Consider the following 57,671-nt stretch of genomic DNA (forward strand, 5'->3'; position numbering starts at 1 on the left):
GCCCCATTTGGCCTTAAAATACAAAACGCCCGATGAGGTTCATCAGGCGTTTTAGGTGGAAATAAGTGTCAACTTATTTCAGGACGGGACACTTAAGTCGTGATTTTCTCAGTAAAAACCTTAGCCTAAGTTGACTCGCGCATTGCGGAACATGCGCATCCATGGGCTGTCTTCACCCCAGTTATCTGGATGCCAAGAATTCGCAACCGTTCTAAATACACGCTCAGGATGAGGCATCATCAGAGTCACACGGCCATCGGTAGTACAAATACCGGTTAAACCGTTTGGCGAACCGTTCGGGTTTTGTGGGTATTGGGTGGCAATTTCACCTTTACCATTCACAAAACGCAGCGCGATGGTGCCAGAGGCCTCAGCTAACGCGAGCGCCTGCGCGCTGGCAAACTCTGCATGTCCTTCGCCGTGGGACACGGCGATAGGCATACGTGAGCCAGCCATACCTTGGAAGAACAGTGATGGACTTTGCTGCACTTCAACTAAGCTGAAACGCGCTTCAAAACGCTCAGAGCGGTTACGCACGAAACGTGGCCAGTGCTCACTACCAGGGATGATTTCCTTCAGGTTAGACAGCATTTGGCAACCGTTACACACACCAAGAGCAAAGCTTGAGTCACGTTCGAAGAAACGTGAGAACTCATCGCGAGCACGCTCGTTGAACAGGATAGACTTAGCCCAACCTTCACCCGCACCTAATACGTCACCGTAGGAGAAGCCACCACAGGCCACCAGGCCTTGGAACTCTTCGAGGCTAATGCGGCCCGACAGAATGTCTGACATATGCACGTCGCGGCTCTCAAAACCTGCGCGATCGAATGCTGCGGCCATCTCCACATGGGAGTTAACACCCTGCTCACGCAGAATCGCCATCTTAGGTGCAGCACCTTTGAGGATGTACGGCGCAGCAACGTCTTCATTTGGATCGAAGCTTAAGTTAACCGTTAAACCTAAGTCGGTTTCATCCTGCTTAAGCTTAAATTCTTCTAATGCACAGGCTGGGTTATCACGCAGCGCTTGCATGCGGTAAGTGGTTTCAGACCAGATAGTACGCAGTGCAACACGCGTCTCGCTGAACACTTCACGCGCACCATCTTTAATGGTGATGCGTTGGTCATTCGCTAAAGAGCCAATCATATGGCAAGGCACGCCTGCTTGGGCGAATTGCGCTGTGATAAGCTCGACATCCGCGCGGCTCACTTGCAGTACGCCACCGAGTTCTTCATTGAATAGACGTTCAACGTCAGTACCTTGCAGTGCACTTAAGTCAATAGACAGACCCGTGTTACCGGCAAAGGCCATTTCCACTAAGGTGGTGAATAAACCACCGTCACTGCGGTCGTGGTATGCAATAACCGACTTCTTCGCCACCAGTTTTTGCATGGTTTCGAAGAAACCACGTAACAGTGCTGCATCGTCTAAGTCCGGTGCGATATCACCTAACTCACCGTAAACCTGTGCCAAACAAGAACCGCCTAAACGGTTTTTGCCAGCACCTAAGTCGACTAATAACAGCGAGGTTTCGCCTTTATCACTGCGAAGCTCAGGCGTTACCGTGTTACGGATATCCTGCACCACACCAAAGGCAGAAATGACTAGCGACATAGGTGCCGTGACGGTTTTGCTTACACCATCTTGCTGCCATGCGGTTTTCATCGACATGGAATCTTTACCGACAGGAATGGTCAGGCTCAGCTCAGGACACAGCTCTTCACCCACGGCCTTAACCGCTTCATAAAGACCCGCATCTTCGCCAGGGTGACCCGCGGCAGACATCCAGTTAGCCGATAGTTTGATACGTTTGAACGAACCAATATCCGCACCTGCGATGTTCATAATCGATTCGGCAACCGCCATACGGGCAGAGGCACCAAAATCGAGCAGAGCTAGCGGCGTACGTTCACCCATAGACATGGCTTCACCGGCATAGGTATCAAAACTTGCCGCCGTTACCGCGCAATCTGCGACGGGTACTTGCCATGGGCCAACCATTTGGTCACGGTTCACTAGACCCGTTACCGTGCGGTCACCAATGGTGATCAGGAAGGTTTTGTCCGCCACGGTTGGCAGACTAAGAATGCGTTTAACCGCTTCTTTCACATCGATCTTGCTTTGCTCAAGTGCAGGAGAAACAGCCTTTTTAGACACCACATTACGGCTCATCTTAGGTGCTTTACCTAATAACACCTCAAGTGGTAAATCGATAGGATTGTTATCGAAATGGCTGTCGGCTAGGGTTAAATGCTGCTCTTGCGTCGCCTCGCCCACTACCGCAAACGGTGCGCGCTCACGCTCACAAATCGCCGTAAATAAAGGCAGGTCTTCGGCCGCAACCGAAAGCACATAACGCTCTTGCGATTCGTTACACCAGATCTCCAGCGGGCTCATGCCCGGCTCGTCCGATGGCACGTTGCGCAGATTGAAGATACCACCACGGCCGCCATCGTTCACTAACTCTGGGAAAGCGTTAGATAAACCACCCGCGCCCACGTCGTGGATAAATTGGATTGGGTTTTTATCGCCTAATTGCCAGCAGCGGTCGATCACTTCCTGACAGCGACGCTCCATTTCTGGGTTTTCACGCTGAACCGACGCAAAGTCTAAATCTTCGCTCGATTGACCAGACGCCATCGAAGAGGCAGCGCCGCCGCCAAGACCGATGTTCATCGCAGGGCCGCCGAGTACGATCAGCTTAGCACCGACGGTGATTTCGCCTTTTTGGACGTGCTCTTCGCGAATGTTACCTAAACCACCTGCTAACATGATCGGCTTGTGATAACCACGGACTTCTACACCGTTGTGGCTAGAGACTTCTTGCTCATAGGTACGGAAGTAACCTAACAGGGCTGGACGACCAAACTCGTTGTTAAACGCCGCGCCGCCAAGTGGGCCTTCGGTCATAATGTCCAGCGCGCTGACGATACGCTCAGGCTTACCGTAGTTGCCTTCCCAAGGTTGTACAAAACCTGGGATTTTTAAATTCGATACGCTAAAACCAGTTAAACCCGCTTTAGGTTTAGAGCCACGACCGGTTGCACCTTCGTCGCGGATCTCACCACCCGAACCTGTCGCCGCACCTGGGTATGGGCTGATTGCCGTAGGATGGTTGTGGGTTTCCACTTTCATCAGCACGTGCATCGGCTCAGTGTGATAGCTGTAAACACCGTTTGGATCGGGGAAGAAACGTCCCGCAACCGAACCTTCCATCACTGCGGCGTTATCTTTATAGGCAGATAACACGTGGTCTGGTGTGGTTTCAAAGGTGTTTTTAATCATCTTGAACAGAGACTTAGGCTGCGCCTGCCCATCAATTGTCCAATCTGCGTTAAAAATCTTGTGACGGCAGTGCTCAGAGTTAGCTTGAGCAAACATCATCAGTTCAATATCGTTTGGATTGCGGTTCAAACGCACAAAGTTTTCGACTAAATAATCGATTTCATCTTCGGCGAGCGCCAGACCCATTTCGACGTTAGCCACTTCAAGGGCACGGCGACCTTCAGCCAACACGTTCACACTCTTGAAAGGCGCAGGTTCAGTGCGCTTAAACAGCACATCAGCCTTAACAAAATCGTCCAGTACCACTTCAACCATACGGTCATGCAATAACCCTTTAAGGGTTTGTTGCTGCTCGACAGTCAAAGTGTCTGACTCCACATAATAGGCAACACCACGCTCTAAGCGCTTCACTTTACCTAAGCCACAATTGTGGGCGATATCAGTGGCTTTAGAAGACCATGGAGAAATTGTGCCGGGGCGGGGAGTAACAAACAGGAGTGAACCATGGGGGGTATGGGCTTCGATAGCAGGTCCATAGGTGAGAATTTTTTCAAGTTGCTCGCGCTCATTGGTCTCAAGCAACTCGCTCAAATCCGCTAAATGAACATACTCAGCATAGATTTGGCGTACCGGAAGCGCAGCGTTTACGCAGGCCTCCATTAGCTTTTGCACTCTAAACGTCGAGAGTGCTGGGGCTCCGCGGATGATCTCCATCACGTCAATTCACCTTATATTTATAATTGCAGGGGTCAGAGATGGCGCTATTATAAGGAAATGTCTGTCACAAATCACCTGTGACCTTACGTAAAACAGTGTTTCCTATTAAGATAAAAAGCGGTCCTTTTCCCCTCCTTCGTATTCCATGCGGTACGATTTTTTTAACGCAATTGGCGACAAACGGATATAATCACAGCAATGTCAGCCAGTTTATCCTTGTTACCTCACTGACCTTCTACTGTTCATCATTTTGATTTTATTTAATAAAGTGTGTTTAATGACTCGATTTCTGTTCGCGATTATCTTAGGTTTCTTACTGACGGCTTGTCAGCAAGTGACCGTGGAAGAAACAGAATATGTCCCCCATAAACTCACCGAATTAAGGGTCGGCACCCTTTATGGGCCGCAAATTTATATGACCTCGGGCCAAGGCAACAGTGGCTTCGATTATGATATGGCGGTGCTCTTTGCCGAGTATCTCGATGTGCCCTTAAAAATGGTGCCTTATACCAACCGCGCCGAACTCTATGATGCACTGAAAAAAAACGAGATTGATATCATTGCTGCGGGGATGACAGAAACTCCAGCGCGGCGCGAACAATTCCGTTTAGGCCCGCCGCTGTATCGCGTCAATCAAGTACTGGTTTACCGTGAAGGCATGCCAACACCCAAAGATATCACTGACTTAAAAGGTAAAATTACCGTAATTGCCGACTCTTCGTTTGTGGAAACCTTGACGCAATTACAGAAACGCCATCCGACGCTAGTGTGGGATCAAGTCACAGATAAAGACAGCGAAGAGCTGCTGGCGATGATCGCCAACAAGGAAATCGACTACACCATCGCCGACTCGAGCAGCGTGCAGATTAACCGCCGTTACTTACCGGATCTGCGTTCAGGGCTCGTGCTAGAAGAAAAGCTCGATGTGGTTTGGTTGCTGCCACCCACGCACAGTGACGGTTTGATGAGTCAGTTATTGGCGTTTTGGCACCAAGAAAAACTTGCCGGCACACTCGATCACTTAAACGAAAAGTACTTTGGCCACGTTAAGCGTTTCGACTATATCGATACCCGTGCCTTCCTGCGCGCCATCGAAACCGTGCTGCCGCGTTATCGTCAGCTATTCGAAACCCACGCCGGTGACTTAGATTGGCGTAAATTGGCGGCAACCAGTTATCAAGAGTCACATTGGAATCCTAATGCCCGCTCACCCACTGGAGTGCGCGGCATGATGATGTTGACACAACCGACCGCCAAAGAAATTGGCATTACAAATCGCCTCGATGCGGAAGAAAGTATTCGCGGCGGCGCCGCTTATTTACGGGATATGATCAACCGTCTGCCCGAGTCTATCCCCGAGAGTCAACGCATGTGGTTTGCGCTGGCCTCTTACAATATCGGTTATGCCCATGTGGAAGACGCTCGTAAACTCGCTGAGTCCATGGAGCTTAATCCCAACGCCTGGCGGGATCTTAAAAAGGTATTGCCACTGCTACAAAAGCGTAAATATTACCAAAAGACGCGCTACGGCTATGCCCGTGGTAGCGAAGCCGTGCATTACGTCGACAGCATTCGCCGTTATTACGACACCTTAGTCTGGGTCGATAATCAATCTAAACAGCAAAATAGCGATGAGGAAGAGCCGAGCGATCTCGCCTCGGAAGATGGCCCAGCGCCAGTGCCTGGCACACTTAGCCCAGATAAGCCGAAATAGCCCTAACCGCTTCCCCCTCAATAACTTGACTTGCGCCGCAGCCTTGCTTTTTTGCGACCATCACACCACGATTTTAATCTTAGATTAAGTGATTACAGGCTAAAGTGAGCTCGCTTTGGGCTAAAAACGCTGCTTTATAGAGCAGATGCATCGAGGGGGATTGTCGCCCGAGATCTCTGCTGATACTGTCATAGTGACAGGTCGATATAATAATTATTGCGTGTTAACCCATAGCTGTTAACTAAAGCAACATAACCAAGACAATAACAAGATTGAAAACGGGGTCTATATGAGAAGAAAAACCATCAATAACAATGCATCACGCCGCCGCACCTTACTGAAAATTCGTCATCGTCGGGTGCTAAATCGTCACAAACTGTTTTTTACGTTTATCCAATCCCAAGACTAACGCTAAAGCGAGTCCATAAACTCCTCTAGGATAGCGTTCCTTGCTGCGCCTTTTGAGCCTGTTTTAAAGCCTTCTTCTCCTCCCTGCGACGCTTGAAAAAGCGGCTCAATTGGTCAGCACATTCCTGCGCTAACACCCCAGATGTCACCTCAACTTGATGATTAAAAGCAGGATGTTGCAAGAGGTTAAGCACGGTTCCCGCTGCGCCAGTCTTCTCATCTTTTGCACCAAAGACCACGCGGGCAATCCGGCTATGCACCATAGCTCCGGCGCACATTGCACAAGGTTCGAGGGTAACGTAAAGAGTGGTATCAAGGAGGCGATAGTTTTCAATCGTTTGCCCCGCTGCTCGTAAACACTGAATTTCAGCATGGGCGCAGGGGTCGTGCTCACTGATAGACAAGTTATATCCGGCCGCGATTTGCTGACCATCTTTGACTAAAACCGCCCCCACTGGTACTTCACCCGCAGCCTCAGCCTTTTCAGCCATAGTCATCGCGACACGCATCCAATGTTCATCGACTCGAGCTTGTTCAAGACTAGCTTGCTCGAGACAAGGTTGCTCGCCAGCTAGCACATCAGCACTCACTTCATCACAACCAAGTTCATCAGAGCTATTTGTTTTCGCATGCAAGGTTTTGGGGTCCAGTTTTATCTGCTCCACTTAAGGATTCTCTTTAATCAACAATTTGGGCAATTATACCCATAACCAATAAAAAAGGCGCACTTGGCGCCTTTCGTTAATGCATGTCATCAAGATAAAGAATTTTTCCTTCTCGACTATCAATAGAACAACAAATAAATTATAAAACAATACCTTGAAGAAAAACTCCATCAAAAAACATGAAAAATTCCATGAATCGTAAAAACGCTCAAAATGTCGGATTAGCCTCTTCAGATAGCCGACTCACCCGCATTATCATCACAAACATCCAACTCAACTAGGATGCCTCGGGCGGCTTTTACAAAGCATCTTTCGCCAAGAGCTACATGTTGAGACGCCCCAGACACGCTAAACACCATTTCAGTGTTCACGACAGCAGCAGTCACAGTATTTCCTACAAGGTGTTCGACTCGCCTGCGGGCTAAAACCTTTTGTTTGTCACCACCACACCGGTGCACTTAGATCCGCTCGCCATTCGTGCGAGTATCGAACGGCTGATTGCACTTGAACCCAACTTTATGTACCTAACCCACCACGGGCCGATGCAGTCGACGGCCGCGAATGTCCGGCTCTTACTGGCATAACTGGATTCCTTTGTCGCCATCGCCATACAACACGACGGCCCGTTTGAAGGTCGTTACCAGTACATTGCAGCAGCCATGGTCGAGTGGCTGACAGCACAACTGGCAACCATCAACCTGGTGGCAGACCTGCAACAAGCCCGCGCCTGGCTGGCAACGATGCCGACTTCAACACCCAGGGCTGAAAGTCAAGCTAGACAAATCCAAGTGACTCTAAATCTATTAAAGTCCCGAAAAAGCCGCTGTCTGGGTAACCAAGAACTCTGATAGCAGCATTTTCATCAATAATTACTTCGACCTCGTTAGCGTCTTCTGGCGGCTCTAGAGGAATTCTGCCCCCCGCTAGGTAAATTAATTCCTGATTTGACGAGCCCCTCCAACGAAGATTCGTATTCCTTAAAGAATAAGAGTAGCGACCGGTTATCATCAAGTCACAATGTTCTCTGAGCAATGCCCAATCATTGCGCTTTACTAGCTCACTATATGTAAAACCGGTATATAAAACCGTCGAACAGCCCGAGGAGCGCCTAAAAGAACTTAATAACCAACGTGCGTTTTGTGCCTGTTGTAGAGGCTCACCTCCAAGTAGGGTTATGCCATCAATATCTCTATATTGGAGAATTTCATCCAATAATTGCTCCCGATGTATCAATTGTTCAGGCTCAAATGACCACATCTGCTGATTCCAGCATCCTTTACAAGCTAACGAACAACCCTGAAGCCAAATAACGTAACGTTTGCCAGGGCCATATATATGGCTTTCTGGTTCAATATGCGCAACGTTAAAGTACTCACCATAGTCCTGTCGCATAGCTACACCATACGGGTCAGTACCAACTGAATCTGGCCTTTGCTGTTGGTAGTTTCCTTAACTGAATAACCCTGGGCTTTGGCCTTGGCAATGGCTTGCTGGCGAGTAGTTTCAACCCTCGCTTTACGTTCTTCCTCAAGGCGGATTCGTTCCTGCTCAGCCAGTTTTTCCAGATACATTCCATAAGCAGATTCGTAAGCACCACTCACATCAGTCAGAAATCTGGAAACCTTGATATAACCCTTTTCTGAAAAGCGATCGACGGTACGACCTGCATACTCATCTGAATCATGCATCATTACCCAACGATCTAGCTCAAACCGAAATAGCTGGCGACCGTTGTAATCACTACGATTCGTTAGAATATCCCCAATCTGAAGTCGATTGCGCTGAACAAGATCAACATCACTTGAACTGACTCTTCGTGGTTCAGCCCCAACCGCTGTCAGAGCCTCCATCAGCACTTCTTCAATCACAAATGGCGTAGCGGTTTTGATTACAGCACTCATCAGGATTTCCCCCTGAGCGACTGAACCCGAGCCGTTTGCAGGGTCTGCTGCTGATGATATTCATCGGTCTTCTTGACGCAGCTGACGACACCTTCCAGATTGAGTAATTCATCCAGCGCCTCCAGACAGCTTTCGCCCTTGAAGCCGCTGGTTGTAGCGGTAATAGCCCCGTCATCATCAATCGTAAGCGTGATTTTTTGTTCAGGCATTAGCTGACTCCTTGTCGCATACGATTTTTGCATTCAAACGTTCAGCATCCAGTTGGGCCCGATCAATATGATCGTCATCGAATATCACCAGATAACGATCCTGTTGATGTGTGCGCAGTTCTGTTCCTTCTGCAGGCAGCTCCTCTGCTGGCCATTGGAATTGGTTTTCAGCAGCTGTATTACCTTTCAGACCGAGCTGTTTGGCAAAGGCATCGAATGCTTGTTTCTGCTGATACACAAACGATGAACCGTGTTCATTCAGTGCCTTTTCTGCTCGCTCCTGTTCCGCTCTGCTGTTATCCAGCGCTTTTTGAGCCTCCTGGATATCACGCTCGATTTTCTTCACGCCTTGTTCATGATCAGCTAAGCAGCGCTCAAAAGCGCTGTAATGCTTTTTCCAAAGTTTCTCTTTAATGGATGTTTTCCAATTGTTAGCCTGACCCACATCCATCGACTGCAGAGCTTCTCGTCTGGCTTTTATACAGGCCTGGCGAGCCTGTTGTGTTAATTCTTCACGTCTGGATTTGGCTTGTTGAATAGCCTCCTGTCGAGCCTGCTTTTCCGGCTCATCAGCATCTTTTGGTGCTGCCTGAGGAATCTCTGGCAGAGTTTCTGCAAGAAATTGCTCCGGCTGAATACCGTTGATTTCGGTGTCATTCAGCTGCTGTTCCGTCAGGTTTTCGGTAGCGAAAATCCAGCTAGATCTGAATGATCGCTCAACCAGAGAAATGGCCTCTGTCTTATTCTTTTCCAACTGGCCAAGAGCAAACGACTTCTGTTTAAACAGCTCGTTCGCCTTCGACTGATCGGCTTTCAGCCTGTCACGCTGCAGTTCCCAGCGTTGGTTTTGCTCGGCTTTATCCAACTCCTGATCAGTGTCGGAGCCACGCTTGCGAATTTTATCCTGCAAGGATTCTAATTGCTGGCGATGCAGCTCTCGCTCTGCCGGTGTAGCCTTCGTGACCGACCAATTCTTAAGGGTGTCTATTTCCAGGTTCAGGGATTTCACCGATTGTCCCTGCCCGAGTAAGAACCCCTTGATAAAGCCTCTTAACTTGTCAGCGATACTTGCTTGCTGTTGGTCGATTTTGGACTGGGCATTAGTGAGCACATCAAGGCGTTGCTGCCAATCTTTTTCTGCATTTTCCCAGGCCTGATATAAGGCATCCGGCTTTGCAAACTCAGGGCAGTAAGGCGGGTGTACCACCACGTTATAATCAATAAAGTGGGCCAGCTGGCTGCGTTGCCAGCCCGTCCCCCCTGATGCCAGCTGCTCGGCATCATCATTCAGGAAGCTGTCGATACTCTGGGTGCTGATATCCTCAAGCTCGATTTCACGAACATTTTCAACCACACATTCCGAGCCCGGTTGGTCGGCGAAACGAAGTCGCTGCTGATCTGAACATTCGCTAATCAAAGTGTTGTCTTGATACTGCCATGCAGCCTCTTCAAAGGCCTGTTCGTAGGCTTGTACAAGCTTTTTGCTTTGCTGAGGAGATAGCTTTAAGCACCAGTTGGCAACAGCAAAGTCTGTTTCATCTGGCAATAACCAGTTGCCATCACCAGACAACAAAAGAGACGGAATTTGATTATCGGTAAGCGCTACACCAACACGAGCCTGTCTTGCTATTTCATTGGAATGAGTCCCCAGCAGCAAACGCCAGCTCTTACCGGAAGCTCTAAAGCTAGAATGAGTAGCAGCTTGCAGATGCTCCAGCGTATCGCTCAGGCAATCGTGTAAGGTGCTGCATAGCTGATGAGAGTGGTTAGTAACGACGGCGCCATCCGGGTGCTGAACGCTGGATTGTTGCTGGTTCTGTTGGAGGTATTCCTCATTGCTATTTTCCCAGAACAGTTTGCAGAAGCTGCGGAAGCTGTCATCGATCTGTTGCGGCTCCAGCTGGATTCCCCAAGCAGGTTGAACAGCAGATACCAAAGGCTGACCAGACATCAATAGCCACCCTTGAGCCTGAGTGGTGGTGTGATCCACCAGCATCAGAGCACCTTGCTGGCTCACACCCGAGCGAATGAGGCAGCGGCCAGACAACACGTCAATCGCCACCTTGTTGGCGTTTTTCTCGCCCAACAGCAGATAAATACGAATGCCTTTTTCTGCCTGCTCTTTGATGGCCTGAATCAGCGATTCGTCTTTCAGTTGCTCACAGGCAATCAGCAGGGTCAGACGAGCCATGGAGATAATCCGGCTGAGAAACTCACTATTCAGTATCGGCAAAGCGCTACTGAAGTCTGCATCAGACGCCTGCTTGCTGAATAAAGCCGGTAAATGCTCGTTCTGGTAATCGATTCGAAATTGTTCCTGACGAGGTACGATCCGTGTCATCAGAGAGCCTCCACTGCGGTTTTATTGATCTGGTCTTGCAAGTATCGAGGCAGAGTTGCCACCTCTTTCGGAGTGAAGGTCGGTGAGCCATCAACAATGAATTTCCCACTATTCTCGCGAATAAAATCCAGCCCGCTGCTGCATTCCCAGCACCAGGTATGCTCCGTACCGACCAGAATCCAGTAGCGACCGTGGTTATCATTTTGCTTGTGCAGGATGTCGCGTGACCAGTTTGCTGGCAGTTCTGCTTCTTTTCCATGTTGCCTATCCAGCGTCAACAGCAAGCCTTCGGCATCAGAAAAATAAGCAGCCACATAACTCAGGTTGCGGCTCTGACGTGAGGTATGTACATAACGATCTGAATAGATGATGTGTTTAATGTATTCGCCTCCTGACAACTGTTTCAGCAGGTCCTCGAGAGCCAATGGATCACCGTTTACCAGACTGATCGGCATGCGTAGCTTACGGCTTCTGGACGGAGTCAGATCGGCCATCGCCGCAATATGCCAATACGCCAGTGGCTGACTTTCGCGAGATAGCTCTGACAACAATGGCTGCTGTTCTTTAAATGGCAGTTCAAAATCATGTAAGGCGATATGATCCAGCCATTCGGCCTGCTGTTTACGGGCCTCTGCCGATGAGTGGTATTTTCGGCGGTAGAAGTCTTCAAGCCAGAAACGCTGCCATTTCTCAGCATCGGATTGGTTAAGTGGCTGAATGGGAATGTGTTTGGCCTGAACCGACTGAAACTCACCCATATCGGTTGTCAGACCTGAGCGATTAAAACTGCCGATCTGAAATTTCTGCACTGCTGATGGATAACGCTGAATCGACTCCAGCGAACTCTGCAAGCGACGGTCTTTAGGCAGCCAGTGGCCGTCGAATTCTCCAGCGATAGCCGCCATGATATCGTTCAGGCGATCACCAAAATCATTAATGGAGAGTTCCAACTTTTCAGGGCGTAAGCTGGCTTTATTCTGATTGAATTGCAACATATCCAGCTGGCCTGTCAGGCTGAGCTGCGATGTTGACAAGCCGAGTCTCCATTCAAGATGAACCTCTGCTGACTTCTCGGGCGAGCAAATCACTTCCGGCTCAAGCGAGACAATCTGTAAACTTATATTTTTCAGTTCCGTCTTGTTGCGATCGACAAAGGATTCCTCTAGAACGCTCAATTGTAACGAGTCATCTACTCGGAATTTTGATCGAGCCGCGTCAGATCCTTTTTTCCAGCTTTGCATATTGGGTTCAAAGAACGCTGTATCCCTCTGAATAAACGTCGGACGATACCCCAAAAGCGGGTCGTTTTCTGTGTACCAGATATGGTAAAGACCACGCTCTTTAGCTTCGAACAGGCCACTATCAATGACTTGCTGACCCTTATCTGTAATGCCTGATTCATTCCACAGCGTTTCCTGTTTGAGATACTGCTTAAGTCGAGGCGGCATATCGGCCGGATTGTTTTGCATACTCTTTAACAAGGACACCAGATCGGGGCGTTCCCGTAAAAACGTAACCCTTGCGATGATGGGATAACGTTTCAACTGAACGGTTCTGCTGAGCGTTAAGGCCAGCGAGCCATCAGCCTGTTTCTTATCGCCACTGAATTGATTAGCAGCATCTGCTGGAGCATTCACTTTACGTTCCGCTAACGGCTTCATTCTGTTGTTTTTATTGCCACTCATTAATGAGATGTCCCTTTCTTACCTGCAGGATGATGAGACGGTTTTTGGCTGTTTTCAGTCACAACATTGCAGGATTCTGCGAGTTTTTTTAATTCCAGAGTACGAGACTGCTGAGAGAAATATTCATGATGCCCAACAATCACTAACTGATAGCGGGCACGGGTAATGGAGACGTTAAGGCGGTTAGGTGAGTCCATAAAGCCATCACGATGGGTATTCACCATCGACAGAAACACCACATCTGCTTCCTGGCCCTGGAAGTAGTCCACTGTCGCCAACTTGATCGATATACCTTTGAAATTAAACCTTGCATAACGATTGGCATTACCCGGCAGCTTTTGTAGGGCTTCCCGCAAGGCTTTTTCCTGACCCTTGTAGAAGGTCAAAATCGCAACGTCGAATGTTTCGCCTTTTTTGTTTTTGCTTTTTCCTGCAGCCCAATCACAAAACGCATCAAGTTCACTAATCAGAGCCAGAGTTTCTTGCTTGTTGCTATTGCCCCGCAAGGTTATTCCGCGAGCATCCAGCCAGATATTACGAGACTTATACCTTGTGTATTGCCATGCTCGGTCAGAAGCCGTTTTACCGCCATCCTTCAAAACACCTTGTGGGTAAAATTGCTGTCGAGGGAATGCTGAAATATCCGGGTGCATTCGATGCTGATAGGTCAGCGTCGTATAACGTTGGAACTTCTCAGAAGCATCAAACCCCTGATTCAAGGTCGTTGGATCATCATTCTTGCGTTTGACCAGACCATCCCCCGATAGGGCCTCCAGAATCGACGGGAAAGCAATATTCTTGAGTACATGAATTCGGCCATCAGCTGATACTGACTTGGGGAAAAGCCGTTCCAGTGTGTCCTCCAGATAGCCGGTTTTCTTCTTCTGGTTGGCGGATAGCCGCAGCCAGTACTCGCGCTCCAGACGCCAACACACCTCTTCCGACCATTTGGTGCTGTCGAACCGGTCGAGTAGTTCCTTATGAACCTGCACTGTATCCGTGTAATCAGAGGTTTTAACTTTGAACGACTTACAGCCAGTTCCCGAAACCCTATGGCGCGCTGCTTGGGAGGTGTGGCGCCAATCGGGATGCAGAATCAACATATCGTCAGGAATCCATTGGGCAATCTCGCCCAGGCAACCTTCTTCGACGAAACAAAGATTGTGACGATACAGTTGATCCGGCTTCTGCTGGATCTGTTTCAGCCCAAGCTGATGGCCATCGGTATAACGTCCCTCTCTTGCCATTACGATCAGCAAGTTATCCAGGCCCTTGGCAAGTTTTGGCAGTGAAGTGCGTGTTCGAATCTCTTCAACCAATGCGTTTGCAACGTCAGGTGTAACAGGCACCAGCATTGGCTGTGAATACGGAGATTGATGATTGCCTCGCAGCTCTTCCAAAATAAAACAGGCTTGCTGGACTGCTGCAGAAAGGTTCTGACCTGGTGTTTTGCCTTTGGGCGGAACCAGCATCAGATTATCGAGGTTGGCAACAATTTGCTCACGATCAGTGAACGGTGATAGCTGACGCACGTCGCCTACCAATACCCAGCGTTTGGCAAAACGCGCAGGCACTAGGAATTCCTGAAAGGTGGTTTTACTGCACTCGTCGATGATCATCACATCAAACGGCGGTTCGCCGGTATCCAGTGACACCTCGCGATTATTGAACAGTCTCAGGATACCTATGGTGGTGCCACAAACAAGATTGGAAGAATCCACCATTAACTGCTTGCTGAGTTGATCACACCCTTGGATTTTCTGAAGACCGCTGAGCAGATTATCGAACTGGTATTCTTCAACTCCGATGGCGTTGTTTTCATCCCCGATGCGCAGCGGAAATATCTGTGCTGACAGCGCTGGGTTTTCCTTGATGCGTTCCAGCACGTTGTTGATGGCGGCATGGGTTGAGGCCGATAACAGAACGCGTTTACCCTGCAACACCAGCTGCATGATCAGTTCAAGAATAGTGGTGGTTTTCCCCGTACCTGGAGGGCCATCCAGAATCGTGAAATCTTCGTTCGCCAAGGCTTTGGTAACAAACTCGCGCTGACGATCACAGCCATCGAAATTCGGGTCTGTCAGTACTTTCCACTCGGATTCAACGATTCGTACAGGCGGGATGTCTGGCCAACGTGTTTGCTCACGCTTTTGCAACATCTGAATCAAAGGCCAATGACCACCCGATGGTCGGCTCATCAGTTGATTGATGGCATCCTTCTGACGTTTGAGCTGGCTGGTATCCACGCTCACGCGGATCTCGCAGGACTTCCCTTGTTGGGATGGATACTCGCTATTCCAGTTTTTCTTACCTTTGATATTTCTGGCCAGCAGGATCTGGCGTTCATCCTGACGAGCCTTGAGTACGCGGAAGCCATCATCAAATTTGCCTTGAGTAGAGTCGAGGATTTTAATGTTCTGGTTATCGTCAAAGAAATAGTCCAGGTCGGATTTACCAGTATCCTCGCCACCTTCTTTTTCGATCAACTGAATCCACTTTTCTTCGACTTTGGCAGGCTCCAGTTGCCAGAGAAGAGCTGGAAATGCGGAGCAGGTAAGAGAATCTGAATCCTTGAATTTCTCGTTAGCCCGGCTTTCCAGTATCAGGCTTTGCGCTTGCTTGTTGCCTTCTACACGTAGCTCCCAGTGATCACTTTGCAGGGATTGCCCCTGACTTTGAAAGTGACCACAACTCAGCCCAGCCAGTTGCTTCTCTGTAATGTCGTCCAGCTTATGGCCATCCAGCCGTGGACGCGCCTCTGAAAACAGCAGCCAACCATTGCCATTGGATTTGGCTTGCCATTGTTTAAGGCGGGTTTCGTCCAGTCCTTTAATCAAGGTGAAAGGCGTATCTTGCCCACCAATAGACAGTTTACTGCTGGCTTTTACATGGCCTTGCAGAGTCAGACGAGCACCCGTCTGTTTCGTAACCTTGCATGGCTGGCCGTCGATATAAACCGACTCTAACTGGTCAAGCTGAACAGCTAATGGACGCAGTGCCAGCTGATAACCGCTCCATGAAATCGGATCGTCATCCAACTCAAGGTTGGGTAAATACAGTTGGTAAGCTGAAGCGATATATCCACCATCAGATATCTCTGTCTCCCGCCGACCTTTACCTTTACCTTGCTGGATCGGATCTTTTTCATCCGGGTCAAAATCAGCATCAGGTAACTCACCATCAACAGTAAGAATCTCAAACCAGCCTTCCTTGCCGACGAAAACATCTATTTCGCTCACTGGCAACAGTTGCCAGATACGTTTGTCAGGCTTGAGCTGATACCGTTTACTGGCAACAGGCTTCCATACACAGCTGACTTCCTTGTTCTCCAGTGCCTTGATGCTGTTATTCAGGTAATGCATAAACGGCATCAGGACACTGTTGGTCTGGCTGGCTAGTGTGTCTGCCGTGAAACCTTGTTGTTCAAGGGCAGTAAAAAACGGGTTTTCCATAACAAGCTATCCAGATCATTATTTCACGAAAGGATTTTCGCCTTCCTGTTTGAGACGGGGCTTTTTACTATTGGAAAGCTCCAGAGCTTCTGGCTCGGCAGAGCTTGCAGGCACTGCGCGCCCCTTGGCCCATGCGCGAGTGTCATTAATCATTTCTGCCATGGTTAAAGACAGTGGTGAAGTGGCCTTAATGGCCTTAAGGATATCGTCCTTGTTTAACTGGTGCCCTTCGTCAAAGGCCAGAAACATGGCTTCCTTGACGGCTTCTTCCAGTTCAGCGCCGGTAAAGCCTTTGCTGACAATCGCCAACTCATCCAATTCGTCTTGAGTAAAATCATCCAGGCGATTTCGGCGTTTCAGGTGAATAGAGATAATGTCTTTGCGATCTTGCTGCGCCGGTAGATCAACAAAGAAAATTTCGTCGACCCGGCCTTTCCGCAGTAACTCAGGCGGCAATTGTGCAATATGGTTGGCAGTCGCAACCACAAACACCGGTTTTTCCTTTTCCTGCATCCAGGTCAGAAAAGTCCCTAGTACCCGCGAGGTGGTTCCACCATCGGTTGCACCAGAACTTTGCAGGCCCGACAGGCCTTTTTCGATTTCATCGACCCAGAGAATGCTGGGTGCCAGCGCTTCGGCAGTTTGTAGTGCAGAACGGATGTTTGCCTCAGACTGACCCACAATACCGCCGTAGATTTTACCCATATCCAGACGCAATAAAGGCAGCTGCCAGGCATTCGCCACTGCTTTGGCGGCCAGGCTCTTGCCTGTGCCCGGCAAACCGAGCAACAACACCCCTCTGGGAGTTTCCAGGCCAAAATCACGGGCGTCTTTGGTGAACGACTGACGACGGCGATTCAGCCAGGATTTGAGGTTATCGAGGCCGCCGATATCGTCGAGTGTGGCTTTCGGATGAAAGTATTCCAGATGTCCGCTCTTGCGAATCACCTGCTCTTTTTCTTTAACTATAAAAGGGATTTCAGATTCGGTGAGACGTCTGAACTGACAAGCGGCTTTTGAGAAAGCTAATTGGGCTTCGCTGGTTGATAAACCAAGTGCGGACTCAATCAGAGCGGATGACTCTTGATAGTCCCTGTCGCCCAGTTCATATCGCTGCTTGGCCTGTCGCATCAGAGTTTTGAGGTCATCGGTATCCGGTAATGGCATTTCCATCACCTGTACCTCTTTCTCCAATTCTGGAGGCAGTAAAGGAGCAGGCTGGGATAACACAACTGTGACGTTATTGATTTCACGACTAGCAACGGCGATCGCAAATGCACGCAAGCGGCTGATCAGGGTGTGCTCATTCAGGAAATGATGGAAGTCTTCCAGAAGCAGGATGAATTCAGATTGGTCTTGCGAAGATTCAATCAGCCACTCCAAGGCTTCGTGAGGCTGTTCACCTTGGTCCTCGGATTCCCAGGAATTGTCATCGAAATCATATTTCCTCAAGCCTAGGGGCATATTCCATATGTAGAGGTCTCTGTTCAGGTCTGTGGCTGCTTGAATGCAACAGGCGCGAATCCGCAGGGTTTCGTGACTGATGATTTGAATAACCGGTGCCGCTGTTTCCGTATTAAGCTTGAACAAATCCCTAAATGTCACTGTCTAACCTCCATATTGAATTGCCAGTAACTATAACTCATGGCAGCTGTATTTAACCATTAGAAATATCAAGACTCCGCCAACACCCAGGCGGAGGTTCTGGCCCTGACCCACTGTAAATAATCCGCACAGACTTATCCCGCTGCAATAATCGGCCCCTGTTCATCCAGCACTGGGATACCCTCCAGATGATCGAGAAATGGCGTTAGCATACTGTCGGCCATGCTGTAGTACTCACCGGCCAGCATTGGCTCTGGCTCAGCGGCTGCTCAACAATCGCAATAAAGCTACAGCAGAAAGTTGATAAAGGAGGGGGCGTTCCGGACGATGGCGCACATGCAGCGGTGCGCCGACGCTCGGGCTGGCTTCCCTGCCAACCAACAACGGCAACATGTTGGCATCCTTGCGAAGTTATTACAGGCTCAGGTTATCACGTTGAGAGGGAAACTTTTAATTCCATCTACCAGACGGTATAGAGCCTGCCGTTGCCAGCCAGTACCGGTCACTCCCACTCGATGGTTGCAGGTGGCTTACCTGAAATATCGTAAACTACACGGGAGATACCGTCGATTTCGTTGATGATACGGTTAGACACTCGGCCTAAGAAATCGTATGGCAAGTGTGCCCAGTGAGCGGTCATAAAGTCGATGGTTTCAACGGCGCGCAGTGACACCACCCAATCGTATTTACGGCCATCACCCATTACACCGACAGAGCGAACCGGTAAGAACACGGTAAATGCTTGGCTGACTTTGTTATAAAGATCAGCTTTGTGCAGCTCTTCGATGAAAATGGCATCGGCGCGGCGCAGCAAATCGCAGTACTCTTTCTTCACTTCGCCAAGCACGCGCACACCTAAGCCTGGGCCTGGGAACGGATGGCGGTAAAGCATGTTGTATGGCAGACCTAGCTCAAGACCAATCTTACGCACTTCGTCTTTAAAGAGTTCGCGCAGTGGCTCAACCAGACCTAACTCCATATCGTCTGGCAGACCGCCAACGTTATGATGCGACTTAATTACATGGGCTTTACCTGTGGCGCTACCAGCGGATTCAATCACGTCTGGATAGATAGTGCCTTGGGCTAACCATTTCGCATTAACGCATTTCTTGGCTTCTTCGTCGAAAATTTCAACGAATACACGACCGATGATTTTACGTTTAGCTTCAGGATCAGCTTCGCCTTTCAGTGCTTCGAGGAAGCGGTTTTCCGCATCGACGTGAACAATGTTCAGGCCGAAATGGTCACCAAACATTTCCATGACTTGCTTCGCTTCGTTTAAACGTAGCAAGCCGTTATCAACGAATACGCAGGTCAATTTTTTGCCAATGGCGCGGTGCAGCAGCATGGCCACTACCGATGAATCCACACCACCAGATAGACCTAAAATCACTTCATCGTCGCCCACTTGCTTTTTCAAGCGTTCGATAGCGTCTTCGATGATTGAAGAAGGTTTCCAGTTGGCCGCACAGCCGCAGATATCTAAGGCAAAGTGCGACAGCATACGCATACCTTGGCGGGTATGGGTGACTTCAGGGTGGAACTGAACGCCGTAGAAACGTTTTTCCTCACAAGACATGGCCGCAAATGGGCAAGTATCGGTTTTAGCAACGGCCACAAAACCTTCTGGGATCGCCGAAACTTTATCGCCATGGCTCATCCACACATCGAGCAGAGATTTGCCATCAGCACTGACTGCATCTTCGATATCTTTAAACAGGGCCGATTGCGCTAACATTTCGATTTGAGCGTAGCCGAACTCGCCTTCGCCCACGCCTTGAATCACTTTACCGCCCAGCTGCTCAGACATGGTTTGCATGCCGTAGCAGATCCCTAATACAGGCACGCCAGCATTAAACACATATTCAGGTGCGCGGGGAGAATTGTCGGCAGTCACACTTTCAGGGCCACCAGCGAGGATAATCCCGTTAGGGGCAAACTCACGGATTTGGGCTTCGGTCACATCCCACGCCCATAACTCACAGTAAACACCAATTTCACGGATACGACGGGCAATTAGCTGGGTGTACTGAGATCCAAAGTCGAGGATCAGTATCTTATGCTCATGAATATCGCTCATGGATAACCTTTATCTCATCTATTGTTTTAACTTAGCTCAAGACTGCGAAGTTCAATCTTGAGGGCATACAAATCTTAATAACGGGGCGGCTTATCGCCGCCCCGTTATCACAAACGTTTACGCACCTGAACGGTAGTTTGGCGCTTCTTTAGTGATAGTCACATCGTGAACGTGGGACTCGCCCATGCCCGCAGACGTCACTTTCACAAACTGCGCTTTTTCGTTCAGTTCTTGAATCGTGGCACAGCCCGTTAGGCCCATGCATGAACGCAGACCACCCATATGTTGATGGATGATTTCCTTGAGCTTGCCTTTGTAAGGTACACGGCCTTCGATGCCTTCTGGCACCAGCTTGTCGGCAGCATTATCAGATTGGAAATAACGGTCAGAAGAACCTTGAGACATGGCGCCTAAAGAACCCATACCACGGTATGACTTATAGGCACGGCCTTGGTAGAGTTCAGTTTCGCCTGGCGCTTCGTCAGTACCCGCGAACATTGAACCCGCCATGATGCACGATGCACCTGCGGCTAAGGCTTTGGCTAAGTCACCCGAGAAACGTACACCGCCATCGGCAATAACTGGGATCCCTAAACCTTTTACAGCTTCGGCAGCGTCAGACACTGCGGTAATTTGTGGCACGCCCACACCCGTCACGATACGTGTGGTACAGATAGAACCAGGGCCAATACCAACTTTAACCGCGTTAACGCCGGCTTCAACTAGGGCTAATGCGCCTTCAGCTGTTGCCACGTTACCACCGATAATTTGTAAATCTGGGTATTTTGCGCGGGTTTCACGGATACGTTGCAACACGCCTTCAGAGTGGCCGTGAGAAGAGTCAATTAAGAGCACGTCAACACCGGCTTTCACCAGCGCATCGACACGCTCTTCGTTACCAGCACCTGCACCTACGGCAGCGCCCACACGTAAACGACCTAATTCGTCTTTACAGGCATTCGGCTTACGCTCGGCTTTTTCGAAGTCTTTTACTGTGATTAAGCCTTTCAGCTTGAAGTTATCATCGACAACTAACACTTTTTCGATACGGTTTGAGTGCATTAACTTTTGCACTTCATCTAACTTAGTGCCTTCCGCAACCGTGACTAAACGCGCCTTTGGCGTCATCACTTCTTCTACGGTTTTGCTCCAGTCAGTCACGAAACGTACGTCACGGCCAGTGATGATACCCACCAATTCATTGGCTTCGTTTACCACAGGGTAACCCGCAAAACCATTCTTCGCGGTCAGCACTTTAAGATCCGCCAGCGTAGTTGAAGGCGTTACCGTCACAGGTTGTTGAACCACACCTGCTTCGTAAATTTTTACTTTACGAACTTCTTCGGCCTGCTTTTCTATGCTCATGTTTTTATGAATAAATCCTAAGCCACCTTCCTGTGCCATGGCGATCGCAAGACGCGCTTCGGTCACAGTGTCCATAGCGGCAGACACAAGCGGAATATTCAGTTCAATGGTATTGGTCAGGCGAGTTTTAAGGATGGCGGTGTTTGGGAGTACAGTAGAATGCGCAGGAACAAGTAACACATCGTCAAAGGTTAGCGCTTCTTTAATTAAACGTAGCATAGGCAACATCTCCCCAGTTGAGTAGGATTTTAGAGGTGAAATATTGCGGCGGGATTATACCTTGCATCTAGGGGGCGGTAAATGGAAAATAGTGAAAAAATCCCATTTGCACGAGAAAACACATGCAAGTCCCTAAAAATAATATTTATACCGTCTCACGCCTTAATGGTGAAGTCAGACAAATTCTCGAGGGACAACTGGGAAAAGTCTGGCTAAATGGTGAAATATCCAACTTTTCCGCCCCCAGTTCGGGTCATTGGTATTTAACCCTTAAGGATCATTATTCACAAATTCGCTGCGCCATGTTCAAAGGGCGCAACCAAAGCGTGAGCTTTAAACCTGTGAATGGCCAACAGGTGCTCGTGAAAGGCGCGATTAGCGTGTACGAGCCTAGAGGCGACTACCAGTTATTGATTGAGTCTATGCTGCCCGCCGGGGATGGCTTACTCGCGCAGCAATTTGAAGCACTCAAAATGAAGCTCGCGGCGCAGGGGTTATTCGCCGCCGACACTAAACGCCTGCTTCCAAAAAATATTCAACGCATTGGAGTCATCACCTCCCCCACGGGCGCGGCTATTCGCGATGTATTGCATGTACTTGCCCGCCGAGATCCATCGATTGAAGTAATAATTTACCCGACCCAAGTACAGGGCGAGAGCGCAGATATCAATATCTGCCAAGCCATCAATATCGCCAACCAACGGCTCGAGGTCGATGTATTACTGCTCACCCGTGGCGGCGGCTCACTCGAAGATTTATGGTGTTTTAATAGCGAAGCGCTCGCCCATACCATTTACAACAGTGCCCTACCCGTTGTCAGCGCCGTAGGCCATGAAGTCGACACCACCATCAGTGACTATGTGGCAGACGTTCGCGCCCCGACGCCTTCTGCGGGTGCAGAACTACTGTCTCAGGATAGCGACAATAAGAGCCAACGCTTAGCCACAGTACTGTCGCGCCTTAAACAGAGCGCCAGCCACTATCAACTCAAGCAGGAAAGACGCTTAAGTGTGCTCGAACATAGGCTGCAACGCTTAGATCCTAAGCGTACCCTGCAGCAATTTGAGCAGCGTTTCGATGAGATGCAATTACGGCTCGAAGCCGCATTGTCTAACAAACTGCACGGTTTAAGTCGCCGTCAGCAGCAACTGGCCAGTCGCCTCGAGCAGCAGTCCCCAAAGCACAAGCTCGCACTCGAGACCAATAGGTTGAGCTATTTAGCGACACGTTTGCAGGATGCAATTCAGGATACCCTCAACCAAAGCGAGCAGCGGATCAAATATGCCGCCCATCAATTGGAAACAGTCAGTCCATTAGCCACCTTGAGTCGGGGTTACAGCATCACCACAGATGCAAATAACCAAGTCATAGACAATGCCGCTCAGCTGAGTGTGGGCGATAGGATAAACACTCGCCTACGCCATGGGCGGGTGCAGTCGACCGTGACACACATAACGGATAAAAGCTAAGACTAAACAGCCTTAAGGCTCAAGATCCAAGCCCATAAAGCACTTTGTCGAAACAAGACTTATAATTGCGCTCTAAAATGCGCCAACAAAAAAGGAACCCTAGGGTTCCTTTTTTATGTTCGGCTTAAGCCAATAGCGCAAATTTACTTTGCCTTGCGGTCTTTAATATGACTCAGGGCGCGTTTACGGCGACGCTCTTGGCTCATAGTCAGCTTTTCAACTTTGTTTTCAAACGGGTTATCACCCTCTTGGAAACGTAGCTGAATTGGCGTACCCACCACTTTCAATGAACGACGGAAGTAGTTCATCATGTAGCGCTTGTAAGAATCCGGCAGCTTGCTGACTTGGTTACCGTGAATAACCACGATTGGCGGGTTATAACCACCGGCGTGAGCGTATTTCAGTTTCACACGGCGACCGTTCACTAACGGTGGCTGATGGTCATCCTGCGACATTTGCATGATGCGGGTCAGCATAGAGGTGCTAACGCGGCGAGTCGCACTGTCGTAAGCTTCTTCAATCGACTCAAACAGATGACCAACACCTGTGCCATGGAGCGCCGAAATAAAGTGAATGCGAGCAAAGTCGATAAAGCCTAAACGACGGTCGAGTTCACTCTTAACACGGTCCTTAACACCTTGGTCAATACCGTCCCACTTGTTGACAGCGATAACTAAGGCACGACCCGCGTTCAAGGCAAAACCTAATAGACCTAAATCCTGCTCGGCAATCCCTTCACGGGCATCGATGATCAGTAGCACGACGTTGGCATCTTCAACCGCTTTTAGGGTTTTGATCACCGAGAATTTTTCAATCACTTCATGGACTTTACTGCGGCGACGCACACCAGCAGTATCGATAATCACGTATTCGCGGCCATCGCGTTCCATCGGAATGTAAATACTGTCGCGGGTGGTGCCCGGCTCATCGTAAACCACCACACGCTCTTCACCTAAGATACGGTTAGTCAGTGTCGATTTACCCACGTTCGGCTTACCGATAATCGCAAGCTTGATCGGTAAATCCTGCAGACGTTTCTGCTCGGCTTCGGCTTCTTCTTCGGTGTACTGACGCTCGTCGACTTCTTCCTCTTCGCCTTGGCGTTCAATGCCCATAGCTTCGGCATAAGGGGTCAGTGCGTACTCAATCATGTTGGTCACGCCGCGACCTTGGGCGGCAGCCATTTGGTAGACTTCACCTAAACCTAACGACCAAAACTCAGCACAGGCAGAATCGGCATCAATACCGTCAATCTTGTTAGCCACCACGAAAGTGGTTTTTTGGCGACTACGTAAATGCTGAGCGATAGACAAATCCGCGGCGGTTAAGCCCGCGCGCGCATCGGTCATAAATAAGACAACATCGGCTTCTTCGATAGCGGCGAGGGACTGCTCGGCCATCTTAGTTTCGATCCCCTCTTCAGTGCCGTCGATACCGCCAGTATCCACCACGATAAACTCATAGCCGGATAGGAATGCTCGACCATATTTACGGTCACGTGTTAGGCCAGGAAAGTCAGCAACCAGCGCATCACGCGTACGCGTGAGGCGGTTAAATAAGGTGGATTTACCGACGTTCGGCCGACCAACAAGGGCCACTACAGGGATCATGATTTTGCCTCTAAAAAACTTTTCAATAAAAAGCCCCCGGAACACACTTCCAGGGGCTCTACAAGGATAACACTTTTAACTAAGTAAGTGTTACAACAGCTAGCTTTCCGCTGCGACCTTGCACGTAGATTTTATCATCCACCACTAACGGTTGGCTGAATAATCCAGAGCTGTCCACTTGGATACGACCAACAATACTGCCTGTGCTGCGGTCGATAAAGTGCAGATAACCTTCAAAATCGCCCACGACTAAATAGTCGCGATACACGGCTGGTGACGTGAGTGTACGATTCGCCAGCTCAGAGTTGCTCCACAATTCTAAACCGTTACGTCTATCCACAGAGTAGATACGACTGTGGTCATCCACCAAAAATAAGCTTAAACCCGCCGTAGCTAATTCATTGAAGCTTGAGTACTTGCGTGACCAAATAATTCGACCGGTACGCAGCTCCATCGACACCAAGTTACCGTTGTAACTCACCGCATACAGGTTGTCACCTAAGATCAGCGGCGTCATATCCACATCGGCCATACGAGTAAACTCATTGCCGCCAGTTGGATTATAAATCGCTTGTTCCCATGCGGCTTGACCGTTGTTTTTCACCACAACGGCGACTTTGCCATCGGCGGTGCCGATAAAGAAACCACCTGCCTCATAGGCCGCAGAACCCGTGCCACGTAAGGTCAGATTCGGTAACTGCATGTCATAGACCCACAGCTTAGCGCCTGTATCGACGTTAAAAGCTTCGAGCGAACCTGAGCTGGTGCTCACCACCACCACATCATCAGCAACGGTTGGCTTAGAGAGTAACTCCCCTCCAGCAACGACATGCCACAGCACTTGACCATCTTCGGCATTCAGCGCGGCCAATAGACCACTCTCACCGCCGATAAAGAGTTTATTGCGCGCGGCAGTCACACCTGCGGCTAAGCGTGCGCCCTTGTTTTTGGCTAAGGCGTTATCACGGAACTCTTCACTAAAATCTTTTTTCCAAACCCGCTCACCCGTGGCTTCATCAAAGGCCACGACTTCGCCGTAACGGTCGGCTGCAAAAATTTTACCGTAACGAACTGCAGGAGTGAGGCGAGAATAATAATCACCGACACCGTCACCTACAGAGGCGCTCCAACTTACTTCAGGAAACACTGTTGCCTGAATCGCAGTTAACTCACTTACCGGTTCTTCTTCCACATCGCTAGAAGAACAGGCGGATAACATGGCTAGGCTCAACCCAGCGGCTAGCAGGTTCTTGCACCAAGACTTCATCAAGGGATCCCTTATGCTTGATTTAGGTTATCAAGTTTGATTTTAAGTGCAGGGCTGGTCACAACACCGCCATTGTCCATTGCCGCTTGGTAAGCAGCTTTCGCTTTATCCGCTTCGCCTTGGCGTACAAAGAAATCGCCTTTGAGTTCTTCGCGTTGTGCTAAGAAGGCTTTATCAGTCACTTGTTCTAAGGTTGCGAGCGCAGTACCAATTTGGCCTTGTTCTGCCTGAATACGCGCTAAACGCAGTGTTGCCACTGTGTCTAATCCGGCGCCTGGCTTAGCCGCAATCACTTTCTTCAGCGCTTCTTCCGCCTTAGCAAAATCTTTCGCTTCAACCGCGGTTTTCGCAACGATCAGATCCAGCAGTGCTTGATAGCCCTTATGGTCATGATTTTTGGAAAACTCAGCCACGCCTGCCAGCATGGCCGCTTCGTCGCTTGATTTGGTGGTTAAGGTTTGGAAAGCCTGTGATGCTTCTTCGGCTTTCTCGATTTTCATGTCGGAGTAATAGTTCCAACCGTACAGGCCGCCTAAACCAACAATCGCCCCGATAACAATCGAGGTTCCATAGTCTTTCCAGAACTGCTTGATAGCATCAACTTGTTGTTCTTCTGTGCTATAAATTTCCACGCGCACGTCCCCTTATTTGCTAAGTTCAGCTAAAAATGCGCTTAATGCATTTCGAGCGACCCGTTGTTGTTCGTTGTCATTGCGTAAATATTTAACGGTAACCACACCTTCGGCGAGTTCTTCTTCACCGATGAGTAAGGCTACTTGTGCGCCGCTTTTATCGGCACGCTTAATTTGCTTCTTGAAGTTACCGCCGCCGCAGTGGCTCATAACACGCAGTGTCGGTAAGGTTGAGCGTAACTCCTGCGCCACTTTAATGGCTTCAACCAAGCAGCTATCCCCCATCGCCGCGACATACACATCGACAGCCGCAGGGATATCTTGGGTGAGCTCTAAGGTTTCAAGCAGCAACACAATGCGCTCTAACCCCATCGCGAAACCGACTGCTGGGGTATCTTTACCGCCCAATTGAGCGACTAAACCATCGTAGCGACCGCCCGCAAGTACTGTACCTTGAGAGCCTAAGCTATTGGTAACCCATTCAAAAACCGTGCGATTATAGTAATCTAAACCACGGACCAAGCGCGGGTTAACTCGGTATTGGATGCCAACCGCGTCGAGGAGTTCACGCAATTGTGCAAAATGTTGTGAAGATTCTTCACCTAAGTAATCCATCAACGCTGGCGCATCAGCTAAAATGCTTTGCACTTGCGGGTCTTTCGAGTCCAGTACGCGCAGCGGATTGCTGTACATACGGCGCTGGCTATCTTCGTCTAATTTGTCCTTGTGTTGCTCTAAGAAGGCAATCAAGGCTTCACGGTAAGCGGCGCGCTCAGCGGGGTCGCCTAGGGTGTTTAGTTCAAGCGTCACATGCTCGCTAATGCCGAGTTTTTCCCAAAGACGAGCGGATAACATCAACACTTCAGCGTCGATATCAGCACTACCAATGCCGTAGACTTCCACACCAAACTGGTGGAATTGGCGGTAACGGCCTTTTTGTGGGCGCTCGTGGCGGAACATTGGGCCCATGTACCACAGGCGTTGTTCTTGGTTATAGAGCAGACCATGCTCATTACCCGCACGCACGGTTGAGGCGGTGCCTTCAGGACGTAGGGTTAAACTGTCACCGTTACGGTCCTCGAAGGTATACATTTCTTTTTCAACAATATCAGTCACTTCACCGATAGAGCGTTTAAAAAGATCGGTATTTTCCACTATTGGAGTGCGGATCTCACTGTAACCATAAGCAGCCACGCTCGCACGTAGTACCGCTTCCACTTTTTGCCATAGAGGACTTTGAGTTGGCAGAATGTCGTTCATTCCGCGAATCGCTTGGATCTGTTTTGCCACTGTATCGACTCGTCCGATTTTCGCTAAATTAATAAAAAATGTCAGGCATTATAGGCTGTTCAACACTAAACGTAAAATGACCCCGTCGGTTTCGGGGTCTAGCTCAAGGCTTGAGTGTTTTTATAACGCTTAACCTATGGGTTGATTCGGCTGTGTCTGTTACTCAGTCGTGTCTTTCACTTGAATGCGATTAGCCATCTGGCTTGCTTTAGCGCGAATTTTCGCCTCGAGGGAATCAACTAAGTTGTCATTGTCGAAACGCTCTTTTTGACGCTCGCCTTCATCGTAGTAACCACTCTTACGATGTCCACCCGTTAATCCAATGTGTGATACTAAGGCTTCGCCTGGGCCATTGACCACACAGCCGATGATAGACACATCCATCGCAGTCGTCACATCTTCGAGGCGGCGTTCTAATTCATTTACCGTGCTGATCACATCGAACTCTTGGCGCGAGCAAGAAGGACAGGCAATAAAGTTAATGCCACGGCTACGGATCCGCAGTGACTTTAGGATATCAAAGCCAACTTTGATTTCTTCCACCGGGTCGGCCGCCAAGGAAATACGCAGCGTATCACCAATGCCTTCGGCAAGCAGCATACCTAAGCCAACGGCCGACTTCACCGCACCCGCACGGGCGCCACCCGCTTCGGTAATACCTAAATGCAGTGGCTGGCGAATTTGCTTAGCCAATAAACGATAGGACTCTACCGCTAAGAACACATCGGAGGCTTTGACGCTGACCTTAAATTGGTCGAAGTTCAAACGGTCGAGAATGTCCACATGGCGCATGGCCGATTCGAGTAAGGCTTCTGGCGTGGGTTCTTTGTATTTGTCCATCAGATCTTTTTCTAATGAACCGCCGTTCACCCCAATACGGATAGGAATGTTTTTATCGCGGGCGCACTCCACCACACTGCGGATACGCTCTTCGTTACCGATATTGCCCGGGTTGATACGCAAACAGTCCACACCATATTCCGCCACTTTTAAGGCGATACGGTAATCGAAGTGGATATCCGCAACCAAGGGCACTGACACCGATTGCTTAATCACTTTAAAGGCTTCGGCGGCGTCCATGGTCGGCACAGAGACACGCACTATATCGGCACCCACTTTCTCTAGGGCACGGATTTGGGCAACGGTTGCCTCAACATCTGTGGTCTTAGTGTTAGTCATCGACTGGACGGCAATCGGTGCACCATCACCAATCGGCACATTGCCCACATAAATGCGGGTTGAAGGACGTCTCTTTATGGGTGTTTCGTTATACATACTCAATACGCTCTTTTCGGTACTCTGCGTTAGGCGCCAGACTCAAACCTGTGGGATAGTCAAACGCGCAACACGACCCTTAGGAAATTCAGCAAGGCTGATGGCTTTACCATCGACCGTAAACGTGGACACGACAGTGGGAGCGCCTAGGATCACTTTAAACGGAGGCACACCACTGGCTTGAATATTGGCACCAGCACCACGGACGCCGTCAACAATCGCTTTGCCCTTGGCATCGACTATGTTGATCCAGCAATCGCCCGTGAGCTCAATGGTAATGAGCGACTGCCCTGCGGTCACAGGCATGGCTTGCGCTGTCGACGCAGTGTTGGCTGCTGGTGCATTCGATGCCGTTTGGTTCTGCACTGGCGCGATATTGGTCGCGGCGTTTTGTGTAGCGCTTGGAACCGCAACGGTATTGCTCGCTGCTGTGTTAGAAGCATTGTTCGTCAGAGCGTTGTTAGATTCGCTCGCATTCACAGCTGAATTGCCAGACGTCTGCTCAGCTTCCATCGCCGCCATATCGTTCATATTCGGGTCGATAGTGCTCTCGTCGGTATCTTTTACCGGTCCATCGGTCGCCATTGAACCATTAACCGCAATCTCACTTAAACGCGCACTTGCATCAGTTTCCGTCAGCAATACATCACCCGGCAGCGCTTGATTGGCCGCAGCTAACTCTTCAGCAGTTGGTTTGGAGATATCGACATGGGTTACGAGTGTGGATCGTTGCATCCACCACAGCACGAACAAACCCAATAAAACTAACACAATAAAAAAGCTCAGCCACTTTAGTTTAGTGTCACGAGCTTGATAGGTCGTCTTGCGGGAAAAGCTTTGCATGGCAGGCTGAGTCACTAATGGCACCTGCCGCGCTAGACATGCCTCAATCAGGGTGTTGTCGACCCCCAGCATGCGCGCATAGTTTTTGACATATCCGCGAACATAGGTCGAAGAAGAAATATTAGAAAAATCGTCGGCTTCGAGATTTTCAACAATCCCAGGGCGCAGATGCAACTTCACCGCGGTATCCGCAATGCTTAAGCCCATCTGCTCGCGAGCCATTCTGAGTACTGTGCCGAGCGTTACATCAGGCGTCGATTCAGCTTCACTCGCTGCAACTGGTTCTACTGACGCGTTTATTTCGTTATCTTTCATTGATGCAAATTAACTCTGTATTGCTTAGCTTGAGGCGATGCTGGGAATTTGGCGAGCAATAAAATGCCAAATCGCTTCATAGCAGCATCATCATTCAACGCCTGCTCAATTTTTATTCCGAGCGTTAAACTCTCTGGAGTCTGGGCTGCCACTTGGTGATAACGCGCTAATTGGTTTTGCGCATCGACATAATCACCTTTATCTACCCCAAGCTCAGCCAGCTCCAGTAAAGACACCGAGCGTCTCGGGTCATACTTTAACGCCATCTGAAAATACTGTCGTGCCTTTTCTGTTTGTCCCGCGTCTCGGCTGCAAATGCCTAAGTTCTCGTAACTGGACGCGGTACGCGTATATTTGGGCATTTCTATCGCGGCCAAAAACATTTTTTCAGCTTTTTCGTATTGCTTTTGTTGGCACAAAAACACCCCAAAGTTATTCATGGAATCGCCAGAGGCGTCCTTAGTATTGATAGCGTCTTGATACGCCTGTTCGGTACGTACTAAATCGCCAACGGTTTGATAGTAATAGGCCATGGCCACGTGCACATCTTCTAGCTCTGGCGCATATTCGATTGCTTTATCAAGATTGTATTTGGCTTGTTCCGAGTTACCTCGATTAAGGTAGGTTAAACCGAGCTGCATACGCTCCCGTGCGGCGGCGACTTTATCGAGTTTTCGCTCCGACACGGGAATATCAGTCCCTGAATAGGTACGCTCAGTTACGCATCCTGTCACTAATAATGACAGGGCAATTGCTAATGATAACCCTGACAATCCATGCTTCATGGGCAAGCCTATAAATCTGTGCAAACAAAGAGTTAATTCATTGTGACCGAAATCTGATTTTCTTGCATGCGTTTTTTTGCTAAACGCTTGGTTCGATCGCGAATATCACCCGCTAACTGTCCACAGGCCGCGTCAATATCATCACCACGGGTTTTGCGTACAATCACGGTTAAGCCATATTCCATCAATACCTTAGAAAAACGGTCGATGCGCGAGTTCGATGAACGACCATAGGGCGAACCTGGGTATGGGTTGAATGGGATCAGGTTAACTTTACAGGGCGTATCCTTCATTAATTGAGCTAATTCATGGGCTTGCTCTGTGCTGTCGTTGATGTGATCGAGCATCACATACTCCACCGTCACGCGGCCACGGTTAGCGTTAGATTTGGCGATGTAACGGCGAATACCCGCAAGGAACTCTTGCAATGGATACTTTTTATTTACGGGAACCAGAATATCGCGCAGTTCATCGTTTGGCGCATGGATACTCACGGCGAGCGCCACATCGAGGGCATCACCGAGTTTATCTAATGCTGGCACTACGCCCGAAGTTGACAGGGTCACACGGCGTTTTGACAAGCTGAAGCCGAAGTCGTCCAGCATGATATCCATCGCTGGGATCACGTTGGCAAGGTTAAGCAGTGGTTCACCCATGCCCATCATCACCACGTTGGTGATTGGGCGCTCGCCAGTTTCTTTGGCGAAGCCTAAAAAGTGGGAAACACGCCAAATTTGACCGACGATTTCAGAGACGGTTAAGTTGCGGTTAAAGCCTTGCTGTGCGGTCGAGCAGAAAGTACATTCGAGGGCGCAGCCCACTTGAGAAGACACACACAGGGTAGCGCGGTCATCCTCTGGAATATATACGGTTTCGACTTCTTGGCCTTCACCGACATGGATGGCGAACTTAATGGTGCCATCAGCAGATTTTTGATAGCTAGAAATCTCAGGCGCCACAATCTCACAGCGCGCCGCCAGCTTTTGGCGTAACACTTTGTTGATGTTAGTCATTTCTTCGAAGTCACTGACACCGAAATGATAGATCCACTTCATCAGCTGATCGGCACGGAAAGGCTTCTCACCCAGATCCGCAAATAATGCGCGCATCGCCTTACGATCAAGGTCTAATAAATTGATCTTTTTTTCACTCATAGGACTAACCTCAACACCAAAACCTGCAACAGGGCGGCGAATTATACAGACGCAGAAAAATTTTAGCCAGCAACTCCACACTCCTATGCTAGAATCGGCGTGGGTCAATGTTGGCCTAAATTATGGAGTTGTAATACCACCTATATGTTAACCCTCACCATTATAGTGCTTGTCGCTGTCGGAGTTTCTTTTCTGTGCAGTGTATTCGAAGCAGTGTTGCTTTCGGTTACCCCTAGTTACATCGCTTCCCTCGAACAAACTGACAGTGCCGCGGCCGCAAGGTTACGTAAACTGAAAGAAAACATCGAAGCGCCTCTCGTGTCTATTTTGACCCTAAACACCATTGCCCACACAGTGGGTGCCGCCGTTGCTGGTGCACAAGCGGCCAAGGTTTTTGGTGATGACATGCTCGGCGTGTTCTCCGGAGTGTTAACTTTTATTATCCTATTCTTCTCAGAGATTATTCCTAAATCTGTGGGAGCCAACCACTGGCGCCGTTTAGCCCCAAGTGTGTCGATTGCCATCACTTGGATGAAGCGTGTGACAGAGCCGCTGATTTGGATGTCACAGCAAGTGACTCGCCTGCTAGGTAAAGGGGAAGAAGGCCAATACATTCGCCAAGAAATGAGCGCCATGGCCAAGATTGGTCACGAATCCGGTGAGTTAGACGAGCAAGAGTCTAAAATTTTGACCCAAATGCTCAAGGTGCGTGACGTGCCTGTGACGGCGATTATGACGCCGCGTACCGTGATGTTCTCCTTGCCAGTGTCACTAACGCAAAATGAGTTTGTGCAGGAATATCGCGACAAACCTTTTACGCGCATTCCGGTTTACGATCAGGACCACGACGACATTATCGGCTACATCACCCGTACCGATGTCTTGCTGGCTGAACGTTATACCCCTAACGCACCGATTGGTGAACTCAAGCGCAGCCTATTTGTGGTGCCCGAGACGGCCAAAATCTTGCCGTTATTTGAGCGGATGATTAAGCGCAATACGCAGATTGCGATGGTGGTTGACGAATACGGCAGTAGCCAAGGTATTGTGACCCAAGAAGATATTATCGAATCGCTACTTGGCTTAGAAATTGTCGATGTGAATGACCCCGCAACCGACATGCAGCAATTGGCGCGTAAACTTTGGACCAAGCGCATGAAGCAAAAAGGCATTCGCCTCTCCGATGATGGCGACTTCGAAGCCGCCGCCGAAGATGACGAGGCGCGCTCGGGTTAATGACATTATTTAGCCATTGTTAAAGTAAAGGGAGCTTGGCTCCCTTTCTTGTTTTTGGGGAGAAGGTTATAATCTCCCGCCGTAAAAGAGGTAGGTTATGACACAGGGATACACACTCTCACTCGCGCACATCAACGATACCCATTCGAATTTTGAGCCAAGCCGCGTCCATTTTTCCGTAAATTTTGGGCTTAAATCCCTCGATATCACCAGCCACAGTGGTGGCTATGCACGCCTTGGTTACCACATTAGCAAGGCGCGTGAGCAAGCAGATCAAAGCAAGACGCCGTTTTTATTTTTGCATGGTGGCGACAGTTTCCAAGGCACGCTGTATTTCAGCCATTTTAAGGGTAAGGCCAACGCCCATCTGCTGAATTTACTCGCACCCGATGCCATGGTGATTGGTAATCACGATATTGATGAAGGCAATGCGCGCTTAGCTGAGTTTGCCAAGCAAATCGATTTTCCGCTGCTGGCGGGGAATATGGACTTGAGCCAAGAGGATATCCGCAAGCCGGGTAACCTGCGAACTGTGGCGAATATTCTGGCCTATGATGAACAAACCCAGCTTGCCAGCTACCTCGAAAAGCCCTTCTACGACAAAAAGCTCGCCATCATCGGCATTACACTGGATCAGATGAAAGAGATCGCCAGACCCGATCCCGATACCCACTTTGTCGATGCGATTGCGACCACAGCGCGCACCGTCGCGCATCTGCATGCCAAAGGCATCAAGCATATTATCGTACTGAGTCACTTAGGTTTAGATCAGGATAAAAGACTTGCCGAACAAGTCGATGGCATCAGCCTTATCGTCGGCGGCCATACCCATACCCTACAGGGCGATTTTAGCGCCTTGGGGTTAAGCAATATTCCCTATGGTGAAACCATCCATGGCACTCCAATAGTGCATGCGGGGAAATATGCCGAAACCTTAGGCTTGGCCGAGATTGAATTTGATGCTGCTGGCCGCGTGATAAGCCTAAATGGTGGCAACTACTTTATGCTCGATAAACAGTTTATGTTGAGTTCGAGTGAGCAAGTGGATGACACCGACTATCAAGCAGTACAGCAACGCTTTAATGAGCATCCCTATGTATTGTGGGATGAAGCCGATGAAGACATTCACGGCGTGATCCACGATATCTATCGCCCCGCGATTGCCGAGATGGAAAACAAAGTGTTAGCCCTTGTGCCTAAGAATCTAGTGCATACCAGACTGCCGTCCAAGGCATTACCCCATGGCAGCGAAATCGCCCCTTGGGTGAGCCGTAGTATGTTTCAAGAGGCCAAACTTGAAGATCCTCGCATCCACTTTGCCCTGCATAACGCGGGTGGTGTCAGGCAATCGGTCGCCCAAGGCAGGCTCACCCTCGCCGACGTTTTAGGCCAGTTACTTCCCTTCGAATTGCCATTGGTCAAATACGAAATCCAAGGCCAGTATTTATACCAAGCGCTGGAATCGGCGATTAACGCCGCCACAAACAACAGCGTGCGCGGCACGGGGGCGGGCAGCTTCCCTTATACCTATGGATTGCGTTATTACTACGATGGCAGACGCCCAATGGGGGAGCGCTTGTTCAAGCTTGAAATGATGCAGCAGGATGGCTTATCGCTCTGGTATCCAGTACAGCCCGATGCACTCTATGTGGGGGTTTCGACCTCTTATACCGCCGCAGGGAAAGAAGGTTATCACCCACTGTTACAGGCGCGCTGGCAGGAATCGATTGAGACACTCACCCTACCTCAGGCCTTTATTCGCTTCCTCAATCGAGCGCCCAATCCTAATTTAGCGGATTTGCTCTCGCCCCATGTGCATTACACCAGCCATTTGAAGCGTTCAGTGTAAGCGCTTTGTGTCAGGGATTTGCGTCAAACCTCTATCCTCTTTATCAATCACAGTACTTAGCCGAAAGGTTAAGTACTGTGATTCACTCAATCCACTATCAATACTTGCTCTTTACACCTCACTAAAACAACCAGTCGCAATGGGGTAAACGCTCGGCAAACCACGCCTGCGCTTTGCCTTGATTTCCCTTGCGCCATGCGAGAAACACTGGCTGCGCCGGTCTTGGGATCTCAACCTGACACGCGACTAATGTGCCTGAAGCGAGTTCTTCGCGGATCAAATGCTTGGGAATATAACCTACACCCAGCCCAAGCTGCTGGGCTTTAATCTTGGTCTGCATGTTTGGCACACGAATAACTTGGCGACTATCAAACAATCCACTGGAGCGCTGCGCGAGCGCCGTTGAGCTGTCGGCCACCACCACGGAGGGGAATTGCAACAGCGCTTCGGTTGGGATGGGATGGTCAAACTGTGCTAAGGGGTGATGAGGCGCTAGAGCGAACACGAATTCAAGCATGCCGATTTCGACTAAGTGATATTGCCCCTTAGGTAACTCTCCCGTAACCCCAATGGCAATATCGGCACGGCCCGAATACAGCGCATCCCAACCGCCACCCAGTGACTCCTCAGTGATATTAATAGTCACCTGTTTACCTAACTCGGTAAATTCAGCAATCAGTTTAAGCAGTGGTAAATCGGGCACTACAGTGTCTATAGCTAAGGTTAATGCCGACTCCCAGCCCGTTTCGAGTTGCCGAACCGCCTCTTCAAGCCTTGCGGTGGCGGCTAAAATCTCCCGCCCTTGACGTAATACTAGCTGGCCAACTAAGGTCAGTTCGGCGCGCTGGCCCTTACGTTCAAATAATTTTACCCCTAAATCGCTCTCTAATTTCTGCACTGTGTAGGTCAGCGCCGATGGCACCCGGAATAAGGATTCAGCTGCCGCCGAAAAACTGCCTTTTTTATCAATAGCATCGAGCACTATCAAGCCATCGAGACTCATCACAGGTAACATAGCCACCTCTTGTTCAATTTTTTTGAAATAAACTTTGAAAATGTTCCGATTTTCTTTCTTAAAGGTCAAGAATAAACTTTAAATCAATGGAGAGATTAACGCTAAATCTCCACCGATTAACCCATTAACGACATAGTTAAAAAATTTGAATTAAGGAACATCCCATGAAAGCACTTATCACAAAATTACTGACCTCTGCCCCAAGTTTCGCCCCATTGGCCCTGCGTATTCCTATCGGGATTATCCTCATGGCCCACGGCTCACAAAAACTCTTCGGCTGGTTTGGCGGCTACGGCCTAGAAGGCACAGGACAATGGATGGCCTCCATCGGCTTAACTCCGGGCTACTTAATGGCGCTGATGGCGGGCTCGAGCGAATTCTTTGGTGGCTTGCTGATCATTATCGGTTTACTGACTCGCCCAACCGCACTGGTGTTGTCCTTTACTATGGTGGTCGCGATTTTCTCGGTCCACATTGGTAACGGTCTGTTCCTCAGCAATAACGGTTATGAATTTGGTTTAGCCCTGTTAGCCGCTACTGCGTCTCTGGCCGTGTCAGGTGCGGGTAAACTCAGTGCCGACAACCTATTAGCCGCACGCTTAAAATAAGGAGGAAATGATGATCCGTATACGTAAAGCGCAGGACCGTGGGCAGGCTGATTTAGGCTGGTTAAAGAGCCAACATACCTTCTCGTTTGCCAGCTACTACGATCCGCAGCATATGGGCGTGTCTTCCCTACGAGTCATTAACGATGACAGAGTCGCGCCGGGCGCCGGGTTTGAAACCCATGGCCATAAAGATATGGAAATCATCAGTTATGTGATTTCAGGCACCATAGCCCATAAGGACAGCTTTGGTAATGTTAAGACCTTACCAGCGGGTGAGTTCCAGTTAATGTCCGCCGGTAAAGGGATTTATCACAGCGAGTTTAATGCATCAAACACTGAGTCACTGCACTTTTTGCAGATCTGGATCCAACCAGACACCTTAGGGATTGATGCGGGTTATCAGCAAAAGGCCTTCGAGCAAACCTCGGCGCTGACCGCCGTGGTCACCCCAACGGGTGAAAATGGCACCTTAAAAGTGCAGCAAGATGCAACCTTGTATCGCCTAATGCTGGCACCGCAAGAGCAAGTACAGATGCCACGGCTTAAGCCACAGCGTCAGCTTTATGTGCAACTGGTGGAAGGTACGCTTAAGGTCAATGACCAAGTGCTCACCCCTGGAGATGGCGCACATATCACCGCCGAAGAAGTGGTTAGATTTAGCGCCACAGACAGCCCAGTCACCGCACTGGTGTTTGACTTAGCCTGATGATGCTTACTGACCAATAAAAAACCGCCAAGGAAACGAGGCGGTTTTTTTATTACTTTGCGTATGAGTAGTCTCTTCGAGCGCGAACCTATGATAAGGACATAATCAAACTAAAGTTCACTAACACCTGCGCCCTGTCTTTTTGTTTATCTTCGGCGGTCAGATAGCGACGTAGTTCATTACGGCGAATGCAATTAAAGCCCTGTTTCTCAAAGAAAGGGCGCGCCTGATAGGAAGCTTCAACAGTAAGCCGTTTAAGATTAAGGCTTTTGGCCTCTTCGAGTAGAGCCAAGTATAAATGTGTCGCTACACCAGCACGACCATATTCAGGATGAACAAACAGACAATCAACTTCGCCGACTAAGCAATCAAGCTCTTTATCGGGGCACAACCTTAAACTGATAAAGCCGACTAGCTTATCGTCTTCAAGTGCAACCCAAGTGGTGGTGTCTTCTAACTTAGCCAGCCAGTAGGCATCACTTCGCGCCTCACCTTGGTTTTGCGCCCAAGCCAAACGTTCGGTAAGCGAGTAATATTCCTGCGCGCCCTCCATCACACTGGCGTTAAATACCGCCGCCACCTGTGCCACGTCCGCAGGAGAAAATAAGCGTATCTGCATTGGAGTCCACTCCTATGGGTTGATCATGACCAATGGGCACACAGGCAGTGTATTCCCATTCAGTTACAGTTTTTTAGTCATATAAAAACTCGGCAACACTTGGCCAAGTTTTTGTTGATAGCTGCGCTGCTGCTGGACAAATCCGAGCTTAATAAACAGCCCGCGGGAAAGATAAGACGCATCGGCACTCAATTGACTATACCCCTGCTCCCTCGCCCACAGTTCGAGCTGTCGATAAGCTCGCTCCCCCAGCCCCTGCCGTTGCCAATCGGGATGAATATAGAGGCTATCTATATATCCTTTATGGTGAAAATCCGTTTCGACATTGATAAAACCTACACAAATCTTAGATAAGCTCGCGGCATCTGTCACCAAAATAATCCAAGCCTGGGAACGACTTAAGCGTAAATGCCAATGCTGACTCGAACGGGGCGCCTGCGACCAAGCGTTAAGCTGGGCGGCGTTATAACGCTCATGTTGTATTTGACGCACACAGTAATGAAACAGCTCACTCACCGCTCGGGCATAAGAGCGCTGATAAGGTATGACTTCAATTTGCTTTTTGGCTTGTAAAGGAACGGACACGATTTATCGACCAAGCTTGAACTTATCAACCTATTTTGCCGCGCTTTACCAACGAGTGATAGCCTAGATATGTATGGAAGAGTAAATGCTGAAAACAAAACCGCCTCGACAAGGCGAGGCGGTTTAATGATTCTTGGTAATCATCTATACAGACCGAGATTATTTCTTCTCGATTTGACCAACAAACAACAGCTTGTCGAAGGTGCGGTTTAAGGTTTTGCTGGTGAATTGATTCATCCACATTTGCTCTACCACGGCCACTTTGTCGCCTTTCTTGACTTCAGCTTCTGGGCCGGCAGCCCAAAATGTGTTGTCAGCCTCTTTAATTTGTACATAGGTATAGCCGCCGCCATTCATGGTATCCACAACTGTACCTTCATGAACGACGCCCTGTGCCCAAGCACTTGACATTCCTAACGCTAATGTTGCCACAGCCGCTAATTTTACCAATTTTGCCATCATGCCTTTTGTTCCTTGTGTTTTACTAATATGCGGCATTAAAACATGCCATAGGTAATAAATCGCCAATCTCTATCACGAAATACAACACTTATCGCAAAAGTAGGATTTTTATCGCCAAGTAGGGAACTCATTTCAATAGCGGTTTTAACATGCCCTCGAGGCCATTGAGTTTTACCTCATAAATCAGCGCTAACTGCTCCCCTAATTTTCCCTTTGGAAATCCCTGTTGATGAAACCAGACTAAATAGGGTTCGGGTAATTCGAGTAAGCGGCGGCCAGCATATTTGCCAAAGGGCATCACCTGATTTACGGCATCGATAAGCTGTTGTTGATCCATGGAGGTATTAGCTTGCACTTAGACAGTGGACTAGATGCAGGATGCTACCCTATTGCCCAATGAATGCCTATGCTAATGTCGCCTGAAGTACGACGACGGCTAAATAGAATAAGGGCAAGCCATAGGCTCACCCTTAGTTGATAATGCATCAAGCGTAGATTTTACGCAGATTCGGCCCAAGATTGGCACAATGCGAATGCTCAAAACCGTACTCAATGCATAGCCTTTCTTCCTCCCCGTGGGCGTTAATGCTCACACAAGTCCCTTGACTCGCATGTTCATCCACAAAGGCCATGACTCGCTCTAACATTATTTTGGCCAGCCCCACATGGCGATATTCAGGTAAAACAATAAAATCCTCAATTGCCAGATGGTTAGCCCTATCACCATATACGCAGGCGGCTGCCACTAAGGCGGAGGTATTTTTTTGTTGCTCACCCGTTAGGCGAATAGAGACCCAATATAAAGGCTGTAACGGATGCCCATCCGCCATCTCAACGCCGATAGAAGGATACCCCGCCGCATCGCGTAGATTCAGCAACTCATGAAACAAAGGTGCAGATTCAACCAACTCAAATTCAATAGGCATAAGCATTTTAATATCCATTTTGGCATCCCTTCACGAATGGTAGAAAAATCAAGGTGATTAGACGGCATAATAGGAAAATCCTAACCGAATTAAGTGGCAATTTGATGACATAAAGCGCAGCATCAAGACAACTTTCGACTGAAAAACAGCAACCAACACTCAGTGTTTCGATAATATTTAAGAATAAAAACTAAAAACCATCTTCAAAAATGAAATATGCACCATCAACCAGATAGCTCAATACTTCTAAACTGACCTAGCTCACCTCAACATCTTACAAGTCAATAAAGTACAAACCCATTAAAAATCATAACATTAACCAACAATCAGCCTTATTCATCCTTTCGTCTGATAAGAGTCAAATTAACGGCACCCGTCACTGTAACGTCAAATATTAATCACGCGACATTTTATAAAAAAGTGTCAAAAATCAGCTAATTGACCGAAGTTAACATAGGGTTTACATTCATTTCTAACAACAAGGTGCGGTAAAGCTCGATAATTACAACAACCGCCCAAGTGATACCCTAAGCATTGAGGAATTCGTCATGATAGTGTTAGTCGGCGGCGAAAAAGGCGGCAGCGGTAAGAGTTGCCTAGCACAAAATATCGCAGTATTTCTCACCACTGAATGTGGTGCCTCTGTCATCATGGTGGATTGCGATCCACAGCGAACCACATCCGATTGGATCCAAGCCAGAAACAACAACCCAAAACTTGCCAGCATCAACTGCGTGCAACTTTACGGAAAAATCCGCAATGATCTCTTGAGCTTAGAGCAGCATTATGACTTTGTGATTGTTGACTGTGGCGGCCAAGACAACCTAGCGTTAAGGGCTACTATGTCGGTAGCATCTCATATCTTAATGCCACTGCGACCAAAACGCCGCGACTTGAAAACCGTGAGTCATATGGATGATATCGTCGCGACTTGTAAGATGATTAACCCTAAATTGCACGCCTCCTTTGTTATTACCCAATGCCCTAACCTGCCTAACCAAGCCAATCGAATTTTAGAGGCCAAAGAGGTCTGCAAAACTTACGATATCAATGTATTAGATGCGATCACCTACAGCCGTAATATCTATGATGATAGCGAAGAGTCAGGGTTATCTGTTATCGAGATAGAACCAAAGGGCAAAGCCGCCGCCGAAATCCGTGCTATCGCCTGCGAAATGTTCCAAGTGGACTGCGCCGCCTCATTAACGGCCTTACTCAGATCAAGTACACCAATGGCCGCGCATCGTGCCGCTATCAATCAACCTCAGCCAAACCATCTGAGAGGACAATATGGGACTCAGCGACCTCAAGAAAAACGCTATGCCATCTAGGGGAGGCGTACAGCCCCTCTCCCTTGATGAGTTTATTGATGCCGCGACCCTCTATGCCATGGGAGAAAGTCATATTCCAAGCACGGGCAGTTCAGTAGCGGCGATGGAGCTAGTGAAAGAATTACCGCTTGAAGTCGCACCACTTGAAGTCAAGTTAGATACTTCCAATGTGGTGACTTTGCATCGGCCACAAACGGCATCAAGCCCCCTTGATGCCACGACTGACGATGAACGGCCGCATTACCGCAAAGCAACATTTTCGTTGAGTGAAGCAGCAATCAGCCATTTAGCCAAGCTCTCTGAAGAAAGTGACATTTCCAAATCTAAATTGATCCGTTTTTTAATTGAACAACACTATGCTTTGCCAACCGCCTTGCGGCAGATGCGCGAGCAACAGATAAAAAAATCATAGTACCGCGCTATCTCCCACCCTTTTCCGGTGATCCACATTGATTAGGTCACCGGTTTTTTTGCCTCAAAAACCTTACAATAATTAAGACATAGTTTTTTATCAGGCCTATCCTTAATGTACAGCTAGGTTTATTAGTGCTATTTATTAGCATGTTAACCTTTGTATCTGAGGAGTCATTCTTGTTAAGACCTTTATCGCTCCTATTTATTGGACTTGGATTAACGCTAACAAAACCCGCTTTAGCGGAATTTTCCTTGGCTCAAATTCCCCCGCTATCGAATAAAACCCCTATCACTTTGGTCGCCGAAAAAGGCTTTTGGACTGATTATCTAACCCGTGAAATGCTGCCTAAATTCACTGAGAAGACGGGTGTGAAGGTCAATGTGGTCAGCACTGAACTTGATGGCATGTTCGAACTACAGACCCAAGCGCTGCTGCAAGGCGAAGGTAAGTACGATTTGCTCACTATGGAGGCGGGTTGGGCAAAAGAGTGGGCGGCCAATGGCTACACAGTTCCCTTATTAGAATTGGCAAAACTCTACGATCCCGATGGTGAAAAGGCGATGGAGAAGTATCTTGAACCTTACTATCCCTCACTCCTTAATATTTTGTCCTATCATGGTGAGTTACATGCTATTCCCTACAATAACTATGTGATGGGCAGCCACTACCGTGCCGATCTGTTTGAAAATAAAACGGAACAAACCCACTTTCAGCAACGCTTCGGTTATCCACTTAAACCCGCAACTAATTTTGATGAGCTGCAGGATCAAGCGGTATTTTTTACCCGAAAAGCAGGTGAACTTCTCGCTGATAAACCGCTAAGCCATAACTTCTATGGTCTTGCCTTAATGTCAGGCAATAAGCCCCATATTAACGATGAGTTTTCAAGCATTATCTGGAGTTTGGGCGGCGCTTGGATGTGGCCCATCTATAATCAACAAAAACAGCTGACTCACTTTGAAGTTCCCGTATTTAATCAAGAAGCCATTAAAGCTGGAGAGATTTACCGCAAACTGATGCCCTACGCCATGCCTGCGGACGATAAATTTGCCTTCAATGAAGCGGCGAATGCAATGGCAACAGGGCAAGTAGCAATTTGGCCATTTGCCTACAACAACCTGTGGTCCGCCTCCTTTAAAGTCGAGGCGAATATTCCAGGTGCTAGGCTTGCTGTGGCTCAAATCCCTGGCGGTACGCCCTATAACGGCGCCTACGCCTTTGCAGTCAGTTACGACAGTAAAAATCCTCAAGCCGCCTATTGGTTGCTCAAATATATGGGAACCTATGAAGCCCAGTATGCCTACGCGCTCGGCGGCGGTAATCCTTGCAGGATGGATGTAGTAACAGCACCTGAATTTAAACAAGCATCAAAAAGATCGGTTGCCGGAGCATTCGAGGCAAGTCATGTTGCGAACTTGTTTTGGTCTACTAAAGTATTGGAAGTAGGACATTTTACCACTACCGCTATGGGGCAGATTTATCCAGAGTTAAGCCATGCTTGCTACGCTGCTAGCCGACATGAGACCAATAGTACAGATATTTTTATAACGCTAAGTACCAAAATTAAATATTTGCAGAACACCTTTGGTGAACTCCCTGCAATTGATAAGAAAAACAAATGAACCCGAAACGACTCACCAGTCTAAAACATAAAATTACACTGGCCTTCTATATTATTCTGGGCATGGCTTTGCTTAATGGCGTGATCGCTATTCTATTGTCGCAAGAATTAAGAACTGAGATAGAGCAATTGGTTAGTACTGAGGTCGTAAAAGTCACAACCGCACTGCAATTAGCTAAAAATAGTGAAAGATTGCAAATAATTACCACTGAATTAAATCACTATGATACAGAAGAGCAGCGACAATCCCTACTCAAGGAGTTAACTATCCAGTGGGAACATCTACTAAAAGATACAAAGGTACTCTATACCTTAGAAACAACACCCAATATGCATCAAGCACTCAATAGCACTATTGATACACAGCTATACTTTCAACAACAACTCCCCTTGCTCGACAAGCTTACCGATAGCGCATTGCAAGCCAAAATACAGGCACAAAATATTCAAACTAACTTAACTGGAATGTCATCGGCATTTTCCGATGAAATGCAGATGTTGCTGGATCAGACCCATAAGCGTTATAGCCTGTTATTTGCACAAAAAAATCTTAATGGCATAACTGAAAATCTCAGCGAGCATCAAACACTTTCTGAGTATCTTCACCTAGGAGAACATCTATTTGTTTTATTGGATGAAGTAAAAAACACATCAAGCATAGTGGCATTGAATCGGCTCCAACGTGAAGCTATGCGACTACTGATCCAAATGGAAGATGTTGTTCCGACAATGCGTTCAAATAATACTATTTACCTCAATTGGTTATCTCAAATAAAACAAAATATGGTTGGTAACGACAACCTGTTTGAACTGTCCCGCAATGCCTTAAAAAGCACCCAAATCGCCAATGCTCATTTTAGTTACCAAGCGAATGCTGCCCGAGAAATTGCCCAATTCACCCAAGAGTTAGTAAACCATGTTGAAGAGGAAATTCAGCTAGCAGGCTCAAATCTGAAGAGTGACAGCACATCCTTTGTGATTTTGATCTTTTGTGGTGGCATTCTCTATTGTTTCTTTATCTGGCTCACTAGCTGGCATTTTATTGCCAAAGGTATCATCAAACCGGTTATCGCTACCCGTGATGCCATGAATGCGATTGCAAATGAAAAGCTTGATACTCAAATGCCGATTACGGATAACCTTGAGTTACAGCAAATGGTAAGTTCACTAGAAACGCTGAAAACCTACGCAGCTCAAGTCAAAGCGATGGCGGAAACCGATGGTCTAACTGGTTGTTATAATCGTCGATATTTAGATACCCAAATACAGAAGGAATTGAGTTACGCCAACGATCACAATATGCCATTAAGTCTCGTGATGTTTGATTTAGATAACTTTAAACAGTTCAATGACCAATATGGCCACGTTGTAGGGGATCAATGTTTAAGGCAAATCGTCAATGCCGCTAAATCCATTCTGCAGCGGCCTACCGATATTCTTGCCCGCTACGGTGGTGAAGAGTTTATGCTACTACTTCCTTCTAGCCATCTTGAAGACGCTTACAAAATTGCTGAACGTCTACGCAAAACCATCATAGATTTGCGTATTCCCCATCAAAATTCTGCACATTTTGGTATTGTAACCATTAGTCTTGGAGTCGCCTGCTGGCAGCCGTCGCAGGCACTTGATGTCAATAAACTCATCAGCCTTGCGGATGAAGCACTGTATAGCGCCAAACAGGCAGGGCGAAATCGCACAGAGGTTTTAGACAAGGCTTAATTACATCAACCAGCGTGAGTGAAGATCTTTAGGTGCAGCTTAGGGACAGGAGCATTGTTCGCCATTTTATACCTCCTTTTATCTAATCAAGCTTGTGCACTGAGATAAACAAAGTAACGAACATTCAAAGATTTTAGCTGCCAAACACAGGCGAACTTATCCCTTCGGCATCCAATACGCCAAAGCTGACAAGCCAAGAAATCTAAGCACATATCAAAACAATACCTTATCTAAGTACATCTATTGATTAACCAACATCGCGTTATTTTTAACCAAAGGGATTGAGTTCAACCTAATGAATCCCCATTAGCTAATATACTAAACACAAAAATCGTATTGAGGGCCCATGCTCGCGACCTTAACTATTCTCCTAATCGGCCTCAGTGCGATCGCTTGGTTAGCATCGAGCCGCTGGCGCAAAACGCTCCAGCGTAAACGCGTAATGGCCAGGGCCTTTCCTAAGGCTTGGCGAAAGATTTTGAAGAAAAGATTGCCTTATTTCCACGCCTTGCCAGCGGATCTTCAGCTGCAACTCAAACGCCATATCCAAGTCTTTTTGGATGAAAAACGATTCGTTGGCTGCGACGGTTTGCAAATAACCGACGAAATTCGCGTCACCATCGCAGCGCAAGCATGTTTGCTGCTGCTAAATCGCAACACCGATTTTTACCCTAATCTGAGGCAGATATTGGTCTATCCCGATGCCTTTATTGTCGAGAGCCATCGCCAAGATCCCGCGGGTTTAATCTCCGAGCAACGTAATGTGCTAGCAGGAGAGTCTTGGGAGCAAGGACAAGTGATATTGTCGTGGAAGAATACCCTTGAGGGCGCAGCCAATCCCCACGATGGTAATAACGTGGTCATTCACGAGTTTGCCCATCAATTAGATCAGGAGGATGGTCACGCCAATGGCGCACCGATTTTACAGCGCCGTCAGGATTATCTGTCGTGGTCGAGCGTATTTAGTCAGGCCTATAATGAGTTAGTGCAAGCTGCCGCCCTTGGCCGCCCGTCCCTGTTTAATTACTATGGTGCCACCAATCCCGCAGAGTTTTTTGCCGTGGTAACTGAAGTCTTTTTTGAACAGCCAGAAGCACTTAATCTTGAGCATCCAGCCCTTTACCGCGAGTTGAGCCATTTTTATCAACTCGATCCGATAAACTGGCACTGATCTAATTAGCATCTGTTCTAGAAACCATCAGACCGAATAACCATAACGATAAGGAATCCACAATGACAATTTTCACTCGCACGGAGCGCAACTCCAATTTGGCACGCACTCGCCAGCACCTGGCCCTGTTCAGCGCCAGCCTGTTAATGCTTGGCGCCCTATGTTTTCATCCACAAACGGCCATTGCCAACGAACAAGTTGCAACAACACTTAGCGATGAGCAAGCGGCAGCCCAAGTGCTGGATAAATTAAATCAATATTCAAGCAGTGCTGATTGGGACAAGTATTTTGCCCTCTACAGACAGGATGGCATTTTTATTGGAACCGATGCGACTGAGCGCTGGGGCATGGCCGAGTTTGAACGCTATTCACGTCCGACCAAAGGTTGGCGCTACGACTTAACTCGTCGCCATTTAGTGCAACATGGTGATGTGATCCTGTTCGATGAACTGCTTAATAGCCCAAGCTACGGCGTGAGTCGAGGCACTGGCACCCTAATCAAAACCAATGGGGAATGGAAAATTGCCCAATATCATTTGAGCTTTCCCATCCCCAATGCGATTGCCAAACAGATTACCGCTGAAATTAAAAACGCTCAGTAAGTTGCTATTTTAACGACACGGTAAAACACACATTAGCTAGCTGCGAGAAGTGGATAAAAGCTTGAAAATCCACTTCTGTAAAGCTTCTTTGAGATGGACCTCTATCGGCATAATAAAAACCTATCACCTTACTATCAACCAATAGCGGTGCCACTAAAAAACCCGACTCAGGTAGCTGAGTTTTTAATTCTTTGCACTGCTCTAGCCATTTTTTAGCATTGGGATTATCCACCCACTGGCACTCCTTATGCTCCATCGCCTGTGGGAATAACCCTTTTTTATCACTAAGATCGATGATGAACTGCCGCTTCATATCTTCGGCATCTTTGCCAAGCATAATCCTAGGTTGCAACTGTTTACGACTAGGCGATAACAACAAGACACCACAACGGTCTACCCCAACACCTTCTAAAATACCCTCAAGCACGGTTTGCATGATTTGGTTAAAATCGGCTTTATTGATCGCAAAGGCGGTAAGCTCCCGCAGTTTAGCCAATTGCACATTTAAATTGGCCTCAAACACAGGTAAATCGATCGCTGGCATGCTGGGTTCAATTTTATTGATGCGTTTAGGATCGGGTAGAAAGTCTATCAGTACTTTAGCACCATAGGCCTCAGCTAGTTTATGGGTTGCCTTAGTACAGCGCTGCATCCTTAGGGTAAATTCCGCCTCATCAAGCCCAGTAAAATTGGCTGCTTGATTGATATAACTATCCAATTCAGTTTTATCGATAATCTCTGCTGAAAGAGTTTCGCAGAGCTTATCGGCTAGAAAGATCGAGCGGATCTCTGGACGTTGGTCATCGGGATAATTGACAGCTTGGATCAATAACTCCCCAAGCCCCCAATGACGGGCAATACTTTGAGTCAATTGCGAAAATGAAGCACCTAACGTTTCGCGAATAAGGCTGCGCTCTTCTGCAGCAGAAGAACATTCCGATAGCTGTCTATCCAGGGTTTCAGTAAATTCACCACCGATACTCCAAAAGGCACTTTCGCCTATGTGGAAAAGTAAGCAAGCAATAAATGCCTCCTCCTGCATATCATCATCGTAATGACTCAACATCATCCGAGTTAACATCGCGGCTTGAAATGCCTTCGCCATTAATTTGATGAGACGCTGATAAACAGTAGGTGCGAGATTTTTACTCTCCAATAGGCTCGATAAGAGTTGTGCTGTGATACAGATATTACGTACGGCATCGAAGCCAAGCACAATAGCGGCTCGACTTACCGTCGAAATTTGAGTATTGCCTTTATGGTAAATCGCACTATTGGCGACCCGTAAAATGCGGGATGTGAGGGCATTATCATGCATCACGCTCCGCCCCAGTAAGGCGAGAGACGACACGTCATCCTTGGCAAGCTTTTCTAGCGTTTGGACCGTAGAACAGAGTGCTGGCATTTCCAAATCACTGATCCGTTTTGTCCAATAATCGACCCCTTTATTAGTATTATTGTTAGGTTTCAACCCAGCATGACCTCGATGATATGAAGTTATTGTTTTTAGTATAGATAAGCTTAAAAAAATCGCCTGACATCTGGCTCACAATTCGACTTTTGATTTTAAAATCCGCGATATAGCAGGCAAGACGTATAAAAAAGCCCAAGTTTTCACTTGGGCTCAAAGCCGATTATGCCTGCAGATGCAATTTAAACACTTGTAGCACTTTATCAATATCTTGACGCGACACATCTTTGTGAGTCACAAAGCGTAGCGTGCGGCTGGGGCTGATGAGTATGCCCGCCTCACGACAACGTTTCGCCAGCGCTTTCTCATCGACATGGGGCGCAAGTGTTGCAAACACCATATTGGTTTGAACAGCGGCTAAATCAATTTCAAACTCACTCAACTGACTTAGTTGCTGAGCAAGATAAGCCGCGTTTTCATGGTCTTCTACCAATCGCTCAACCTGCTCTGTGAGTGCTAATTTACCCGCTGCCGCTAAAATCCCCGCCTGGCGCATGCCGCCACCAAGCATTTTACGCCAGCGCGTGGCCTTTTTAATTAAGCGCTCATCACCTAGGAGCAGCGAGCCAACAGGCGCACACAATCCCTTGGATAAACAGATAGAGACCGAATCAAAATGCCCCGCGATATCAGCAATCCCAATCCCCTGTGCCACGGCGGCATTGGCAACCCTGGCACCATCTAAGTGAATTTTTAAACCACGTTGAAATGCCAGCGCCTGCGCATTGGCTAGATAACTCTGGGGCAAGACTTTACCACCGATAGTATTTTCTAGGCTCAATAAGCGCGTGCGCGCGAAGTGAATATCATCGGGTTTTATCGCCGCTTCAATATCGGTCAAGGCGATAGTGCCATCCTGCTGATTAGTCAGCGGTTGTGGTTGAATGCTGCCGAGAACCGCCGCGCCACCGCCCTCAAATTTATAGTTATGCGCCTGCTGGCCGCACAGGTATTCATCCCCACGCTCGCAATGGGCCATCAATGCAAGCAAATTGGCCTGAGTGCCAGATGCCGTAAACAGCGCACTCTCGAAACCAAACATCTCTGCGGCCATGTCTTGTAAGCTGTTGACGGTCGGATCATCACCATAAACATCATCACCCACTTCTGCCCTCGACATGGCTAATCGCATCGCCTCTGTAGGCTGGGTCACGGTATCACTGCGTAAATCTATCATCTTGTCCTCGACTTCTTCTATCTATCCCCGACGCGGATATTCATCGCGCAAGTGCGACTCTAGCCTCAAAGGAAAAATTTGTATAGTTTACCGATATATCTGCCGATAAAACTGGCAAAGTATCTATATTTTTTGCTGCTAAGCCTATTGATTTGCAGCAAGTAACTCGCAAAACTTGGCGTTAAGCCGATAAAAAAGATAGAATACCCTACTAAGATGCTCATGCTACCCCAATGCAAATCTCTTAGTGGTTTTAACTACCAAAGATAGAATACAAGGTGATTTGTGGTGAAAACATCCGTAATACAATGGATTAGATTAACGTGTTTAGCCTTGAGTTTAAGCCTGATGTTGCCCGCTTATGCATGGCAAGATACAGATCAAGATGGTGTCCCAGATATTAAAGACGCCTGTCCAAACACACCCGCAAACACCACTGTGATGGCCAATGGCTGTGTTTACCAAGCCGAAGTAAAATCCAGCAATATTCAGTGTGATGTCGATGATCCTAGTACTTATTCAGCCGCTGATTGTCATAATATTGAGACCGCGATTGTGTATTTTGAGTTTGCTATCGCCGAAGTAGATTTATCGCAATGGAAAGCTTTAGCCTTAGTAAAAGCTTTTTTAGACGCGAATCCTGAGACTCGATTAACTTTAGTAGGGCATACGGATATTGTTGGTACGCCAGAGTTTAATTATCAGTTATCACTGAGACGAGCACAAAATGTGAAACACATTTTGGTTGAAGACTACAGCTTCAATCCAAATCGCTTTACCGTTGTTGGTAAAGGTATATCTGAACCAGTTGCGGATAATTATTCCAGCGAAGGTCGCAGATTAAATCGACGAGTACAATTTATCGTCAATAATAACTAGTTTTGTTAGCGTATTTTTAGGGAGTAATTTAATGGAAAACCTCGAAGGTTTATTAAAGCAGGCGCCTGATTTGGTCATGACCTATGGCTTAAAAATCTTATTTGCCCTCATTATTTTCTTCGTCGGTAAATATTTTTCTGGCGTAGCACAAAAGTTAGTACGTAAGGTACTCAACAGCCGCAAGATTGACCCAACAGTGGTGTCTTTTGTGGCTAACTTAGCTTGGGCAGTGGTGTTTGTGTTCACCATTATCGCCACCTTAGGCCAAATTGGCGTACAAACCGCCTCTTTAGTCGCCGTTATCGGTGCCGCAGGTTTAGCCGTTGGTTTAGCACTGCAAGGTTCTCTGTCTAACTTTGCATCAGGCGTATTAATGGTGTTATTCCGTCCATGCCGCGTAGGCGATTATATTGAAGCAGCAGGCATCGCTGGTACTGTTGATGAAATCACCATTTTCTCAACCAAATTACGCACCCCAGATAATAAAGTGATTGTGGCGCCAAACTCCTCAATCATGAATGGCACTATCACAAACTACTCCGCCTCTGAAAATCGTCGTATCGATTTAGTCATTGGTGTCTCTTATTCTGCGGATATTGCGCAAACCAAAAAAGTATTAACAGAGATTTTAGATAACAACCAATATGTACTGAAAGAACCAGGTTACACCGTAGGTCTTTCTGAATTGGCGAATTCTTCAATCAACTTTGTGGTTCGTCCTTGGGTTAAAACCGCCGACTACTGGACTGCGCGTTTCCAAATTTTAGAACAAATCAAAAATGCACTCGATGCAGCGAACATTGAAATTCCATTCCCACAAATGGATATTCATGTGAAGCAATTGCCAGAGAGCAAATAAGCAGCAAGCATATTGAAAGGCCGGTAATTACCGGCCTTTTTTATGGTGATAACTTGGGTTTTGTCGTACCTTAAACCCCATGTGCACAACATACCTGAGTACGGGAGATAAAATGCAAAAGTATGTTTCGTTTCTAGCCGCGGGCTGTGTTTTTAGTTTAATGGTTCTCAGCCCCACCGCTATTGCTAATGATAAACCCCAAGTGATGATGGGCGACAAGACTGTCACCCTTGAGGGAAAATTACCCAAGCTTGAGCAAATGGCGCCACGATTTAAAGTTGTCGACGAACAATTTACCCCTATCAGCCTGAGTGACTTTAAAGGGAAAACCGTGCTGATCAGTGCGGTACCCAGCTTAGATACAGGTGTCTGTGCTCTGCAAACAAAGCGATTTAACAGTGAAGTCAGTCACTTCTCCGATGATGTCGTCATGCTGACCATCAGCACAGATTTGCCCTTCGCGCAAAAACGCTTCTGTAAGGTCGAAAACGTCGACAAAATCAAAGTCCTCTCCGACTCAGTGTGGCGTGATTTTGGCGAGAAATACGGTTTATTGATTGAAGATTACGGCTTGCTCGCTCGGGCCATTTTTATTATCGATGCAGAAGGTCAGCTTAAGTACCAAGAGCTGGTCCCCAATATTACCGAACATCCCAATTATGACGCCGCGCTTGAAGCGTTAAAAACCATTCAAGCACAGCAATAAACATAAAAAATGGGGCATTTAATGCCCCATTTTTATTAGTGCGTGTGCTGGTCGCCGCTAGCTTGATAGTCAAAGGTCGGCATAGACCAATGGTAACGCAGTGCTAACATTCGTAAGCTAAAGCCCAGCGTTAAACAGATCACTAGGTTTATCCACTCTGCCAATTGATAGGCGTTGAGCGTGATATATAAGCCTGCGGTAAAGAGCGAAATCACCGCGTAGAGTTCTTTCTTAAAAATCAAAGGCACTTGGTTACAGAGAATATCGCGGATCACCCCACCAAATACCCCAGTAACGAGTCCCATCACCACCGCAATCGTTGGACTAAAGCCTAACATGAGCGTTTTTTGGGCGCCAACAATCGAGAATACGGCTAACCCCAAGGCATCAATGGCCAAAAATAACTTAGACAGGTAACGCATCACAGGCGCAATGGCGACCGTTAGTAAAGACGCAAATGCAATCGCGAGCAGGTAATGGACATTCTCGACCCAAATCAAAGGGTAATTTCCGAGCAGCATGTCTCTTAGGGTGCCACCACCAATCGCCGTCGCGCAGCCAATGATAACCACGCCGAATAGGTCCATCTGCTTACGACCCGCCGCTAATGCCCCTGTCATGGCCTCTGCTAAAATCCCAATCAGCCATAATAATCCGATAAATTGCGCTTCTTGCATTTAAACTACTTATTACCCATGCATAAAGAACGGATTTTGCCTGATAATCTACAGACTGGATAATGAGATTATTTAAATTTTGTCATTAGAATATTTAATCTATTGATAGTGCTTGTGCATTAGCTATTTCTACTTTTCTATATTGCGTTACACTGCAGCCCTTCAATAACAATACATTAACTAATAGTTGGCTGTTCCCCTCATTCAATTAAGCTTATTTTTTGATAAGTTTTAATAAAGCATAATCAATTAAAATTTTAAAATTTGTAGAAAATTCATCTTAACGTCGATCAAGCCTAAATTTTGACCACAAAAAAGCGGCCAAAGGGCCGCTTTTTTAAACTAAAAGTAAATTATTTGTTTTCAGGCTTTGGCGGGAAATTCGCCATCACACTGCCGACCGCTTCGTTGATAAGCTTCACTCTTTCCGAAGGGGTATTTTTATCACGGATAGTGTCTGCCACTGAGCCGCGCCAAATTAACTTAGCGGTTTTATTATCAACTAAATCAATGATCAGGGTGCCCACTTCATATTCTCTAACTGTGGTCTGGGTTTGCATGTTACCGCCCCAGCCCCAACCTGGGCCATAGTAAGGGTTATAACCAAAATTGGTATTGAAGGTATCTACATTAATCTTCTTATCGATTTTGGTCAGATAGTTCACTAATACATCGGCATCTTTTGCATCAACCAAGGTCATGCCCTTAGATGAAAGCTGTGAGTTCACCGCATCCCGCACGCGCTGATCCATTAAACCATCGAGGTGATAACCCGAAGCATCGGTCTTTTGTGCGACCCAAGCATAGGTCTTGTACTGAGTAAAATTGGCGCTAGGATCAAAATCCCAACCCGACTTAAGGGAACTACAGGCACTCAGTGCCAGTACGGCTAAACCTACAATTATATTTTTCATGGTGATTTCCTTGGTCGTTCTTATCGAACACAAATAAGCCGAAAATAAATTTAGCTTACAGAGCAATGGACGGTTCTACAACTCAATATGATGAAAAAGCAGTGTGTTATTCAGCTTGACTTCAGCAATCGCTTTAAATGATAATGATTATCACTTAAGGCAATAGAGGGATAACTAACATGTACTGGTTCATTAGCGCATTGATTGTGGCATCGGCAATTTTCTGGTTCGCACCACAAAAAGTCTCTGCTGATACCCATAACAGTAAGCTCACACCTCATCTCCCCATGATGTTGCTGTTTTTACCTTTAGTCGTATTGAGTTGGCTCGTGTTTGAGACTGTGTCGAACGGCGTGAGTTACACCACGGTCGCCGCCTTTGGGTTTGTTGCCACCGCTTGCTTAATCGCTCTCCCTAAATTGCATCGTTTTATCATGCCCTGCGCCCTACTCACCGCATTGGCATTAATCGCTATGGTATTGCAGCATCTCTAAGTCTGCTTTTTAAACATGCTACTTCCCTGCAAAGAGCTAGCATTGACCTTCGGCCACTTTCAGTCTCTGTCAGTGGCCTTTTTTTACCTCCCCGAAAGACGTTGAGTTTGGTAAACTTAAGCGGCGTATATTCAAATAAAAGATGACTTATGAGAGTAGATCCCAACGTTTCCTTAGTGTACAGCACAGATAAAGGCCGCATTACTGCCGAGCCAGAAGCCAAAGCTATCCCCGCATCCGATGGGATTGTGCGTATCCACAGAGACAGCAAAGGCCGCAAAGGTAAAGGTGTCTCGGTCATTTCAGGCCTAGGGCTTGATGAAGCGGGCTTAAAAACCCTGGCACAAACCCTTAAAAAACAATGTGGTTGTGGTGGCACAGTCAAAGATTTCACGATCGAAGTGCAAACCGATAATCGCGAACAACTAAAACTATTGCTTGAAAAGCAAAACTACAAAGTCAAATTAGCCGGCGGTTGATACGCCACCAACCTAAGCCGCTGGATTTAATCTATTGGTCAACGCCTGTGGGCTGAACGGAGCATTTAATGGAGAGTTTGCAGAACCATTTTTTAATCGCCATGCCGTCGCTCGATGACACTTTTTTTGAGCGCACCGTCATCTATCTATGTGAGCACGATGAAAAAGGCGCCATGGGGCTCGTGATTAATAAACCATTGGGCATTGAAGTGAACTCATTGCTCGAACAGATGGATTTGCCCGCTGAGCAAGTGTCGACCGACCTCGCATTAGGCGCGCAGGTTTTAATGGGCGGCCCCGTGTCCCAAGATAGAGGCTTTGTCTTGCATACATCCCAGCCCTATTGGGCCAACAGTACAGAATTAAGCTCTGGCCTCATGCTCACCACCTCAAGGGATGTATTAACGGCGATTGGCAGCGAGCGCTCGCCGGAAAAATTTATCGTGGCATTAGGTTATGCGGGTTGGAGCAAAAACCAGCTGGAGCAAGAACTGGCCGATAACTCATGGCTGACTATCCCTGCCGATCAAGCCCTGCTCTTCGATGTCAAACACGAGGATAGATGGCAACAAGCGAGCCGCGCGCTCGGCTTTGATGCTTGGCAATTGTCATCACAGGCGGGCCACGCCTAGCCGATTTTATTGTGACGAGTGAATATAGATGAACGCAAAAACCGTTTTAGGTTTTGATTTTGGAACAAAAAGTATTGGTGTCGCCATAGGGCAACAAATCACCGCCAGCGCCACGCCACTATTATCCCTAAAAGCCGTCGATGGTATTCCCAATTGGGATGAAATCGGCAAGCTCATTAAAGAGTGGCAACCCGATTTAGTCGTCGTAGGTTTACCGCTCAATATGGATGGTACAGAGCAAGAGATGACCCACAGGGCGAGAAAATTTGCCAACCGCCTGAACGCTAAGTTTGGGGTTAAAATTGTCACTCAAGATGAAAGACTGACCACCACAGATGCAAAAGCTCGGTTATTTGAACTCGGTGGCTTTAAAGCCCTCACCAAAGGTCAAGTCGATGCCGTGTCTGCCGTATTGATTGTCGAAAGCTATTTTGAAAATCATTTCGGTGAATGATAAGTCGTAAAAAACAAAAGGATAGCCTGAGCTATCCTTTTTTATTTCTACGGTTATAAAGCTTACAGATGGGGCTTAACCAAGTTAGCCATCATGCTGATATGGTCATCATTATCGTTCAGCGCAGGAATGTAACGGAACTTCTCCCCGCCGGCATTAGCAAAGATATGACCGTTTTCACCGACAATCTCTTCTAAGGTCTCTAAGCAATCGGCACTAAACGCTGGGCACACAATCGCCACGTCACGTACACCTTCACTCGGCAACGCATGCATAGTGGCATCCGTATAAGGTTGTAACCATTTAGCCTTACCAAACCGTGATTGAAATGTCATCACAAACTCATCCGCTGTAAGCCCTAATTGCTCAGCCACCAGACGGGTCGTCTTCATGCAAAAGCAATAGTAAGGATCGCCTAAGTGCAGATTACGCTCGGGCATACCATGGTAAGAAAGCACTAACTTTTGTGGCTTACCGTGTTGCTCAAAGTCGGCGCGAATCGAGTTCACCAATGCGGTAATAAAGTCGGGGTTATCATGATAAGTGTGAATAAAATGCAGCGATGGCAGAAAGCGCCACTGGGTTAATTCCCTTGCAATAGCGTCAAAAGCCGAGCCCGTGGTCGGCGCCGCATATTGCGGATAGAGCGGCAGTACGACAAGCTTATCTATGCCCTGTTGATGCATCGTTTGTAAGGTGCTAGCTACAGAAGGATTGCCATAACGCATGGCTAAATGCACTGAGACTTCATGTCCATCGGCTGCTAATTTTTCCGATAATTTAGCGGTTTGGCGCAAACTGATATCCATCAGCGGTGAACCCGCGTCAGTCCAGACTTTTTGATAGAGCGCCGCAGACTTGGCCGGGCGAACGCGCAGCACTATGCCATGTAAAATCAGCATCCACAGGAGTTTTGGAATTTCGACCACCCGAGGGTCGGATAAAAACTCCGCAAGGTAACACCTCACCGCCGATGCCGTTGGCGCATCGGGTGTGCCAAGGTTAAGTAGCAACACACCCACTTTGCCACGCTTTGCGTGACCCATCTCTTTTGATAATCCTGAAAACCTAGCCAAAGTAGCCTCTTAACATAAGTAAAATGAATAAATTGGGCATTAAAGCACTGATTCTATTGCCTGCTTAAGCTCGGCACTATCGGGTTTCACCTTAGAATTAAACTGCTGCACCATATTGCCATCGCCACTGACAACATACTTGTAGAAATTCCACTTAGGCGAGCCGGCTTTATCTCCTAAGTATTTGAAGACACTGTTAGCATCGCTGCCTCTCACGGGTGATGTCGCGAGCATAGTGAAGGTGACACCATAGTTGATGTAACACACCTTTGCCGTGTCTTTTTCATCATTTTCTTCTTGGAAAAAGTCATCGGAAGGGAAACCAATCACCACTAAGCCTTTGTCTTTGTATTCTTTATGAAGCGCTTCGAGAGCCTTAAATTGCGGAGTATAACCGCAATTACTTGCGGTATTGACCAGTAACACAGGCTTGCCCTGAGTCAATTCACACAGGTTAATTTTCTCATCCGAGTGCAATTTACGCACTTCAACATCAAGATAACTCGGGCAAGTTGCCGCAAATGCGCTAGTGCTTAACAGACTGGCAAAGATAACTAAGGGGAGCTTCATCATAATGTCCTTCTCATTGGGCGCGCCAAGATTGGCAAACTCGTTATTCTCTATTACGTCACTCGCTAATATAGAGATCATATTGAATAAAAAAATAAAAGCTACAGCGAGTTATCGATTGTCTTAAGC

General features: G+C 47.8%; 51 protein-coding genes. 19 read left to right on the forward strand and 32 right to left on the reverse strand.

The window, feature by feature from the left end:
* Nucleotides 1–120: 120 nt before the first annotated feature.
* Entirely contained in the window at nt 121–4,002 is a 3,882-nt protein-coding gene (gene purL, locus SHD_RS07040; protein ID WP_039977769.1) for a phosphoribosylformylglycinamidine synthase, read from the reverse strand.
* Between the two features lie 280 nt (nt 4,003–4,282).
* Between purL and mltF the strand changes: the two genes are divergently transcribed.
* On the forward strand, nt 4,283–5,719 hold the full coding sequence (gene mltF, locus SHD_RS07045) for a membrane-bound lytic murein transglycosylase MltF (RefSeq protein ID WP_011716320.1): 1,437 nt from the start codon (nt 4,283–4,285) through the stop codon (nt 5,717–5,719).
* A 434-nt stretch (nt 5,720–6,153) separates the two neighbouring features.
* Here mltF and tadA read toward each other — a convergent pair whose 3' ends face one another.
* The 11 genes from tadA to guaB form a co-directional block, all read right to left on the reverse strand.
* Nucleotides 6,154–6,705: a tRNA adenosine(34) deaminase TadA gene (tadA, locus tag SHD_RS07050; RefSeq protein WP_167330620.1), complete on the reverse strand. Its 552-nt coding sequence runs from the start codon at nt 6,703–6,705 to the stop codon at nt 6,154–6,156.
* 317 nt (nt 6,706–7,022) lie between these two features.
* Nucleotides 7,023–7,178 carry a hypothetical protein gene (locus tag SHD_RS21950; RefSeq protein ID WP_161629208.1) on the reverse strand — a complete coding sequence of 52 codons (156 nt, stop codon included), beginning with the start codon at nt 7,176–7,178 and terminating at the stop codon, nt 7,023–7,025.
* 388 nt (nt 7,179–7,566) lie between these two features.
* A complete protein-coding gene (locus SHD_RS07055; protein WP_023266469.1) occupies nt 7,567–8,184 on the reverse strand; it encodes a 4Fe-4S cluster-binding domain-containing protein in 618 nt (205 codons plus the stop codon).
* Between the two features lie 2 nt (nt 8,185–8,186).
* Nucleotides 8,187–8,693, reverse strand: a complete 507-nt coding sequence (locus SHD_RS07060; RefSeq protein ID WP_023266470.1) for a hypothetical protein — start codon at nt 8,691–8,693, stop codon at nt 8,187–8,189.
* Nucleotides 8,693–8,902 carry a DUF2997 domain-containing protein gene (locus SHD_RS07065; protein ID WP_023266471.1) on the reverse strand — a complete coding sequence of 70 codons (210 nt, stop codon included), beginning with the start codon at nt 8,900–8,902 and terminating at the stop codon, nt 8,693–8,695. The genes SHD_RS07060 and SHD_RS07065 overlap by 1 nt, the downstream gene beginning before the upstream one ends.
* Complete coding sequence (locus SHD_RS07070; protein WP_023266472.1) at nt 8,895–11,243, reverse strand: coiled-coil domain-containing protein; 2,349 nt, start codon at nt 11,241–11,243, stop codon at nt 8,895–8,897. Before SHD_RS07070 ends, SHD_RS07065 begins: the two co-directional genes overlap by 8 nt.
* On the reverse strand, nt 11,243–12,928 hold the full coding sequence (locus tag SHD_RS07075; protein ID WP_023266473.1) for a hypothetical protein: 1,686 nt from the start codon (nt 12,926–12,928) through the stop codon (nt 11,243–11,245). The genes SHD_RS07070 and SHD_RS07075 overlap by 1 nt, the downstream gene beginning before the upstream one ends.
* Nucleotides 12,928–16,380 carry an AAA domain-containing protein gene (locus SHD_RS07080; RefSeq protein ID WP_023266474.1) on the reverse strand — a complete coding sequence of 1,151 codons (3,453 nt, stop codon included), beginning with the start codon at nt 16,378–16,380 and terminating at the stop codon, nt 12,928–12,930. The genes SHD_RS07075 and SHD_RS07080 overlap by 1 nt, the downstream gene beginning before the upstream one ends.
* An 18-nt stretch (nt 16,381–16,398) precedes the next feature.
* Nucleotides 16,399–17,985, reverse strand: a complete 1,587-nt coding sequence (locus SHD_RS07085; RefSeq protein ID WP_023266475.1) for an AAA family ATPase — start codon at nt 17,983–17,985, stop codon at nt 16,399–16,401.
* 502 nt (nt 17,986–18,487) lie between these two features.
* Nucleotides 18,488–20,065 (reverse strand): glutamine-hydrolyzing GMP synthase, encoded by a 1,578-nt coding sequence (guaA, locus tag SHD_RS07090; protein WP_023266478.1) that lies wholly within the window; start codon nt 20,063–20,065, stop codon nt 18,488–18,490.
* Nucleotides 20,066–20,182: 117 nt separating this feature from the next.
* Nucleotides 20,183–21,649, reverse strand: coding sequence for an IMP dehydrogenase (guaB, locus tag SHD_RS07095; protein ID WP_011622022.1), 1,467 nt, complete (start codon nt 21,647–21,649; stop codon nt 20,183–20,185).
* Between the two features lie 122 nt (nt 21,650–21,771).
* Between guaB and xseA the strand changes: the two genes are divergently transcribed.
* Entirely contained in the window at nt 21,772–23,118 is a 1,347-nt protein-coding gene (xseA, locus tag SHD_RS07100; RefSeq protein WP_023266480.1) for an exodeoxyribonuclease VII large subunit, read from the forward strand.
* 143 nt (nt 23,119–23,261) lie between these two features.
* Here xseA and der read toward each other — a convergent pair whose 3' ends face one another.
* From der to rlmN, 8 genes are all read right to left on the reverse strand, one after another.
* On the reverse strand, nt 23,262–24,728 hold the full coding sequence (gene der, locus SHD_RS07105) for a ribosome biogenesis GTPase Der (RefSeq protein ID WP_039977774.1): 1,467 nt from the start codon (nt 24,726–24,728) through the stop codon (nt 23,262–23,264).
* A gap of 79 nt (nt 24,729–24,807) precedes the next feature.
* On the reverse strand, nt 24,808–25,995 hold the full coding sequence (gene bamB / locus SHD_RS07110; RefSeq protein ID WP_039977776.1) for an outer membrane protein assembly factor BamB: 1,188 nt from the start codon (nt 25,993–25,995) through the stop codon (nt 24,808–24,810).
* Between the two features lie 11 nt (nt 25,996–26,006).
* A complete protein-coding gene (locus SHD_RS07115) occupies nt 26,007–26,627 on the reverse strand; it encodes a tetratricopeptide repeat protein (protein ID WP_039977778.1) in 621 nt (206 codons plus the stop codon).
* Nucleotides 26,628–26,639: 12 nt separating this feature from the next.
* Entirely contained in the window at nt 26,640–27,917 is a 1,278-nt protein-coding gene (gene hisS, locus SHD_RS07120) for a histidine--tRNA ligase (protein ID WP_023266484.1), read from the reverse strand.
* Nucleotides 27,918–28,076: 159 nt separating this feature from the next.
* Nucleotides 28,077–29,192, reverse strand: a complete 1,116-nt coding sequence (ispG, locus tag SHD_RS07125) for a flavodoxin-dependent (E)-4-hydroxy-3-methylbut-2-enyl-diphosphate synthase (RefSeq protein WP_011622016.1) — start codon at nt 29,190–29,192, stop codon at nt 28,077–28,079.
* A gap of 42 nt (nt 29,193–29,234) precedes the next feature.
* Nucleotides 29,235–30,350 carry a RodZ domain-containing protein gene (locus SHD_RS07130; RefSeq protein WP_023266485.1) on the reverse strand — a complete coding sequence of 372 codons (1,116 nt, stop codon included), beginning with the start codon at nt 30,348–30,350 and terminating at the stop codon, nt 29,235–29,237.
* Complete coding sequence (pilW, locus tag SHD_RS07135) at nt 30,347–31,135, reverse strand: type IV pilus biogenesis/stability protein PilW (protein ID WP_023266486.1); 789 nt, start codon at nt 31,133–31,135, stop codon at nt 30,347–30,349. Before pilW ends, SHD_RS07130 begins: the two co-directional genes overlap by 4 nt.
* Nucleotides 31,136–31,167: 32 nt before the next feature.
* Nucleotides 31,168–32,289, reverse strand: a complete 1,122-nt coding sequence (gene rlmN, locus SHD_RS07140) for a bifunctional tRNA (adenosine(37)-C2)-methyltransferase TrmG/ribosomal RNA large subunit methyltransferase RlmN (RefSeq protein ID WP_023266487.1) — start codon at nt 32,287–32,289, stop codon at nt 31,168–31,170.
* 144 nt (nt 32,290–32,433) lie between these two features.
* On the opposite strand from rlmN, the gene SHD_RS07145 reads away from it, so the two are divergent.
* Nucleotides 32,434–33,525, forward strand: a complete 1,092-nt coding sequence (locus SHD_RS07145; protein ID WP_023266488.1) for a CNNM domain-containing protein — start codon at nt 32,434–32,436, stop codon at nt 33,523–33,525.
* Between the two features lie 97 nt (nt 33,526–33,622).
* Entirely contained in the window at nt 33,623–35,374 is a 1,752-nt protein-coding gene (locus tag SHD_RS07150; protein WP_023266489.1) for a bifunctional metallophosphatase/5'-nucleotidase, read from the forward strand.
* A gap of 121 nt (nt 35,375–35,495) precedes the next feature.
* Here the strand turns inward: SHD_RS07150 and SHD_RS07155 are convergent, their stop codons facing one another.
* Nucleotides 35,496–36,389, reverse strand: coding sequence for a LysR family transcriptional regulator (locus tag SHD_RS07155; protein WP_039977812.1), 894 nt, complete (start codon nt 36,387–36,389; stop codon nt 35,496–35,498).
* 164 nt (nt 36,390–36,553) lie between these two features.
* Here SHD_RS07155 and SHD_RS07160 point away from each other — a divergent pair, with 164 nt between their 5' ends.
* On the forward strand, nt 36,554–36,997 hold the full coding sequence (locus tag SHD_RS07160; RefSeq protein ID WP_023266491.1) for a DoxX family protein: 444 nt from the start codon (nt 36,554–36,556) through the stop codon (nt 36,995–36,997).
* Nucleotides 36,998–37,007: 10 nt separating this feature from the next.
* Nucleotides 37,008–37,703 (forward strand): pirin family protein, encoded by a 696-nt coding sequence (locus SHD_RS07165; protein WP_039977781.1) that lies wholly within the window; start codon nt 37,008–37,010, stop codon nt 37,701–37,703.
* 88 nt (nt 37,704–37,791) lie between these two features.
* Here the strand turns inward: SHD_RS07165 and SHD_RS07170 are convergent, their stop codons facing one another.
* The 5 genes from SHD_RS07170 to SHD_RS07190 form a co-directional block, all read right to left on the reverse strand.
* Nucleotides 37,792–38,322: a GNAT family N-acetyltransferase gene (locus SHD_RS07170; RefSeq protein ID WP_023266493.1), complete on the reverse strand. Its 531-nt coding sequence runs from the start codon at nt 38,320–38,322 to the stop codon at nt 37,792–37,794.
* A 63-nt stretch (nt 38,323–38,385) separates the two neighbouring features.
* Complete coding sequence (locus SHD_RS07175) at nt 38,386–38,907, reverse strand: GNAT family N-acetyltransferase (RefSeq protein ID WP_023266494.1); 522 nt, start codon at nt 38,905–38,907, stop codon at nt 38,386–38,388.
* Between the two features lie 159 nt (nt 38,908–39,066).
* Nucleotides 39,067–39,369: a hypothetical protein gene (locus SHD_RS07180; RefSeq protein ID WP_011622005.1), complete on the reverse strand. Its 303-nt coding sequence runs from the start codon at nt 39,367–39,369 to the stop codon at nt 39,067–39,069.
* 127 nt (nt 39,370–39,496) lie between these two features.
* Nucleotides 39,497–39,706 (reverse strand): DUF3820 family protein, encoded by a 210-nt coding sequence (locus SHD_RS07185; RefSeq protein WP_011622004.1) that lies wholly within the window; start codon nt 39,704–39,706, stop codon nt 39,497–39,499.
* Nucleotides 39,707–39,854: 148 nt separating this feature from the next.
* On the reverse strand, nt 39,855–40,313 hold the full coding sequence (locus SHD_RS07190; RefSeq protein ID WP_023266496.1) for a GNAT family N-acetyltransferase: 459 nt from the start codon (nt 40,311–40,313) through the stop codon (nt 39,855–39,857).
* Nucleotides 40,314–40,843: 530 nt separating this feature from the next.
* Here SHD_RS07190 and SHD_RS07195 point away from each other — a divergent pair.
* The 6 genes from SHD_RS07195 to SHD_RS07220 all read left to right on the forward strand — a co-directional run bounded on the left by SHD_RS07195 (nt 40,844) and on the right by SHD_RS07220 (nt 47,154).
* The gene (locus SHD_RS07195; RefSeq protein ID WP_023266497.1) at nt 40,844–41,626 is read left to right on the forward strand and encodes an AAA family ATPase; all 783 of its coding nucleotides are present in this window, start codon (nt 40,844–40,846) and stop codon (nt 41,624–41,626) included.
* A complete protein-coding gene (locus SHD_RS07200; RefSeq protein WP_039977784.1) occupies nt 41,586–42,038 on the forward strand; it encodes a hypothetical protein in 453 nt (150 codons plus the stop codon). The genes SHD_RS07195 and SHD_RS07200 overlap by 41 nt, the downstream gene beginning before the upstream one ends.
* A 134-nt stretch (nt 42,039–42,172) precedes the next feature.
* Nucleotides 42,173–43,663, forward strand: coding sequence for an ABC transporter substrate-binding protein (locus SHD_RS07205; RefSeq protein WP_235056953.1), 1,491 nt, complete (start codon nt 42,173–42,175; stop codon nt 43,661–43,663).
* Nucleotides 43,660–45,381 carry a GGDEF domain-containing protein gene (locus SHD_RS07210; protein WP_023266500.1) on the forward strand — a complete coding sequence of 574 codons (1,722 nt, stop codon included), beginning with the start codon at nt 43,660–43,662 and terminating at the stop codon, nt 45,379–45,381. Before SHD_RS07205 ends, SHD_RS07210 begins: the two co-directional genes overlap by 4 nt.
* A 346-nt stretch (nt 45,382–45,727) precedes the next feature.
* Nucleotides 45,728–46,552 carry a M90 family metallopeptidase gene (locus SHD_RS07215; RefSeq protein ID WP_023266501.1) on the forward strand — a complete coding sequence of 275 codons (825 nt, stop codon included), beginning with the start codon at nt 45,728–45,730 and terminating at the stop codon, nt 46,550–46,552.
* A gap of 62 nt (nt 46,553–46,614) precedes the next feature.
* A complete protein-coding gene (locus tag SHD_RS07220; protein WP_023266502.1) occupies nt 46,615–47,154 on the forward strand; it encodes a nuclear transport factor 2 family protein in 540 nt (179 codons plus the stop codon).
* A 4-nt stretch (nt 47,155–47,158) separates the two neighbouring features.
* On the opposite strand, the gene SHD_RS07225 is transcribed toward SHD_RS07220, so the two are convergent.
* A complete protein-coding gene (locus SHD_RS07225) occupies nt 47,159–48,625 on the reverse strand; it encodes an HDOD domain-containing protein (RefSeq protein WP_023266503.1) in 1,467 nt (488 codons plus the stop codon).
* A 163-nt stretch (nt 48,626–48,788) separates the two neighbouring features.
* The gene (gene ltaE, locus SHD_RS07230) at nt 48,789–49,802 is read right to left on the reverse strand and encodes a low-specificity L-threonine aldolase (RefSeq protein WP_023266504.1); all 1,014 of its coding nucleotides are present in this window, start codon (nt 49,800–49,802) and stop codon (nt 48,789–48,791) included.
* Between the two features lie 348 nt (nt 49,803–50,150).
* Between ltaE and SHD_RS07235 the strand changes: the two genes are divergently transcribed.
* From SHD_RS07235 to tpx, 3 genes are all read left to right on the forward strand, one after another.
* Complete coding sequence (locus SHD_RS07235) at nt 50,151–50,681, forward strand: OmpA family protein (protein ID WP_023266505.1); 531 nt, start codon at nt 50,151–50,153, stop codon at nt 50,679–50,681.
* A gap of 31 nt (nt 50,682–50,712) precedes the next feature.
* A complete protein-coding gene (locus SHD_RS07240; protein ID WP_023266506.1) occupies nt 50,713–51,540 on the forward strand; it encodes a mechanosensitive ion channel family protein in 828 nt (275 codons plus the stop codon).
* Nucleotides 51,541–51,652: 112 nt separating this feature from the next.
* Nucleotides 51,653–52,246 carry a thiol peroxidase gene (tpx, locus tag SHD_RS07245; protein ID WP_023266507.1) on the forward strand — a complete coding sequence of 198 codons (594 nt, stop codon included), beginning with the start codon at nt 51,653–51,655 and terminating at the stop codon, nt 52,244–52,246.
* A 35-nt stretch (nt 52,247–52,281) separates the two neighbouring features.
* On the opposite strand, the gene SHD_RS07250 is transcribed toward tpx, so the two are convergent.
* Complete coding sequence (locus tag SHD_RS07250; RefSeq protein ID WP_023266508.1) at nt 52,282–52,923, reverse strand: trimeric intracellular cation channel family protein; 642 nt, start codon at nt 52,921–52,923, stop codon at nt 52,282–52,284.
* Between the two features lie 353 nt (nt 52,924–53,276).
* On the reverse strand, nt 53,277–53,837 hold the full coding sequence (locus SHD_RS07255; protein WP_023266509.1) for a DUF4136 domain-containing protein: 561 nt from the start codon (nt 53,835–53,837) through the stop codon (nt 53,277–53,279).
* A 179-nt stretch (nt 53,838–54,016) separates the two neighbouring features.
* Here SHD_RS07255 and SHD_RS07260 point away from each other — a divergent pair, with 179 nt between their 5' ends.
* From SHD_RS07260 to ruvX, 4 genes are all read left to right on the forward strand, one after another.
* Nucleotides 54,017–54,331, forward strand: coding sequence for a hypothetical protein (locus SHD_RS07260; protein ID WP_023266510.1), 315 nt, complete (start codon nt 54,017–54,019; stop codon nt 54,329–54,331).
* A gap of 149 nt (nt 54,332–54,480) precedes the next feature.
* Nucleotides 54,481–54,810: a stress response translation initiation inhibitor YciH gene (gene yciH / locus SHD_RS07265; protein ID WP_023266511.1), complete on the forward strand. Its 330-nt coding sequence runs from the start codon at nt 54,481–54,483 to the stop codon at nt 54,808–54,810.
* A 68-nt stretch (nt 54,811–54,878) separates the two neighbouring features.
* The gene (locus tag SHD_RS07270) at nt 54,879–55,442 is read left to right on the forward strand and encodes a YqgE/AlgH family protein (protein ID WP_011621987.1); all 564 of its coding nucleotides are present in this window, start codon (nt 54,879–54,881) and stop codon (nt 55,440–55,442) included.
* Between the two features lie 28 nt (nt 55,443–55,470).
* Nucleotides 55,471–55,896 carry a Holliday junction resolvase RuvX gene (gene ruvX / locus SHD_RS07275; RefSeq protein WP_011621986.1) on the forward strand — a complete coding sequence of 142 codons (426 nt, stop codon included), beginning with the start codon at nt 55,471–55,473 and terminating at the stop codon, nt 55,894–55,896.
* Between the two features lie 62 nt (nt 55,897–55,958).
* Here ruvX and hemH read toward each other — a convergent pair whose 3' ends face one another.
* Together hemH and SHD_RS07285 are read right to left on the reverse strand one after the other, a co-directional pair.
* Entirely contained in the window at nt 55,959–56,942 is a 984-nt protein-coding gene (gene hemH, locus SHD_RS07280) for a ferrochelatase (protein ID WP_023266512.1), read from the reverse strand.
* A 69-nt stretch (nt 56,943–57,011) separates the two neighbouring features.
* Nucleotides 57,012–57,623: a glutathione peroxidase gene (locus SHD_RS07285; RefSeq protein WP_023266513.1), complete on the reverse strand. Its 612-nt coding sequence runs from the start codon at nt 57,621–57,623 to the stop codon at nt 57,012–57,014.
* Between the last annotated feature and the right edge of the window lie 48 nt (nt 57,624–57,671).

Origin of the sequence: Shewanella decolorationis S12 (genome assembly GCF_000485795.1) — a bacterium.
In the GTDB taxonomy this organism is placed as follows: domain Bacteria; phylum Pseudomonadota; class Gammaproteobacteria; order Enterobacterales; family Shewanellaceae; genus Shewanella; species Shewanella decolorationis.

Excerpts from the sequence above, each read along its gene's own strand:
- SHD_RS07260 (WP_023266510.1), top strand. The coding sequence starts at position 54,017 with ATGTACTGGTTCATTAGCGCATTGATTGTGGCATCGGCAATTTTCTGG.
- SHD_RS07195 (WP_023266497.1), top strand. The coding sequence starts at position 40,844 with ATGATAGTGTTAGTCGGCGGCGAAAAAGGCGGCAGCGGTAAGAGTTGC.
- SHD_RS07065 (WP_023266471.1), bottom strand. The coding sequence starts at position 8,902 with ATGCCTGAACAAAAAATCACGCTTACGATTGATGATGACGGGGCTATT.
- der (WP_039977774.1), bottom strand. The coding sequence starts at position 24,728 with ATGATCCCTGTAGTGGCCCTTGTTGGTCGGCCGAACGTCGGTAAATCC.
- SHD_RS07215 (WP_023266501.1), top strand. The coding sequence starts at position 45,728 with ATGCTCGCGACCTTAACTATTCTCCTAATCGGCCTCAGTGCGATCGCT.
- SHD_RS07150 (WP_023266489.1), top strand. The coding sequence starts at position 33,623 with ATGACACAGGGATACACACTCTCACTCGCGCACATCAACGATACCCAT.
- SHD_RS07070 (WP_023266472.1), bottom strand. The coding sequence starts at position 11,243 with ATGACACGGATCGTACCTCGTCAGGAACAATTTCGAATCGATTACCAG.
- mltF (WP_011716320.1), top strand. The coding sequence starts at position 4,283 with ATGACTCGATTTCTGTTCGCGATTATCTTAGGTTTCTTACTGACGGCT.
- guaA (WP_023266478.1), bottom strand. The coding sequence starts at position 20,065 with ATGAGCGATATTCATGAGCATAAGATACTGATCCTCGACTTTGGATCT.
- ispG (WP_011622016.1), bottom strand. The coding sequence starts at position 29,192 with ATGTATAACGAAACACCCATAAAGAGACGTCCTTCAACCCGCATTTAT.
- SHD_RS07210 (WP_023266500.1), top strand. The coding sequence starts at position 43,660 with ATGAACCCGAAACGACTCACCAGTCTAAAACATAAAATTACACTGGCC.
- ltaE (WP_023266504.1), bottom strand. The coding sequence starts at position 49,802 with ATGATAGATTTACGCAGTGATACCGTGACCCAGCCTACAGAGGCGATG.
- SHD_RS07220 (WP_023266502.1), top strand. The coding sequence starts at position 46,615 with ATGACAATTTTCACTCGCACGGAGCGCAACTCCAATTTGGCACGCACT.
- SHD_RS07170 (WP_023266493.1), bottom strand. The coding sequence starts at position 38,322 with ATGCAGATACGCTTATTTTCTCCTGCGGACGTGGCACAGGTGGCGGCG.
- SHD_RS07235 (WP_023266505.1), top strand. The coding sequence starts at position 50,151 with ATGTTGCCCGCTTATGCATGGCAAGATACAGATCAAGATGGTGTCCCA.
- SHD_RS07250 (WP_023266508.1), bottom strand. The coding sequence starts at position 52,923 with ATGCAAGAAGCGCAATTTATCGGATTATTATGGCTGATTGGGATTTTA.
- SHD_RS07180 (WP_011622005.1), bottom strand. The coding sequence starts at position 39,369 with ATGATGGCAAAATTGGTAAAATTAGCGGCTGTGGCAACATTAGCGTTA.
- bamB (WP_039977776.1), bottom strand. The coding sequence starts at position 25,995 with ATGAAGTCTTGGTGCAAGAACCTGCTAGCCGCTGGGTTGAGCCTAGCC.
- pilW (WP_023266486.1), bottom strand. The coding sequence starts at position 31,135 with ATGAAGCATGGATTGTCAGGGTTATCATTAGCAATTGCCCTGTCATTA.
- rlmN (WP_023266487.1), bottom strand. The coding sequence starts at position 32,289 with ATGAGTGAAAAAAAGATCAATTTATTAGACCTTGATCGTAAGGCGATG.
- SHD_RS07145 (WP_023266488.1), top strand. The coding sequence starts at position 32,434 with ATGTTAACCCTCACCATTATAGTGCTTGTCGCTGTCGGAGTTTCTTTT.
- SHD_RS07060 (WP_023266470.1), bottom strand. The coding sequence starts at position 8,693 with ATGAGTGCTGTAATCAAAACCGCTACGCCATTTGTGATTGAAGAAGTG.
- SHD_RS07130 (WP_023266485.1), bottom strand. The coding sequence starts at position 30,350 with ATGAAAGATAACGAAATAAACGCGTCAGTAGAACCAGTTGCAGCGAGT.
- tpx (WP_023266507.1), top strand. The coding sequence starts at position 51,653 with ATGCAAAAGTATGTTTCGTTTCTAGCCGCGGGCTGTGTTTTTAGTTTA.
- SHD_RS07155 (WP_039977812.1), bottom strand. The coding sequence starts at position 36,389 with ATGTTACCTGTGATGAGTCTCGATGGCTTGATAGTGCTCGATGCTATT.
- SHD_RS07075 (WP_023266473.1), bottom strand. The coding sequence starts at position 12,928 with ATGAGTGGCAATAAAAACAACAGAATGAAGCCGTTAGCGGAACGTAAA.
- ruvX (WP_011621986.1), top strand. The coding sequence starts at position 55,471 with ATGAACGCAAAAACCGTTTTAGGTTTTGATTTTGGAACAAAAAGTATT.
- SHD_RS07190 (WP_023266496.1), bottom strand. The coding sequence starts at position 40,313 with ATGGATATTAAAATGCTTATGCCTATTGAATTTGAGTTGGTTGAATCT.
- yciH (WP_023266511.1), top strand. The coding sequence starts at position 54,481 with ATGAGAGTAGATCCCAACGTTTCCTTAGTGTACAGCACAGATAAAGGC.
- SHD_RS07165 (WP_039977781.1), top strand. The coding sequence starts at position 37,008 with ATGATCCGTATACGTAAAGCGCAGGACCGTGGGCAGGCTGATTTAGGC.
- SHD_RS07055 (WP_023266469.1), bottom strand. The coding sequence starts at position 8,184 with ATGCGACAGGACTATGGTGAGTACTTTAACGTTGCGCATATTGAACCA.
- purL (WP_039977769.1), bottom strand. The coding sequence starts at position 4,002 with ATGGAGATCATCCGCGGAGCCCCAGCACTCTCGACGTTTAGAGTGCAA.
- SHD_RS07270 (WP_011621987.1), top strand. The coding sequence starts at position 54,879 with ATGGAGAGTTTGCAGAACCATTTTTTAATCGCCATGCCGTCGCTCGAT.
- guaB (WP_011622022.1), bottom strand. The coding sequence starts at position 21,649 with ATGCTACGTTTAATTAAAGAAGCGCTAACCTTTGACGATGTGTTACTT.
- SHD_RS07200 (WP_039977784.1), top strand. The coding sequence starts at position 41,586 with ATGGGACTCAGCGACCTCAAGAAAAACGCTATGCCATCTAGGGGAGGC.
- SHD_RS07080 (WP_023266474.1), bottom strand. The coding sequence starts at position 16,380 with ATGGAAAACCCGTTTTTTACTGCCCTTGAACAACAAGGTTTCACGGCA.
- hemH (WP_023266512.1), bottom strand. The coding sequence starts at position 56,942 with ATGGGTCACGCAAAGCGTGGCAAAGTGGGTGTGTTGCTACTTAACCTT.
- xseA (WP_023266480.1), top strand. The coding sequence starts at position 21,772 with ATGCAAGTCCCTAAAAATAATATTTATACCGTCTCACGCCTTAATGGT.
- SHD_RS07255 (WP_023266509.1), bottom strand. The coding sequence starts at position 53,837 with ATGAAAAATATAATTGTAGGTTTAGCCGTACTGGCACTGAGTGCCTGT.
- SHD_RS07160 (WP_023266491.1), top strand. The coding sequence starts at position 36,554 with ATGAAAGCACTTATCACAAAATTACTGACCTCTGCCCCAAGTTTCGCC.
- SHD_RS07285 (WP_023266513.1), bottom strand. The coding sequence starts at position 57,623 with ATGATCTCTATATTAGCGAGTGACGTAATAGAGAATAACGAGTTTGCC.
- SHD_RS07185 (WP_011622004.1), bottom strand. The coding sequence starts at position 39,706 with ATGGATCAACAACAGCTTATCGATGCCGTAAATCAGGTGATGCCCTTT.
- SHD_RS07240 (WP_023266506.1), top strand. The coding sequence starts at position 50,713 with ATGGAAAACCTCGAAGGTTTATTAAAGCAGGCGCCTGATTTGGTCATG.